At 68.2% G+C, this 55,841-nt stretch carries 53 protein-coding genes, 1 tRNA gene and 1 riboswitch (2 of these 55 cut by a window edge); of the genes, 27 read left to right on the forward strand and 27 right to left on the reverse strand.

The genetic code is table 11. The features are described from left to right. Positions 1–567 carry the start of a DNA primase gene (dnaG, locus tag SPHPHY_RS0106510; RefSeq protein WP_028056571.1) on the reverse strand. 1,329 nt of this gene lie to the left of the window's left edge, so the window shows 567 of its 1,896 coding nt (coding positions 1–567); its start codon is at positions 565–567; its stop codon lies off the left edge, out of view. 148 nt (positions 568–715) lie between these two features. Continuing rightward, positions 716–1,168: a GatB/YqeY domain-containing protein gene (locus SPHPHY_RS0106515; RefSeq protein WP_022685893.1), complete on the reverse strand. Its 453-nt coding sequence runs from the start codon at positions 1,166–1,168 to the stop codon at positions 716–718. A 95-nt stretch (positions 1,169–1,263) separates the two neighbouring features. On the opposite strand from SPHPHY_RS0106515, the gene carA reads away from it, so the two are divergent. The 5 genes from carA to SPHPHY_RS0106535 all read left to right on the forward strand — a co-directional run bounded on the left by carA (position 1,264) and on the right by SPHPHY_RS0106535 (position 7,641). Then, positions 1,264–2,466 carry a glutamine-hydrolyzing carbamoyl-phosphate synthase small subunit gene (gene carA / locus SPHPHY_RS0106520; protein ID WP_022685894.1) on the forward strand — a complete coding sequence of 401 codons (1,203 nt, stop codon included), beginning with the start codon at positions 1,264–1,266 and terminating at the stop codon, positions 2,464–2,466. Beyond that, the gene (locus SPHPHY_RS21910) at positions 2,463–2,954 is read left to right on the forward strand and encodes a hypothetical protein (RefSeq protein ID WP_156025048.1); all 492 of its coding nucleotides are present in this window, start codon (positions 2,463–2,465) and stop codon (positions 2,952–2,954) included. Before carA ends, SPHPHY_RS21910 begins: the two co-directional genes overlap by 4 nt. Further along, on the forward strand, positions 2,954–6,298 hold the full coding sequence (gene carB, locus SPHPHY_RS0106525) for a carbamoyl-phosphate synthase large subunit (RefSeq protein ID WP_022685895.1): 3,345 nt from the start codon (positions 2,954–2,956) through the stop codon (positions 6,296–6,298). Before SPHPHY_RS21910 ends, carB begins: the two co-directional genes overlap by 1 nt. An 88-nt stretch (positions 6,299–6,386) precedes the next feature. Beyond that, complete coding sequence (greA, locus tag SPHPHY_RS0106530) at positions 6,387–6,863, forward strand: transcription elongation factor GreA (protein WP_022685896.1); 477 nt, start codon at positions 6,387–6,389, stop codon at positions 6,861–6,863. Position 6,864: 1 nt separating this feature from the next. Continuing rightward, entirely contained in the window at positions 6,865–7,641 is a 777-nt protein-coding gene (locus SPHPHY_RS0106535) for an APH(3') family aminoglycoside O-phosphotransferase (protein ID WP_022685897.1), read from the forward strand. 599 nt (positions 7,642–8,240) lie between these two features. Here SPHPHY_RS0106535 and SPHPHY_RS0106540 read toward each other — a convergent pair. The 5 genes from SPHPHY_RS0106540 to SPHPHY_RS19570 form a co-directional block, all read right to left on the reverse strand. Then, positions 8,241–8,471 (reverse strand): DUF4170 domain-containing protein, encoded by a 231-nt coding sequence (locus SPHPHY_RS0106540; RefSeq protein WP_022685898.1) that lies wholly within the window; start codon positions 8,469–8,471, stop codon positions 8,241–8,243. 187 nt (positions 8,472–8,658) lie between these two features. Next, positions 8,659–9,120 (reverse strand): hypothetical protein, encoded by a 462-nt coding sequence (locus SPHPHY_RS0106545; RefSeq protein ID WP_022685899.1) that lies wholly within the window; start codon positions 9,118–9,120, stop codon positions 8,659–8,661. Then, complete coding sequence (locus SPHPHY_RS19565; RefSeq protein WP_022685900.1) at positions 9,117–9,446, reverse strand: hypothetical protein; 330 nt, start codon at positions 9,444–9,446, stop codon at positions 9,117–9,119. The genes SPHPHY_RS0106545 and SPHPHY_RS19565 overlap by 4 nt, the downstream gene beginning before the upstream one ends. Then, positions 9,443–9,781, reverse strand: coding sequence for a phage holin family protein (locus tag SPHPHY_RS0106555; RefSeq protein ID WP_022685901.1), 339 nt, complete (start codon positions 9,779–9,781; stop codon positions 9,443–9,445). Before SPHPHY_RS0106555 ends, SPHPHY_RS19565 begins: the two co-directional genes overlap by 4 nt. A 4-nt stretch (positions 9,782–9,785) precedes the next feature. Further along, positions 9,786–10,325 (reverse strand): hypothetical protein, encoded by a 540-nt coding sequence (locus tag SPHPHY_RS19570; RefSeq protein ID WP_022685902.1) that lies wholly within the window; start codon positions 10,323–10,325, stop codon positions 9,786–9,788. Between the two features lie 134 nt (positions 10,326–10,459). Here SPHPHY_RS19570 and eno point away from each other — a divergent pair, with 134 nt between their 5' ends. Beyond that, on the forward strand, positions 10,460–11,740 hold the full coding sequence (eno, locus tag SPHPHY_RS0106565) for a phosphopyruvate hydratase (RefSeq protein WP_022685903.1): 1,281 nt from the start codon (positions 10,460–10,462) through the stop codon (positions 11,738–11,740). A gap of 44 nt (positions 11,741–11,784) precedes the next feature. Then, the gene (locus tag SPHPHY_RS0106570; protein ID WP_231370369.1) at positions 11,785–12,099 is read left to right on the forward strand and encodes an FtsB family cell division protein; all 315 of its coding nucleotides are present in this window, start codon (positions 11,785–11,787) and stop codon (positions 12,097–12,099) included. A gap of 100 nt (positions 12,100–12,199) precedes the next feature. Here the strand turns inward: SPHPHY_RS0106570 and SPHPHY_RS0106575 are convergent, their stop codons facing one another. From SPHPHY_RS0106575 to SPHPHY_RS0106585, 3 genes are all read right to left on the reverse strand, one after another. Beyond that, complete coding sequence (locus tag SPHPHY_RS0106575) at positions 12,200–13,024, reverse strand: alpha/beta fold hydrolase (protein ID WP_028056575.1); 825 nt, start codon at positions 13,022–13,024, stop codon at positions 12,200–12,202. Positions 13,025–13,329: 305 nt separating this feature from the next. Beyond that, entirely contained in the window at positions 13,330–14,430 is a 1,101-nt protein-coding gene (gene aroB / locus SPHPHY_RS0106580; protein ID WP_022685906.1) for a 3-dehydroquinate synthase, read from the reverse strand. Then, positions 14,427–14,990: a shikimate kinase gene (locus SPHPHY_RS0106585; RefSeq protein ID WP_022685907.1), complete on the reverse strand. Its 564-nt coding sequence runs from the start codon at positions 14,988–14,990 to the stop codon at positions 14,427–14,429. The genes aroB and SPHPHY_RS0106585 overlap by 4 nt, the downstream gene beginning before the upstream one ends. A 97-nt stretch (positions 14,991–15,087) precedes the next feature. On the opposite strand from SPHPHY_RS0106585, the gene SPHPHY_RS22245 reads away from it, so the two are divergent. Genes SPHPHY_RS22245 through SPHPHY_RS0106605 form a run of 4 tightly spaced genes read left to right on the forward strand, consistent with a single transcriptional unit; the run spans position 15,088 to position 18,831 of the window. Next, positions 15,088–15,225, forward strand: coding sequence for a hypothetical protein (locus tag SPHPHY_RS22245; protein ID WP_196802135.1), 138 nt, complete (start codon positions 15,088–15,090; stop codon positions 15,223–15,225). After that, positions 15,206–16,978 carry a hypothetical protein gene (locus SPHPHY_RS21915; RefSeq protein ID WP_028056577.1) on the forward strand — a complete coding sequence of 591 codons (1,773 nt, stop codon included), beginning with the start codon at positions 15,206–15,208 and terminating at the stop codon, positions 16,976–16,978. The genes SPHPHY_RS22245 and SPHPHY_RS21915 overlap by 20 nt, the downstream gene beginning before the upstream one ends. Further along, on the forward strand, positions 16,975–17,871 hold the full coding sequence (locus SPHPHY_RS21920; protein WP_022685909.1) for a tyrosine-type recombinase/integrase: 897 nt from the start codon (positions 16,975–16,977) through the stop codon (positions 17,869–17,871). Before SPHPHY_RS21915 ends, SPHPHY_RS21920 begins: the two co-directional genes overlap by 4 nt. A gap of 9 nt (positions 17,872–17,880) precedes the next feature. After that, complete coding sequence (locus SPHPHY_RS0106605) at positions 17,881–18,831, forward strand: acetyl-CoA carboxylase carboxyltransferase subunit alpha (protein ID WP_022685910.1); 951 nt, start codon at positions 17,881–17,883, stop codon at positions 18,829–18,831. 60 nt (positions 18,832–18,891) lie between these two features. On the opposite strand, the gene SPHPHY_RS0106610 is transcribed toward SPHPHY_RS0106605, so the two are convergent. Further along, complete coding sequence (locus SPHPHY_RS0106610; protein WP_022685911.1) at positions 18,892–19,062, reverse strand: Flp family type IVb pilin; 171 nt, start codon at positions 19,060–19,062, stop codon at positions 18,892–18,894. 129 nt (positions 19,063–19,191) lie between these two features. Beyond that, on the reverse strand, positions 19,192–19,392 hold the full coding sequence (locus SPHPHY_RS0106615) for a Flp family type IVb pilin (protein WP_022685912.1): 201 nt from the start codon (positions 19,390–19,392) through the stop codon (positions 19,192–19,194). Positions 19,393–19,436: 44 nt separating this feature from the next. On the opposite strand from SPHPHY_RS0106615, the gene SPHPHY_RS0106620 reads away from it, so the two are divergent. From SPHPHY_RS0106620 to SPHPHY_RS0106640, 5 genes are all read left to right on the forward strand, one after another. Next, a complete protein-coding gene (locus SPHPHY_RS0106620; protein WP_022685913.1) occupies positions 19,437–19,823 on the forward strand; it encodes a (deoxy)nucleoside triphosphate pyrophosphohydrolase in 387 nt (128 codons plus the stop codon). 21 nt (positions 19,824–19,844) lie between these two features. Then, positions 19,845–19,982, forward strand: a riboswitch (cobalamin riboswitch). A gap of 139 nt (positions 19,983–20,121) precedes the next feature. Beyond that, complete coding sequence (locus SPHPHY_RS0106625) at positions 20,122–20,910, forward strand: ABC transporter substrate-binding protein (protein WP_081645259.1); 789 nt, start codon at positions 20,122–20,124, stop codon at positions 20,908–20,910. Further along, the gene (locus tag SPHPHY_RS0106630) at positions 20,907–21,869 is read left to right on the forward strand and encodes a FecCD family ABC transporter permease (protein ID WP_022685915.1); all 963 of its coding nucleotides are present in this window, start codon (positions 20,907–20,909) and stop codon (positions 21,867–21,869) included. The genes SPHPHY_RS0106625 and SPHPHY_RS0106630 overlap by 4 nt, the downstream gene beginning before the upstream one ends. Then, positions 21,866–22,642 carry an ABC transporter ATP-binding protein gene (locus tag SPHPHY_RS0106635; RefSeq protein WP_022685916.1) on the forward strand — a complete coding sequence of 259 codons (777 nt, stop codon included), beginning with the start codon at positions 21,866–21,868 and terminating at the stop codon, positions 22,640–22,642. Before SPHPHY_RS0106630 ends, SPHPHY_RS0106635 begins: the two co-directional genes overlap by 4 nt. A gap of 132 nt (positions 22,643–22,774) precedes the next feature. Next, complete coding sequence (locus SPHPHY_RS0106640; RefSeq protein WP_022685917.1) at positions 22,775–24,019, forward strand: glycosyltransferase; 1,245 nt, start codon at positions 22,775–22,777, stop codon at positions 24,017–24,019. Between the two features lie 51 nt (positions 24,020–24,070). Here the strand turns inward: SPHPHY_RS0106640 and SPHPHY_RS0106645 are convergent, their stop codons facing one another. Continuing rightward, entirely contained in the window at positions 24,071–25,186 is a 1,116-nt protein-coding gene (locus SPHPHY_RS0106645) for a glycosyltransferase family 4 protein (RefSeq protein ID WP_022685918.1), read from the reverse strand. A gap of 153 nt (positions 25,187–25,339) precedes the next feature. Between SPHPHY_RS0106645 and SPHPHY_RS0106650 the strand changes: the two genes are divergently transcribed. Continuing rightward, positions 25,340–26,347 (forward strand): glycosyltransferase family 2 protein, encoded by a 1,008-nt coding sequence (locus SPHPHY_RS0106650; RefSeq protein ID WP_028056579.1) that lies wholly within the window; start codon positions 25,340–25,342, stop codon positions 26,345–26,347. Positions 26,348–26,424: 77 nt separating this feature from the next. Here the strand turns inward: SPHPHY_RS0106650 and SPHPHY_RS0106655 are convergent. Continuing rightward, positions 26,425–26,498: transfer RNA gene (locus tag SPHPHY_RS0106655), tRNA-Cys, on the reverse strand. A gap of 141 nt (positions 26,499–26,639) precedes the next feature. Here SPHPHY_RS0106655 and SPHPHY_RS0106660 point away from each other — a divergent pair. The 4 genes from SPHPHY_RS0106660 (at position 26,640) to SPHPHY_RS0106675 (ending at position 31,655) form a co-directional block, all read left to right on the forward strand. After that, on the forward strand, positions 26,640–27,314 hold the full coding sequence (locus tag SPHPHY_RS0106660) for a protein-L-isoaspartate O-methyltransferase family protein (RefSeq protein WP_022685920.1): 675 nt from the start codon (positions 26,640–26,642) through the stop codon (positions 27,312–27,314). A gap of 53 nt (positions 27,315–27,367) precedes the next feature. Then, the gene (locus SPHPHY_RS0106665) at positions 27,368–28,855 is read left to right on the forward strand and encodes a TolC family outer membrane protein (protein WP_081645260.1); all 1,488 of its coding nucleotides are present in this window, start codon (positions 27,368–27,370) and stop codon (positions 28,853–28,855) included. Positions 28,856–28,905: 50 nt separating this feature from the next. Then, positions 28,906–29,550 (forward strand): DUF2497 domain-containing protein, encoded by a 645-nt coding sequence (locus SPHPHY_RS0106670; RefSeq protein ID WP_022685922.1) that lies wholly within the window; start codon positions 28,906–28,908, stop codon positions 29,548–29,550. A gap of 68 nt (positions 29,551–29,618) precedes the next feature. After that, a complete protein-coding gene (locus tag SPHPHY_RS0106675) occupies positions 29,619–31,655 on the forward strand; it encodes an alpha/beta hydrolase family protein (protein ID WP_028056580.1) in 2,037 nt (678 codons plus the stop codon). A 7-nt stretch (positions 31,656–31,662) separates the two neighbouring features. Here SPHPHY_RS0106675 and SPHPHY_RS0106680 read toward each other — a convergent pair whose 3' ends face one another. Then, positions 31,663–32,058, reverse strand: a complete 396-nt coding sequence (locus SPHPHY_RS0106680; RefSeq protein ID WP_156025049.1) for a hypothetical protein — start codon at positions 32,056–32,058, stop codon at positions 31,663–31,665. Positions 32,059–32,164: 106 nt separating this feature from the next. Here SPHPHY_RS0106680 and SPHPHY_RS0106685 point away from each other — a divergent pair, with 106 nt between their 5' ends. Then, the gene (locus SPHPHY_RS0106685) at positions 32,165–34,804 is read left to right on the forward strand and encodes a valine--tRNA ligase (protein WP_022685925.1); all 2,640 of its coding nucleotides are present in this window, start codon (positions 32,165–32,167) and stop codon (positions 34,802–34,804) included. 117 nt (positions 34,805–34,921) lie between these two features. On the opposite strand, the gene SPHPHY_RS0106690 is transcribed toward SPHPHY_RS0106685, so the two are convergent. Together SPHPHY_RS0106690 and SPHPHY_RS0106695 are read right to left on the reverse strand one after the other, a co-directional pair. Continuing rightward, positions 34,922–36,676 carry a histidine kinase famiy protein gene (locus SPHPHY_RS0106690; protein WP_022685926.1) on the reverse strand — a complete coding sequence of 585 codons (1,755 nt, stop codon included), beginning with the start codon at positions 36,674–36,676 and terminating at the stop codon, positions 34,922–34,924. Between the two features lie 113 nt (positions 36,677–36,789). Beyond that, a complete protein-coding gene (locus SPHPHY_RS0106695) occupies positions 36,790–37,677 on the reverse strand; it encodes a 3-hydroxyacyl-CoA dehydrogenase NAD-binding domain-containing protein (protein WP_231370370.1) in 888 nt (295 codons plus the stop codon). Positions 37,678–37,758: 81 nt separating this feature from the next. Here SPHPHY_RS0106695 and SPHPHY_RS0106700 point away from each other — a divergent pair, with 81 nt between their 5' ends. The 3 genes from SPHPHY_RS0106700 to SPHPHY_RS0106710 all read left to right on the forward strand — a co-directional run bounded on the left by SPHPHY_RS0106700 (position 37,759) and on the right by SPHPHY_RS0106710 (position 41,431). After that, complete coding sequence (locus tag SPHPHY_RS0106700; protein ID WP_028056583.1) at positions 37,759–38,868, forward strand: DUF1176 domain-containing protein; 1,110 nt, start codon at positions 37,759–37,761, stop codon at positions 38,866–38,868. Continuing rightward, entirely contained in the window at positions 38,865–39,839 is a 975-nt protein-coding gene (locus tag SPHPHY_RS0106705; protein WP_022685929.1) for a DUF1176 domain-containing protein, read from the forward strand. The genes SPHPHY_RS0106700 and SPHPHY_RS0106705 overlap by 4 nt, the downstream gene beginning before the upstream one ends. A gap of 89 nt (positions 39,840–39,928) precedes the next feature. Next, entirely contained in the window at positions 39,929–41,431 is a 1,503-nt protein-coding gene (locus SPHPHY_RS0106710) for a S10 family serine carboxypeptidase-like protein (protein ID WP_022685930.1), read from the forward strand. A 258-nt stretch (positions 41,432–41,689) separates the two neighbouring features. Here the strand turns inward: SPHPHY_RS0106710 and SPHPHY_RS0106715 are convergent, their stop codons facing one another. The 9 genes from SPHPHY_RS0106715 to SPHPHY_RS0106755 all read right to left on the reverse strand — a co-directional run bounded on the left by SPHPHY_RS0106715 (position 41,690) and on the right by SPHPHY_RS0106755 (position 53,048). Then, a complete protein-coding gene (locus SPHPHY_RS0106715) occupies positions 41,690–42,655 on the reverse strand; it encodes an agmatine deiminase family protein (RefSeq protein WP_022685931.1) in 966 nt (321 codons plus the stop codon). A gap of 11 nt (positions 42,656–42,666) precedes the next feature. Next, positions 42,667–44,340 (reverse strand): M28 family peptidase, encoded by a 1,674-nt coding sequence (locus tag SPHPHY_RS0106720; protein WP_022685932.1) that lies wholly within the window; start codon positions 44,338–44,340, stop codon positions 42,667–42,669. A 137-nt stretch (positions 44,341–44,477) separates the two neighbouring features. Beyond that, positions 44,478–45,587, reverse strand: coding sequence for an alpha/beta fold hydrolase (locus SPHPHY_RS0106725; protein WP_022685933.1), 1,110 nt, complete (start codon positions 45,585–45,587; stop codon positions 44,478–44,480). Positions 45,588–45,752: 165 nt separating this feature from the next. Beyond that, positions 45,753–47,036: a glycoside hydrolase family 130 protein gene (locus tag SPHPHY_RS0106730; RefSeq protein ID WP_022685934.1), complete on the reverse strand. Its 1,284-nt coding sequence runs from the start codon at positions 47,034–47,036 to the stop codon at positions 45,753–45,755. A 400-nt stretch (positions 47,037–47,436) separates the two neighbouring features. Next, positions 47,437–47,706, reverse strand: coding sequence for a hypothetical protein (locus SPHPHY_RS0106735; RefSeq protein WP_022685935.1), 270 nt, complete (start codon positions 47,704–47,706; stop codon positions 47,437–47,439). Between the two features lie 648 nt (positions 47,707–48,354). After that, positions 48,355–48,810: a chemotaxis protein CheW gene (locus SPHPHY_RS0106740; protein WP_022685936.1), complete on the reverse strand. Its 456-nt coding sequence runs from the start codon at positions 48,808–48,810 to the stop codon at positions 48,355–48,357. Beyond that, complete coding sequence (locus tag SPHPHY_RS0106745) at positions 48,810–50,657, reverse strand: methyl-accepting chemotaxis protein (RefSeq protein ID WP_022685937.1); 1,848 nt, start codon at positions 50,655–50,657, stop codon at positions 48,810–48,812. The genes SPHPHY_RS0106740 and SPHPHY_RS0106745 overlap by 1 nt, the downstream gene beginning before the upstream one ends. A gap of 457 nt (positions 50,658–51,114) precedes the next feature. Beyond that, positions 51,115–52,401, reverse strand: a complete 1,287-nt coding sequence (locus SPHPHY_RS20920) for a sensor histidine kinase (RefSeq protein WP_022685938.1) — start codon at positions 52,399–52,401, stop codon at positions 51,115–51,117. Further along, positions 52,398–53,048 carry a response regulator transcription factor gene (locus SPHPHY_RS0106755; protein ID WP_028056587.1) on the reverse strand — a complete coding sequence of 217 codons (651 nt, stop codon included), beginning with the start codon at positions 53,046–53,048 and terminating at the stop codon, positions 52,398–52,400. Before SPHPHY_RS0106755 ends, SPHPHY_RS20920 begins: the two co-directional genes overlap by 4 nt. 229 nt (positions 53,049–53,277) lie before the next feature. Between SPHPHY_RS0106755 and SPHPHY_RS0106760 the strand changes: the two genes are divergently transcribed. Next, the gene (locus SPHPHY_RS0106760) at positions 53,278–53,982 is read left to right on the forward strand and encodes a DsbA family protein (RefSeq protein ID WP_022685940.1); all 705 of its coding nucleotides are present in this window, start codon (positions 53,278–53,280) and stop codon (positions 53,980–53,982) included. On the opposite strand, the gene SPHPHY_RS0106765 is transcribed toward SPHPHY_RS0106760, so the two are convergent. Further along, positions 53,936–54,910 (reverse strand): cation diffusion facilitator family transporter, encoded by a 975-nt coding sequence (locus tag SPHPHY_RS0106765; protein ID WP_022685941.1) that lies wholly within the window; start codon positions 54,908–54,910, stop codon positions 53,936–53,938. The genes SPHPHY_RS0106760 and SPHPHY_RS0106765 overlap by 47 nt on opposite strands. A gap of 95 nt (positions 54,911–55,005) precedes the next feature. Between SPHPHY_RS0106765 and SPHPHY_RS0106770 the strand changes: the two genes are divergently transcribed. Next, positions 55,006–55,841, forward strand: the 5' portion of a protein-coding gene (locus SPHPHY_RS0106770; RefSeq protein WP_022685942.1) for a formate/nitrite transporter family protein. The gene runs 7 nt beyond the window's last position; 836 of the gene's 843 nt are visible here — the first part of the coding sequence; its start codon is at positions 55,006–55,008; its stop codon lies beyond the right edge, outside the window.

A 55,841-nucleotide genomic window follows, 5' to 3' on the forward strand; every position in this document is an offset into this window, starting at 1 on the left:
CTCCTTGCCCTCTACCTGGATCAGCAACCCGGCCTCGACCAGCATCGCGTCGCCGAAATCCTCGAGCGCCGCGCGCAAGCGCCCACGCGCATCCGGGGCGTAGCCGAACCCGAAGGTGCGGCGCGTCGCCTCCTTGATGCCGCGACGTTCGAGCAGCGCGCGCGCCTCCGCGCCGTCGATCCCGCCGAGCTGCTGCGTGAACCAGTCGGCCGCCGCCTGCATGACGTCGTAGAGCGACTTCGCCTTTTCGGCGCGCTGCGCCGCGCGCGCGTCCTGTGCGGGCACTTCCATGCCGGCAGCGGCGGCGAGTTCCTTCACCGCGTCCATGAACGGCAGGCCCTGATGATCGGTCAGCCAGCGAATCGCGTCGCCGTGTGCCGAACAGCCGAAGCAATGATAGAAGCCCTTGTCGTCGTTGACGTAGAAGCTGGGCGTTTTCTCGTCATGGAAGGGGCAGCAGCCCTTCGACTCGCGGCCGGCGCGGGTGAGCTTAACCGTCTTGCCCACGAGCGCGGTCAGCGACGTGCGGGCGCGCAGTTCATCAAGGAAGGCGGGAGTAAGGCTCACGCGCTCTTATAACCCATATGTACGGTTCATTCGAGATCGACAAGCGGGTTTGCGGCGCATCGCAGATGCCGCGGTCGAATGGTAAGCCGGCGACGCGATATCCGCGCGCCGGCCCCGTACTTGCGACAACGTACTTGCGACAACGTGCTTACGACAGCGCCGCCTTCACCAGCCCGCTGGCCTTGCTCATGTCGAGCGTGCTGGCGTGGCGGGTCTTCAGCTCCGCCATGACGCGCCCCATGTCCTTCATCCCCGCTGCACCCAGCTCCGCCTTGATCGACTCGATCGCGGCTTTCGTCTCTTCCTCGCTCATCTGCGCGGGCAGGAAGCGTTCGATCACCGCGACCTCGGCCGCCTCCGCCGCCGCCAGTTCGGCGCGGCCACCCTGTTCGAACATCGCGATCGATTCGCGACGCTGCTTCACCATCTTCTGCAACACCTCGATCACCAGCGCGTCGTCGTCCGCCGGCGCCCCGCCGGTGCGCGCCTCGATGTCACGGTTCTTGATAGCGGCCTGGATCAAGCCGATAGCGGCGCGCGCTTCCTTGTCGCCGGCCTTCATCGCCGCGATCTGCGCTGCCTTGATGTCGTCGCGAATCATCCACTCGTCCTTAACAGATTGACGCATCGCCGATGCGTCTCTAGCGGGCGGGGCTTAGCGACATTGCCGACCCATTCAAGGAGTGCCCGCCCATCATGGCCGAGCCCGAGTTTCCGCACGCCCCCATGCCCGACGGTGCCACCGGCGTCCTCGTCCTGGCCAATGGGGAGGTCGCGTGGGGGCGCGGCTTCGGCGCGGAGGGCGTCGCCGTCGGTGAGGTCTGCTTCCACACCGCGATGACCGGCTATCAGGAGATCATGACCGACCCGAGCTTCGCCGGGCAGATCATCACCTTCACCTTCCCGCACATCGGCAACGTCGGTGCAAATCCCGACGACGTCGAGGCGGACAATCCGCACGCCCTTGGCATGATCGTGCGCGAGGACCCCACCGCGCCGTCGAACTTCCGCGCGATGGAGAACCTGTCGGGCTGGATGCAGCGCCATACGCGGATCGGGCTGGCCGGTGTCGACACGCGCGCGCTGACCCGGCGCATCCGCAGCGGCGGCGCGCCCAACGGCGTGATCGCGCATTCGGCAAGCGGGGCATTCGACCTCGACGCGCTGCTGAAGATGGCGCGTGGCTGGCCGGGGCTGGAGGGCATGGACCTCGCCAGGGAGGTGACACGCGAGACGCACGGCCGCTGGGCGGGCGGCATCTGGCGGCTCGGATTTGGCTACGATGTTGGCGATGGTGGCGCCGACGCGGGGCAAAGCGATGCGCCACCGCATGTCGTGGCGATCGATTACGGTAGCAAGTTCAATATCTTCCGCAACATCGTTCAAGCCGGTGCAAAGGTATCGGTCGTACCGGCGAATGCGACCTTCGACGAGATCATGGCGCTGAACCCGGACGGCATCTTCCTGTCGAACGGTCCCGGCGATCCGGCGGCGACCGGCGACTATGCGGTGCCGGTGATCCGGCAACTGCTGGAGACCGGCAAGCCGTTGTTCGGCATCTGCCTCGGGCATCAGCTGCTCGCGCTGGCGGTGGGGGCGCGGACGACCAAGATGTTCCAGGGGCATCGCGGTGCGAACCATCCGGTGAAGCGCGTCGCCGCGGGACCCGACTTCGGGCGGGTCGAGATCACCAGCATGAACCACGGTTTCGCGGTGGAGCGCGACTCGCTGCCCGCGAACGCGCGGGAGACGCATGTGTCGTTGTTCGACGGGAGCAACGCGGGGATCGAGCTGACCGATCGGCCGGCGTTCTCGGTGCAGTACCACCCCGAGGCGAGCCCGGGGCCGCAGGATAGTTTCTATCTGTTCGAGCGGTTCGTCAGTTCGCTGCAGATATGATTGTCGTCGCGGCTATCTCGCTCGCACTCGCTGACGCAGCGTCAGTAGAGCCCAAGCCAATTGAGTGGGGATTTCCTCTAGTTCATGACATGACGTATAATCCGGAAGAAGGTGAACCACAAAAACCTGTTACGGAGATGAGTGCATCTCCAGCTGATCTGTCGATGGCACAGATTTTGCTTTCGACGTTTGAAAACCGCTTCGTCATGTCAGTTTCAAATTGCCCGAATGGTGCAAAACGAATTGATACGAGCGTTACCGTCTCGTCCGATCTTCCTGTTCTGGAACAGGTAGAGAGATTCCGTGCCGCTACCCCTGCTGCGTCGAGCATACAGGTTGCCTGTGGCCTTGATCCCGTGGATCCATTCAACGGAAACTTCTTGCCGCTCTTTTCCGAGTTGATCGAGCGAAGCAAAGCTTACCAAGCTGCACGGACCGAATGGCTTCGGCAGCGTTCCGGTCGAAACTTCAAGAAAAGTAACCGCTGATGCCCAAACGCACCGACATCTCCTCCATCCTCGTCATCGGCGCCGGCCCGATCGTCATCGGGCAGGCGTGCGAGTTCGATTATTCGGGCACGCAGGCGATCAAGGCGCTCAGGGAAGAGGGCTATCGCATCGTGCTGGTCAATTCGAACCCGGCGACGATCATGACCGATCCCGAGCTGGCCGATGCGACCTATGTCGAGCCGATCACGCCGGAAGTCGTCGCCAGGATCATCGAGAAGGAGCGCCCGGATGCGGTGCTGCCGACGATGGGCGGGCAGACTGCGCTGAACACCGCGCTGGCGCTGTTCCGCGACGGCACGCTGGAGAAGTTCGGCGTGACGATGATCGGCGCCGATGCCGAAGCGATCGACAAGGCCGAGGACCGGCTGAAGTTCCGCGACGCGATGGACAAGATCGGGCTGGAGAGTGCGCGCAGCCATATCGCGCATACCGAGAAGGAAGCACTGGCGGGGCTGGAGAAGGTCGGGCTGCCCGCGATCATCCGGCCGAGCTTCACGCTGGGCGGGACCGGCGGCGGCATCGCGTACAACCGCGAGGAATTCGTCGAGATCGTCCGCAAGGGGCTGGACGCGTCGCCGACCACCGAGGTGCTGATCGAGGAATCGCTGCTCGGCTGGAAGGAATATGAGATGGAAGTTGTCCGCGACCGCGCGGACAATTGCATCATCATCTGCTCGATCGAGAACATCGACCCGATGGGCGTCCACACCGGCGACTCGATCACCGTCGCGCCGGCGTTGACGCTGACCGACAAGGAATATCAGATCATGCGCAACGCCAGCATCGCGGTGCTGCGCGAGATCGGCGTGGAGACGGGCGGTTCGAACGTCCAGTTCGCGGTCAATCCCAAGGACGGCCGCCTGATCGTCATCGAGATGAACCCGCGCGTGTCGCGGTCCTCGGCATTGGCGAGCAAGGCGACGGGCTTCCCGATCGCGAAGGTCGCGGCGAAGTTGGCGGTCGGCTACACGCTCGACGAGATCGAGAACGACATCACCGGCGCGACCCCGGCCAGCTTCGAGCCGACGATCGATTATGTCGTCACCAAGATCCCGCGCTTCGCCTTCGAGAAGTTCAAGGGTGCGGAGGCGGTGCTGGGCACTGCGATGAAGTCCGTCGGCGAAGTGATGGCGATCGGGCGCAACATCCACGAATCGATGCAGAAGGCGCTGCGCGGGCTGGAGACCGGACTGTCGGGCTTCAACCATGTCGACCGGCTGGTCGGCGCGCCGCGCGCCGAGATCGAGGCCGCGCTGGCGGTCGCCTCGCCGGACCGGCTGCTGGTCGCGGCGCAGGCGCTGCGCGAAGGCTTCACGGTCGCCGAGGTCCATGCGATCGCCAAATACGATCCGTGGTTCCTGGAGCGGATCGCGGAGATCGTCGCAGCCGAGAATGGCGTGATGAAGGACGGCCTGCCGATCGAGGCCGCGGGCATGCGCCGGTTGAAGGCGATGGGCTTCAGCGACAAACGGCTGGCGTGGCTGGCGCTGCAATCCGCCAATCTGCGCGGCATGTCGCGTGGCATCGCGCGTGGTTCGGGGCTGATCCACGAAGCGGTGAAGGCGATGACCGGCGGGGTGACCGAGGACGAGGTGCGCGAGCATCGCCTGAAGCTGGGCGTGCGCCCGGTGTTCAAGCGGATCGACACCTGCGCGGCCGAGTTCGACGCCAAGACGCCCTACATGTACTCGACGTACGAGGCGCCGACGTTCGGCGAGCCGGAGAACGAGGCGCAGCCGTCAAACCGGCGCAAGATCGTGATCCTGGGCGGCGGGCCGAACCGGATCGGGCAGGGGATCGAATTCGATTACTGTTGCTGTCACGCGTGCTTCGCACTGGCGGACGCGGGCTTCGAGACGATCATGGTCAATTGCAACCCGGAGACGGTGAGCACCGATTACGATACGTCGGACCGGCTGTATTTCGAACCGCTGACCGCAGAGGACGTGCTGGAGATCCTGCACGTCGAACAGCAGGCCGGCGAGCTGGTCGGGGTGATCGTGCAGTTCGGCGGGCAGACGCCGCTGAACCTGGCGCGCGCGCTTGAGAAGGCAGGCATCCCGATCCTGGGCACCAGCCCGGACGCGATCGACCTGGCGGAGGACCGCGAGCGCTTCGCGGCACTGGTCAACCGGCTCAAGCTGTTGCAGCCGTCGAACGGGATCGCGCGCAGCCGCGCGGAGGCGCTGAACGTCGCCAACCGCATCGGCTATCCGGTGCTGATGCGCCCCAGCTACGTGCTGGGCGGGCGCGCGATGGAGATCGTCGACAGCGATCTGCAGCTGGAGGATTATATCCAGACCGCGGTGCAGGTGTCCGGCGACGCACCGGTGCTGATCGACCAATATCTGCGCGACGCGATCGAGGTGGACGTCGACGCGATCTGCGACGGCGAGGACGTGGTGGTCGCGGGCGTGCTCCAGCACATCGAGGAGGCGGGAGTCCATTCGGGCGACAGCGCCTGTTCGATCCCGCCCTATTCGCTGTCGGCGGAGATCATCGCCGAGATCGAACGGCAGACCGAGGCGCTGGCGCACGGGCTGAGCGTGGTCGGGCTGATGAACATCCAGTTCGCGGTGAAGGACGGGCAGGTCTATCTGATCGAGGTGAACCCGCGCGCCAGCCGCACGGTGCCGTTCGTCGCCAAGGCGATCGGCGCGCCGATCGCCAAGATCGCCAGCCGCGTGATGGCGGGCGAGAAGCTGCGCGACCTGCCGAAGATCGACCGCGACATCGCCTATTTCGCGGTGAAGGAGGCGGTGTTCCCGTTCGCGCGCTTCCCCGGGATCGATCCGGTGTTGTCACCCGAGATGAAGAGCACCGGCGAAGTGATGGGGATCTCGACCGACTTCACCACCGCCTTCGCCAAGTCGCAGCTGGGCGCGGGTACGGTGCTGCCACGCAGTGGCGCGGTGTTCGTGAGCGTCAAGCAAAGCGACAAGGACGCGATCGTCCCCGCGGTGCGCGCGTTGGTCGAGGCCGGGTTCACGATCGTCGCGACGACCGGCACCGCCGATCACCTGTCGCGTGCCGGCCTGCCGGTCGAGACGGTGAACAAGGTGGCGCAGGGGCGGCCGCATATCGTCGACCGGATCAAGGACGGGGCGATCGCGCTGATCTTCAACACCACCGAGGGGTGGCAGAGCCTGAAGGACTCGCAGCCGATCCGCGCCTCGGCGGTGGGCGGCAAGGTGCCGTATTTCACCACCGCCTCGGCGGCGGTGCAGGCGGCGGAGGCGATTCGGGCCGCAGTGACGGGCGATACCGACCGCAACCTTGAAGTACGGCCGTTGCAATCCTATTATTCACAGCCGTACAATTGATCCCCGGACATTCGTGTTAATGGCAGGGGCGGCTTTCCCTACAGGGAGGAAAGTCGCCGGGGACGTGTTTTGACGAAGGACTAAGGCGATGGCGACCGTCGAGAAGATGCCGATGCTGCAGGAAGGCTATGAAAAGCTGACTGCGGACCTAAAGCGGCTAAAGACCGAGCGCCCGCTGATCGTCGACGCGATCGAGGAAGCGCGTGCGCACGGCGATCTTTCGGAAAACGCCGAATATCACGCCGCCAAGGAGCGGCAGGGGCAGGTCGAGGCGTCGATCGCCGACATCGAGGACAAGCTGAGCCGCGCGCAGATCATCGATCCGCGCGACCTGTCGGGCGACAAGGTGGTGTTCGGCGCGACCGTGACGCTGAAGGACGAGGACGACAAGCCGGTCCGCTACCAGATCGTCGGGCAGACCGAGGCGGACGCCAAGACCGGGCGGATCAGCTACAATTCGCCGATGGGCCGCGCCTTGATCGGGCGCAGCGTCGACGACGAGGTCGAGGTGTCGGTGCCGGCGGGTGACCGCTATTATCTCGTGTCGAAGATCGAGTTCATCTGAGATGCGGCTACCGGACGCGATCGCCGAGCGGATCGGCGATCGTGGTCTGGTGGCGATCGATGACGGGCAATCCGGCGCCGGCGTGTTTCGCGTCGGCGACGATGGTCCTGCGTACTTCCTGAAAGTCGGCGCGGGCGCCGCCGCCGCACTGGTCGTCGACGAAGCCGCGCGGCTGGCGTGGCTGGCTGAGCGTTTTCCTGCCCCACGGATCATTGCCGATACGGTGCAGGACGGCACGGCGTGGCTGGTGACGACCGCGCTGCCGGGCATGACCGCCGGGGCTTATATCAAGGCGGATCGGCGCCGGTCGATCGCGGTCGCGCAGACGCTCGCGGCGTTTCTGCGCCGGCTCCATGCATTGCCGGTCGAAGACTGCCCGTTCGACTCGAGTGTCGGAGCGTGGCTGCCGGTCGTCCGGCGGCTGGTCGCCGAGGGCCAGATCGACGTCGCGGACTTCGATGCCGAGCATGGCGGGTGGAGCGCCGCGCGGGTGCTCGCCAAGGTCGAGGCGCTGGCGGAGCATGCGCGCGGGCAGGCCGTAGTGCACGGCGACTTCTCGCTCGGCAACGTCATTCTGGGCGAGGACGGTGCGGTGGTCGGCTGCGTCGATGTGGGCCGGCTGGGGGTGGGTGACCCGTATCGCGATATCTTCATCGGTTGGCGCGATCTGGGTGGCTTTGGCGCGGAGCCGCAGCGTGCGTTCCTCGACGCGCTCGGGATCGTGGAACTGGAGGCCGATCGGCGCGAGTTGCACCGGGCGCTCGACGAACTTTTCTAGGCCGAGCGACATTCAGCCTGCTTCGCTGCATGCGCCGTCATTGCGAGGGGTGCGAAGCAATCCCTGGCGTCGCGCGAAACGCTGGATTGCTTCGCTACGCTCGCAGTGACGAGTGGCGGGGAGCGGATCTGGTTGAGCGCGGAAGCGCGGTTTGCTCGTACAGTTCAGTAATGTCCGGGGGCGAGCGGTCCTGCACCCGTGAAGCGCTTGCGCTGCATGTCGACCGGCGCAGGCGCGGTCCCCCCGGTTCGGCCGTTACGGTGACAAATGGCTGATGCGCCGGATTCGGGGCGTGGGTCGGCGGGGCGAGCGACCGTAAGGGGAGCGCGTGGCGGCTAACGAGGCGGTAGTCGCGAGCCGCATGAGGGAGGCAGGCCGTCTCGACGCGACACGAGGTCGCTCGCGACGGCGTGGTGCCCTTGGCGCTTGCACTACGGGCTCAGGAATGGAGTTGCCGGACCGACGCGACGCTTCGCCCGGCTTGTCTGAGACGTTCGGCGACCGACGACTTTCTATCGCTGCCTGGAGCTTCGCTGACGAGGCATAACGCAATTGCGGATCAAAGCCGGAGAAGACGGACCGGCTTTGATCCGCAGCGCTTATGCCGTGGGCTTGGCGAGCAGCTCGGGCTCGAGCAGCCGGTGCAGGTGCACCACCACGTACTTCATCTCGGCATCGTCGACCGTGCGCTGCGCGGCGGCGCGCCACGCTTTTTCGGCGCTGGCGTAATCGGGAAAGACGCCGACGATGTCGATCGACGACAGGTCAGCGAAGTCGAGGGTGCGCGGGTCGCTGACGCGGCCGCCGAATACCAGGTGAAGCTTGCTCATGCACGCGCTCCCGAAAGGAGGTTGGACCGTACCGGCGCACCACGATGGCCGCGTCACCGCCCGCTTCGAAAAAGCCGACGGTCGCGGGTGCGATCCGTCGGCTCTCCCACCCGGTACGGGTCGGCGCCGCTTCGCGGCTGCCGGCATGTCCGTTCCCTTAGCGCGGTGTGCCCGCGCTTTGAAGGGGTCAGGACGTGCTCTTGACCTGTTCCTTGCCCGCCTGTGCCGCCGCCGAGCCGGCCGTGCTCGCCGCCTTCAGCACGCCCTGGAACAGCGACTTGGCCTGTCCCTTGGCGGCGTTGGGGGTAAGGCCCAGCTCGTCGAGCTCGGCGCGACCGGCATCCTTTGCCGCGGCGAGCGCGGCGGTGGCGGCGGCGTTGATCTTGCGCCCGACTCCGCCGAGCAGCGCCCTCTCACGCTCACTGCGCGGCAGCAGCGCCGCGACGATGAGCCCGAGCACGAGCCCGCCGACGACGACGCCGAGCGGGTTGGTCTCGATCGTCTCGGCCGTGGCATGCGCAGCGTCGCTGGCACGATGGCGCGCGCTGTCGAACGCATGGTGTGCGGCGTCGCGGGCCTGATCGACGCCGTCGCGCAGGCGGCCGTGCTGCTCGTCCGCGCCGTTATGGTCCTTCTTCGGGTCGGTCATGATGCAATCCTTTCGGCCGGTTTAGCGGAATCCTGGGGGATGGGCACGGTGTCGTGCCGCTTCTTCTTGAAAACGCCTGCGATCCGCTTGCGTGCGAACAGCGCGACCAGCAGCGTCGCCGCGCCCGCGAGTGCGCCCGGGTTACGGCGCGCGGCCTCCGCGCCGGCGCGTGCGACGCGTTCACCGCCGTCGGTGACCTCGGCCAACGCGACGCGCGCAAGGCGGCGCGGCTCCAGCTCGGCCTGCAAGCGCTCGACGGTGCCGTCGAGCCGGCGGCGCGCCTCGGCGGCACGGGCCTCGGCCAGGGTGACGTCGGTCGCGGTCATTCGGTCGCTCCCTGCGACAGCGCCGATTTGCCCGACAGCGCGAGCAACCCGGCGATCACAAGCACCACCCCGACGACCGCCAGCGTCGCCCAGCCGGGGCCGATCAGCGTCGCCAGCGCCATGATCGCGCCGACAAGCAGCGCTATCAGCGCGGCGAGCGCCAGCACACCGGCGATCGCGAACCGGATCGCCGCCGACTTGTAACGCGTGACCGCAAATCCCGCCTTGGCGCGGGCCAGCGCGATCTCCGCCTTCGCCACGTCGCGGGCGTCGGTCGCCAGCTGCGTGACGAGGTGCGGGATGCTATCGGGCAGCACGCGGTCGCGGACGTCCATCGGATCAGACGTCGCGCTGGTCGAGGCCGGCGCCGATCAGCCGCGCAGCGACGAAGCCGAGCCCGGCCGCCACGCCGACGGCGATCGCCGGGCTCTTGCGGACCAGTTCGCGCGCATCGGCGACCAGATCGTCGATGCTCTTGTCCTCGATCGCGCTGGAGAAGCCCTGCACGCGATCAGCGGCGGAGCGAGCGTATTGCCCGTATTGCTCCCCGAGTTTCTCGTCGACCTGTCCGGCGGCATCGGTGAGCAGCTGCGACAGCTGCGTCAGCGCGTCGGCGGCCCTGGCCTTGCCCTCGTCGGCATAATTGCGCGCCTTGTCGGCGGCCTGCTCGCGACCTTTCGACACCTGATCGAGCACCGACTGCTTGGCGTCGGCCAGCGTGCCCGCGCTGGTCGCTTCCGTCGCATTGCTTTCGGGAGTGAAATCGACACCGGCATCCTTGAGAGGGGCGGCGGGGGTGAAGGCGGCATCCGCGGGCGGCGGCGTGACGTCCGCGGCGCTGCTATGCTGGAACGTGTCGCGATCCTGCTCGTCGGCCATGATTCTATCCTTCCGTGGTCGAGGTCAAACAACCCGGTGCCCGCACTCGTGGTTCCATCGCGTTGCAGCATCATCGGCTGCGCGCTAGGAGGCGCGTGACCGTCGCTTCGGCGACAAGCTAGGAGGATCGTTTCGTGACCGCAATCATCGACCTGCACGGACGCCAGATCATCGACAGCCGCGGCAACCCGACCGTGGAGGTCGACGTGCTGCTCGACGACGGCAGCTTCGGTCGGGCGGCGGTGCCGTCGGGCGCGTCCACCGGCGCGCACGAAGCGGTCGAGCGTCGCGACGGCGACAAGGCGCGCTGGGGCGGCAAGGGCGTCGACGACGCACTCGACGCGGTCAACGACGAGATCGCCGATGCGATCATCGGGCTCGACGCCGAGGACCAGCTGGAAATCGATCAGGTGATGATCGAGCTGGACGGCACCGAGAACAAGAGCCGGCTGGGCGCGAACGCGATCCTGGGCGTCAGCCTGGCGGTAGCGAAGGCGGCGGCGGAAGCGCGCGGCCTGCCGTTGTACCGTTATGTCGGCGGCATCGCGGCGCACGTGCTGCCGGTGCCGATGATGAACATCATCAACGGCGGCGAACATGCCGACAACCCGATCGACTTCCAGGAATTCATGGTGGTGCCGGTCGGCGCCGAATCGCTGTCGGAAGCGGTGCGGTGCGGCTCGGAGATTTTCCACACCCTGAAGAAGGGGTTGAGCGAGAAGGGGTTGGCGACCGCGGTCGGTGACGAGGGCGGCTTCGCGCCGAACCTGGCGAGCACCACCGATGCGCTCGATTTCATCATGACCTCGATCGAGCGCGCCGGCTACAAGCCCGGCGAGGACGTGATGCTGGCGCTGGACTGCGCCGCGACCGAGTTCTTCAAGGACGGCAAGTACGTCATTTCGGGCGAGAACCTGACGCTGGAGCCGGGCGCGATGGCGGATTATCTCGCGGATCTGGCCGCGCGCTACCCGATCTTCTCGATCGAGGACGGGATGGCCGAGGACGATTTCGAGGGCTGGAAAGCGCTGACCGACGCGATCGGCAAGAAAGTGCAGCTGGTCGGCGACGACCTGTTCGTCACCAATCCGAAGCGGCTGCGCGACGGCATCGGGCAGGGCCTCGCCAATTCGCTGCTGGTGAAGGTCAACCAGATCGGCACGCTTTCCGAGACGCTGGAGGCGATCCGTATTGCCGAGCGCGCCGGCTACACGGCGGTGATGTCGCACCGCTCGGGCGAGACGGAGGATTCGACGATCGCCGACCTGGCGGTCGCCACCAACTGCGGTCAGATCAAGACCGGCAGCCTCGCGCGGTCGGACCGGCTCGCCAAGTACAACCAGTTGATCCGGATCGAGGAGGAATTGGGCGACATGGGACGCTATGCGGGCCGCGACGTGTTGCGAATGCGCTGATTACGCTTGCCAAGGGCATGGCGACTCGCGAGAATCGCGTCGTCATGCCCCGCACGCCCAATCGCCTCACCCTGACGCTGCGCCGCGCCGCCTTCCCCGCATTGTCGGTGGCGGTGATGGCGTTTTTCGGCGCCTATGCGGTGCTCGGGCCGAACGGCCTGATCGCGCTGGGCGATTACAAGCGCCAGCTGGTCGCGCGCGAGCGCCATTACACGACGCTGGACCAGCGCCGCGCGATGCTCCAGAACCGCGTGACGCTGCTCGATCCACGACACGCGAATCCCGATATGGTGGACGAGCTGGTGCGCAAGGAACTGAACGTCGCGCACCCCGACGAGGTCATCGTTCCGCTCAAGTGAGCCGGGCGGTGACGCGAGCGCGTCGTCCCGGCACTGAGCCGCGCCCACGCCGGCAGGCGCGGGACCCCGGGTCTCGCCGGGATCCCCTCGCATCGGTCGCCTACCGGCCCAGGAACGTGAGCAGGTCTTCGGTCAGGCGGTCGCTCTCGGTGGCGAACAGGCCGTGCGGCGCGCCATCATATTCGACCAGTTGCGCATTCGCGATTCCAGCGGCGGCGGCGCGACCGCTGGTGTCGATCGGCACCGTCTTGTCGGCGGTGCCGTGCAGGACCAGCGTCGGCACGCGAAATGCCGGCAGGTCGGGGCGGAAATCGGTGTGGCCAAAGCTTTCGGCGCATTTCAGCGTCGGTTGCAGACCGGCCTGCATCGCCAGCCGCCACGCCCAGTCGAGCGTCGCTTCGCTGACCGGGCTGGTGACGTAGCCCACCCCGAAAAAGTCCTTGAAGAAGGTGCGGAAGAAGTTCGGGCGGTCGTCGAGGATTCCGGCGGCGATCTGGGCGAGCGTTTCCGCGGGTACGCCGTGCGGATTGTCGTCGGTCCTGAGCATATAGGGCACGACCGAGCCGATCAGTGCGGCGGAGATCACGCCCTTGCCCTCGTAGCGGCTCTGGTAGCGCGCGACTTCGCCCCCGCCCATCGAGAAGCCGACCAGGGTCACGTCCTCGGTAGCACCGGCGGCTTCCATGACGTCGTGCAGGTCGTCGGTGAGCGTGTCATAATCGTAGCCAGTCCACGGCTGGCTGGACCGGCCGAAGCCGCGACGATCATAGGCGATGGCGCGGAAGCCCGCGTCGGCAAGCGCCTTCATCTGCGGATCCCAGCTGTCGGACGACAGCGGCCAGCCGTGGATCAGCACGACGGGGCGGCCCTGGCCCCAGTCCTTCACGTAGATGTCGGTCCCGTCGCGCGTTTTTACGTACGGCATGTGGCTCTCCTTGGCAGAGCAGCCGTAACGGGTGGTCCCGGGCGGCGTTCCTTTGCCTGGCCGATCCGGGTCCGTCGCCCCGGTCACCGCAGGGGTCGCGATATGGGCGAGCGCGGCAGCCAGCGCGGTCTCCGGACACATCTTACCACCGTCATCGCGCTTCGGCGCCTGCTACGCGGCGGGGTGATCCGGGTCGCCGCCGCGTTGCTCGTCGGTCACGATTCGAGAGCATCGCGCCCTCCTCGCGCTTCGCGGTGGAGCGAAATCCCCTTCGTGCCGATGGCACAACATGATCGGAAGGCGCTCTAGCGTCCCGCTTCGGCGAGGAACGCCTCGACCTCGGCCAGCGCCACCGTCTTGTCCAGGTAGGTCTGGCCGATCCCGTGCGAGAGCAGGAAGGGCAGGGTGCCGGCCGACATCTTCTTGTCGTGGCGCATGTGATCGACCAGGCGTGCGGCGGGCGCGACGATGCCGGAAGCGGTGAGCCCGTCGGGCAGGTCGCTGTCGCGCCAGTGCGCCGCGACACGCGCGGCGTCTTCGGTCGCGCAGCGTCCGGTGACCGCCGAGAAGGCGAAGGCGAGGCCGCAGCCGGCGGCGACCGCCTCACCGTGCAGCAGCCGGTCCGAGAAACCCGCCTCGGCCTCCAGCGCGTGGCCGAAGGTGTGACCGAGGTTGAGGAGGGCGCGGCGGCCGGTCGTCTCGAACTCGTCCTCGCCGACGATCCGCGCCTTCGCGGCGACGGCGTGCGCGATGGCGTGCGTCCGCGCATCGGCATCGCCGGCGAGCAGCCGCGCGCCGTTCGTCTCGCACCAGGCGAAGAAATCCGGATCGTCGATCAGCCCGTATTTGACGACCTCGGCATAACCGGCACGCACCTGTCGCGCGGGCAAGGTGTCGAGCACGTCGGGGTCGATCAGCACCGCCTTCGGTTGATGGAAGGCGCCGATCAGGTTCTTGCCGGCGCGCGCGTTGATTCCGGTCTTGCCGCCTACCGACGAATCGACCTGCGCGAGCAGCGTCGTCGGGATCTGCACGAAACCGCAGCCCCGCTTCAGGATCGACGTCGCGAAACCGACGAGATCGCCGATCACCCCGCCGCCGAGCGCCACGACGTGATCGCCGCGTTCGACCCCGAGCGCGAGCAGTTCGTCGGTCAGCCGCTCGAGCGTGGTCCAGCTTTTCGACCCCTCGCCGGCGGGCAGCACGATCTCGGCATGACCGATCCCGGCGGCGTCGAGCGACGCGGTAAGCGTGGCGAGGTGGCCGACGACGTTGGCGTCGGCGACGATCACCACCGGTCGCACGCCGACGATCGGGGCCAGCGCCTCGCCCGCCCGCGCAAGCAGCCCGGATTCGATCCGCACGTCGTAGCTGCGGTCACCGAGCGCCACCGTCACCGTCGTCATTTTCTCAGGGCCTCCATGATCGTGCGCACCGTCACGTCGTGCGGCGCGTTCGCGCTGGGAATGCGCAGGTGCGCCATCGCGTAGAGCGGGTTGCGGACCGCGGCGAGTTCCCGCAGCACGGCGGCGGGATCCTTGCCGCGCAGCAGCGGGCGGGTGTCGCGGCGGCGGACGCGCTCGGCCAGCACCTCCACCGGCGCGTCGAGCCACACCGCGAGCGCATCGGACAGGATCAGCGCGCGGGTGTCGTCGTTGACGAAGGCGCCGCCGCCGGTGGCGATGACCTTCGGACGGCCGTCGATCAGCCGCTGGATCACGCGACGCTCACCGTCGCGAAAATACTCCTCGCCGAACTGGGCGAAAATGTCGGCGATCGACATGCCGGCCGCCGCCTCGATCTCGGTATCGGCATCCACGAACGGCAGCGCCAGCCGCACCGCCAGCCGCCGTCCGACCGTCGACTTGCCCGCGCCCATCAACCCGACGAGCACGATCGGCCGGCCGTTCCAGCGGAACGGACGGCGCGCGGGCCGACGGGACGGAACGGGCGGGCTTTGCAACATCGTCACCGTGGCTATACAGCGCGTTCCGTCCCCGGCAACAGCACGCACGCGCATGGCCGGGACAGGGTGAAGGGCGCGTGTGCAGGTTGGGAATTCCATGACTCGGTTGATTGTCTCCGTCGTGGTGCTGCTGGTGATCGTGCTGGGTGCGCTGTTCTTTTTCGCGGGCCGTGCGACCGAGCAGCCCGTCACCCGCGTCGAGAAGGCGGTCGAGCTTGGCAATCTCGCCGGCTAAACGCGCCGCGCTGGCCGGCGCTGCGGCGTTCGGCCTCGCCGCCGCCGCGGTCGCGCAACAGCGGCCCGAATCGCTGTTGCCGCCCGGCTTCGGCGATAGCGGCGCCGCGCCGTCGACGCCGGCGCCCACGCCGGCTCCTGCGGCAAACGCGCCCGCGACGGCCCCGCGCGTGCAGACGACGACGGCGGACGGTGCGCTGCCGCCGCTTCCGCCGCTGCCGTTTCCGACCCCGACTGCCAGCCCGACGCCGGCACCCACACCGCGTTACGTGTTGCCGGCGTTCGCGCGGCGCTCGCTCGATGCGGTCGGGGCGGACGAAAGCTTCGCGCGGGACGCGTTCGGGCGCGCCGACGGACGCTATGTCGAGCGGCTGATGCGCTACCTCTCGGCGCCGCTGCCGTCGCGGTGGCTGTCGATCGCGCTGCGCCGATTGCTGGTCGCGCAGGTCGATACGCCGGCGCGCGTCAACGGCGCGGATTTCGCGGCCGAGCGCGCGTGGCTGTTGCTGCGCATGGGCGAGTCGGTGTCGGCGCGGGCCGTGGCGCAGGCGGTCGATAGCGACCGTGTCACGCCGAAGCTGCGCGATGTGTGGATGCAGGCGGCACTGGCCACCGCCGATCCGGGTGGATTGTGCCCGCTGGCAGCGAGCGCGGGTGAAGGAGAGCGCGGCTGGATCGTCGCGCGCGCGATGTGCGCGGGGCTGACCGGCGCCGCGCGAACCCAGCCGCTGGTCACCGACATTCGCCGTCGCCGCATCGCGAGCGGCATCGACCTGCAACTGGCGCAGAAGGTAATGGGCGCCGGGCTGAACAGCCGACAGGCGGTGACGATCGAATGGGCGCCGGTGGTGCAGTTGACCGCCTGGCGGTTCGGCCTCGCGACCGCGACCGGTGTGGTTGTGCCCGACGAACTCTACGCGACCGTCGGGCCGCAGGTGCGCGGTTGGCAGGCGCTGGCGCCGGCGATCCCGCTGGCCGAGCGCGTGGCGGTGTCCGATCAGGCGGCGGCGATGGGCGTGTTGTCGAGCGCGGCGATGGTGGATCTGTACGCCGCACTCGGCGACGGGGGCGACGCACCGGCCGCATTGGCCAATGTCGCGGCGACCTTACGCGACGCCTATGTCGGCAACGACCGCGCGACGCGGATCGCGGCGATGGCGAAATTGTGGGACGCCGCGGAGACGCCGAACGCGCGCTACGCGCGGCTGGTGCTGACCGCGCGTGCCGCGGCGCGGCTGCCGGCGTCGTCGGGCGAGGCGGAGGCGGACCGCTTGATCGCGTCGATGCTGACCGCCGGACTCGATCGCAGCGCACAGCGCTGGCAGGGCGCGGTGCCGGTCGGCGGGGACGGCTGGGCGATGCTGGTGCTCGCCGATCCCGACGCGATCGCGCAACTGCCCGCCTCGTCGGTCACCGACTATGCGCCGAAGGGCGGGCTGGCCGAACGCAAGCGGCAGTTGTTCTTCGCCGGGATGGCGGGGCTGGGCCGCCTGCCGGATCGGGCGGTGACCGACCTGGCCGAGCGACTGGCGGTGCCGGTAACCGCGCAGAACGCCTGGACGCGCGCGATCGACCAGGCCGCGGCGGACGGGCAGCCGGGCACCGTGTTGCTGCTCGCCGCGGTGGGGATGCAGGCGAGCGGCTGGGCGCATGTACCGCCCGCCGCGCTGTTCCACATCGTGGCGGCGCTGCGCGCGGTCGGGCTGGACGGCGAGGCACGGATGATCGCGGCGGAGGCGATCGCGCGGCTGTGAGCGACGCCACCGCGATCGAGCGTTTTCTGGAGATGATGGCGGCACAGGCGGGCGCGGCGGCGAACACGCTGGCCGCGTACCGCCGCGACCTGATGCTGGCATCGGCGGCGCTGGACGGCGGGCTGGCAACGGCGGACTGCGCGGCGCTGGAGCGGCTGGCGGACGGCTGGGGCGAATTGTCGAAGGCGACGGTGGCGAGGAAGGCGGCGGCGCTTCGTCGGTTCTTCGGCTATCTCGTCGACGACGGCGACCGTCGCGACGATCCGTCGCCCGCGCTGCCGCGACCGGGTATGAAGCGTAGCCTGCCGCGCACGCTGGACCACGGCGACGTCGAGCGGCTGTTCGCGGCGATCGCTGCGCGGCTGGCGCGCGAACCGGTGATCGCGACGGACTTGCGGCTGTCGGCGTTGTTCGAGCTGCTCTACGGATCGGGGCTGCGCGCGACCGAGCTGGTGTCTTTGCCGCGCGGGTCGATCCATCCCGATCGGCCGTTCCTGATCCTCAAGGGCAAGGGCGGGCGCGAGCGGCTCGTGCCGATCTCCGACCGCGCACGCGCCGCCGTGGCGGCATGGCGCGCGCATGTCGCCACCGATCGGGCGTACCTCTTCCCGTCGGGCGCTACGCATATCTCGCGCGTGCGGCTGTTCCAGCTGGTGCGCACGTTGGCCGCCGAGGCGGGGATCGCGCCGGAGCGGATCAGTCCGCACGTGTTGCGCCATGCCTTCGCGACGCACCTGCTGGAAGGCGGGGCGGACCTGCGCGCGCTCCAGACGATGCTGGGGCATGCCGATATCGCGACGACCGAGATCTACACCCATGTCGACAGTCGCCGGCTGGTCGAGCTGGTCAACGAGCGCCACCCGCTCGTTGACGCGTTGCGAAACCGCGCCTAGCTGCGCCCGATGCGAATTTTCCTCGACTTCGAGAAACCCATCGCCGAACTGCAGGCGCGGATCGACGAATTGCGCGAAACCGGTGCCGAGGGCACGGTCGACATTTCCGCCGAGATCGCCAAGTTGCAGGCGAAGTCGGACAAGCTGCTGAAAGACACGTTCGGCAAGCTATCCCCCTGGCAGAAGACGCAGGTCGCGCGTCATCCGGAGCGGCCGCACTTCAAGCATTACGTCGCCGGGCTGTTCGACGAGTTCGTGCCGCTGGCGGGCGACCGCGCCTTCGGCGACGACCAGGCGATTCTGGGCGGCTTCGCGACGTTCCGCGGGCAGCGCGTGATGGTGCTGGGCCACGAGAAGGGCGACGATACCGCCAGTCGGCTGCGGCACAATTTCGGGATGGGCAAGCCGGAGGGGTATCGCAAGGCGATCCGGCTGCTGGAACTCGCCGATCGGTTCGGCTTGCCGGTCGTGACGCTGGTCGACACGTCCGGCGCATTTCCGGGCATCCAGGCCGAGGAGCGCGGGCAAGCGGAGGCGATCGCGCGTTCCACCGAGGCGTGCCTCGCGCTTGGCGTTCCGCTGGTGTCGGTGGTGGTGGGCGAGGGCGGTTCGGGTGGCGCGATCGCGCTGGCCAGCGGCAACCGCGTGCTGATGTTCGAGCATGCGGTCTATTCGGTGATTTCGCCGGAGGGTTGCGCCTCGATCCTGTGGCGGACCGCCGACAAGGCGCCCGACGCCGCCGAGGCGATGAAGGTGACCGCGCAGGACCTGAAGGGGCTTGGCGTGATCGACGCGATCGTGCCCGAGCCGCTGGGCGGCGCGCACCGCGACCATGATGGCGCGATCCGCGCGCTGGGCGACTGCATCGAGCGGATGCTGCGCGACCTTGCACCGCTGACGCCCGACGCGTTGCGGCATGACCGCCGCACGAAGTTCCTGAAGATGGGTCGCGTCGCCTGACACAGAAAGGGCGGCGGAACCTGAGTTCCGCCGCCCTTTTCGGCATATGTGCGGCAACTCTTACGAGTTGCTTGCCATCTTGCTCGACACGTTGCCGAAGGTGTTGCTGAGCTGGGTGCCCAAGCCCTTCATCGCTGCGATCGCAGCAACGGCGATCAGCGCAGCGATCAGGCCGTACTCGATCGCGGTCGCACCCTTGCTGTTCTTCAGGAACGAACGAATCTTCTGCATGTCGATTCTCCAGTTAATACTTGAAATCTTCGGTACCCGCCGACGTCCTGTTCACAGGGCCATCGATGACTGTTCTAAGATCGCAGGGTTGATAAACATTTAAGCCAGTCACGGGATTTCGTCGTTCGATCAGCGAGTAGTGACCAGATAGCTGTTGATCCTGTCGAACGTCGTTGCGATCGTCGTGCCGACCTGGGTGAGACTGGCGGAAATGCCGAGTGCGATCACCGCCAGGATCAGACCATATTCGATCGCAGTCGCACCGCGCGTCTGCCGCAGCAGCGAGCGGATGATGCCGAGTGGCGAGCGTGCGATGGACAGGCGTGACATGGCTGGCAGGATAAAGCCTAACGGTTAAGGAAGGATCGACCCCGATGCTGGTAGTCGCCGCAGCGCTGATCGACGGACACGGCCGCTGCCTGATGCAGCAACGCCCGCACGGCAAGCGGCACGGCGGGCTGTGGGAGTTTCCCGGCGGCAAGGTCGAGCCGGGCGAACACCCGGCCGACGCGCTGGTGCGCGAACTGGCCGAGGAACTGGCGATCGAGGTGGCGGTCGCCGCGCTGGAGCCGGTGGGGTTCGCGACCGACATGCCGGTGACGATGCTGCTGTACCGCTGCACCGCGTGGCACGGTGCGCCGCTGGCACTTGCGGCGGAGGCGCTGCGCTGGGACGTGCCCGAAGCGCTCGCGGCGCTGCCGATGCCGCCGGTCGACGTACCGCTGCTCGCCGCGCTTGCCCGGTCGTTGCGGGGCGGCTAGGCGTAGGCCCGCGATCAGGCGAGGGAATCCGGTAGGCGACGATCCGGAGCTGCCCCCGCAACTGTGACCGGCGAGCCTCTCGCCCCCTTGCGTGCCACTGGATCCGCCGCGATCCGGGAAGGCCGGGCGGCAGGCGACGACCCGGGAGCCAGGAAACCTGCCCGGTCGCGGTTGTCCTTCGCGCGGACGGGGTGTGCCGGGCGATCGGGGAAATTTTCCCGCGCGACGACGGACGAGTCGGGTCGGCGTGGGAGTTTCGTGGTTGCGAAGGATCGGGATAGCGGCGCGTGGGGCGTTGATGGCGACGGCACCGTTGCTGCTGGGGGCGGCGACGCCTCGTTATCCGCGCATCGTGTCGATCAATCCGTGCCTCGACGCGATCCTGATGCAGGTAGCCGACGCCCGGCAGATCGCGGCGATCAGCATTTACTCGCAGGATCCGCGCGCGACCTCCATTCCACTGGCACAGGCGCGCCGCTTCGCAGCGACGTCTGGCACTGCCGAAGAGGTGGTGGCGCTCCGCCCCGATCTGGTCGTGGCGGGCGGGCATGTCGCGCCCGCGACGGTGGCGGCGCTCGCGCGGCTGCACGTCCATCTCGTGCAATATCCTGTCCCGGCGGACGTTGAGGAGAGCGCGGCGCAGGTTCGCGCGGTCGCGGCGGCGATCGGGCACCCGGATCGGGGCGTGGCCTTGTCGGCACTGATCCTGGCGTCGTCCCGACCGGTGTCGGGAAGGAACATCCCGGCGCTGATCTGGGGTGCGGGCGGGCTGGTGCCCGGCGCCGGCACCTTGCCTGACGACCTGCTGCGCCGTGCCGGGTTCTCCAACGCCAGCAGCGCCTACGGGCTGCAACGCTGGGACATCCTGCCGCTCGAATATCTCGTGGCACGGCCGCCGCGCGTGTTGCTGTCGGTCGCCGCGGCGGAGGGTGGCGGCGAGCGTGCCGAGCGGCACCCGGCGCTCGCACGATTGGGAAAGCGGATCGCGATCGCGCCGTTCGCGGCGCGGCTCATGAACTGCGGTGGACCGTCGATCATCGCGGCGATGGCGCGGCTGCGTACCGTCCGTGCGGAGCTGGTGCGATGACGCGGCTGTCGTGGTGGCTGCTGGCCGGCGTACTGCTCGCGGCGGCGCTGTCGCTGGCGGCCGGCAAGGTGTGGGTGCCGCTGGACGCGTGGACTGCCGCCGACCCGCGCTCGATCATCATCGTCGAGCTTCGCCTGCCGCGTACGATTCTGGCGCTGGCGGTCGGCGCCGGGCTGGGCGTGTCGGGCGCCGCGATGCAGGGTTATCTGCGCAACCCGCTCGCCGACCCCGGGCTGTTCGGCGTATCGTCGGGCGCGGCGTTCGGCGCGGTGTGCGCGCTCTATTTCGGCTATGCCGTGCAGGCATGGCTGCTGCCGGGCTTCGCGCTGGCGGGCGCGGCGGCTACGATGGCGGCATTGGCGTTGATCGCCGGGCGCTCGGGCAGCCTGATCCTGTTCACGCTTGCCGGGATGATCCTGACCAGCATCACCGGATCGCTGACCGCGCTGGCGATCAGCCTGGCGCCGACGCCGTTCGTCGCCTCCGAGATCGTGACGTGGCTGATGGGCGCGCTGACCGACCGCAGCTGGGACGACGTGCGGGTCGCCGTTCCGTTGATCGCGGCCGGCATTGCGCTACTTGCGCGGACCGGCCGGTCGCTCGACGCGCTGACGCTGGGCGAGCAGGCGGCACGATCGATGGGGGTCGATCCGCGACGGTTGCAATTGGCGGTGATCGCCGGGATCGCGCTGGCCGTCGGTGCATCGGTGGCGGCGGCGGGGATCATCGGCTTCGTCGGCCTGATCGTGCCGCATCTCGTGCGGCCGTTTGCGGGGCATCGGCCGTCGGCGACGTTGCTGCCGTCCGCGCTGGGCGGGGCGTTGCTGCTGACGGTTGCCGATTGCGTGGTGCGGCTGGCGCCGACGGTCAGCGAGCTGCGACTCGGCATCGCGATGTCGATGCTGGGCGGGCCGTTCTTCTTCTACCTGCTGGTGTCGATGCGGCGGCGGCTGGCATGACCGTCCTGGCGGCACAGCGACTGTCGTTGACGTTGGGCGGCAAGCCCGTCCTGCATGCGGTGGAGGCCGCGTTTGCCGCGGGTCGCGTCACCGCGCTGCTCGGCCCCAATGGTGCGGGCAAAAGCAGCCTGCTGGCGTGCCTGGCCGGATTGCAGCATCCCGTTGCGGGGCGCGCGATGCTCGGCGAGGGCGACGTGCGCGCGCTGCCGGCGCAGCAGCGGGCGCGGCGGATCGGCTTCCTGCCGCAAGCGGCCGACGTGCACTGGAATATCGATGTGGCGACGCTGGTCGGGCTGGGTCGGCTGCCGTGGCGCGGGCGGTGGGGCGAGACCGACGAGGATCGTGCTGCGGTGACACAGGCGTTGGCGGCGACCGGCATGGCCGGATTCGCGCGGCGTGGGGTCGAGCATCTGTCTGGCGGCGAGCGCGCGCGGGCGCTGCTGGCGCGCGTGTTGGCGGGTCGACCGGAGTGGTTGCTGGCGGACGAACCGCTCGCCAGCCTGGACCCCGCACACCAGCTGGAGGTGGGCGCGCAACTGCGCGCGGTGGCGGCGGCGGGCAGCGGCGTGGTGCTGGTCGTCCACGATCTGAACCTGGCGGCCCGGCTTGCCGACGACGTGGTGCTGCTGCGTGACGGCGGCGTGATCGCGGCTGGCCCGGCGGAGACGACGCTGACGGCGACGCTGGTCGGGGAGACCTACGGCCTGACGGTGGAGACGGGGATCACCGCAAGCGGGCAGCGCTACATCGTGCCGGTCGCGACGATGTCATAGCGGCAGCCGACCGGCCAGCCCGACAGCACGGCCCGACAGCACGGCCCGACAGCACGGCATTGTCATCGCGTGGGCGGGGTGGGATAGCGCGCCTTGTCCCGCGCGTCGGCCGGACAGGGAAGGAAGTGCCTGATGGCCGCGTCGGTCGCCTATCTCATCAACCAATATCCCAAGGTCAGCCACAGCTTCATCCGGACCGAGATCCGCGCGCTGGAGGAGCAGGGGGTGACGGTCGAGCGGTTCGCGGTGCGCGGCTGGGACGCGGAGATCGTCGATCCACTGGACCGCGAGGAGCGCGAGCGGACGCGCTACCTGCTGCGTGACGGCGCGATGCCGCTGGCGGGTGCCACGCTGGGGGCGCTGCTGCGGCGGCCGGGACGCTTCCTGTCGACATTGGCCGCGGCGTGGCGATTGTCGCGCGGGGCCGAGCGCGGATTTCTCTACCACCTGATCTATCTGGCGGAGGCGTGCCTGATGCTGCGGTGGCTGACGCGCAGCGGTGCGGCGACGCACGTCCACGCGCATTTCGGCAGCAATGCCGTACTGGTCGCGCTGTTCGTGCGGATGCTCGGCGGCCCACCGTACAGCTTCACCGTTCATGGACCGGAGGAATTCGACAAGCCGTTGCAATGGAAGCTGACGGAGAAGATCGCGCGCGCGGCGTTCGTGGTCGCGATCACCAGCTTCTGCCGCAGCCAGCTGTTTCGCTGGGCAGATGCCGGCGATTGGGGGAAGATCGCGATCGTCCATTGCGCGATCGACCCGCGCTTCGTGGCGGCGCGCACCACGCCCGCACCCGCGAACGACACGCTGGTCTGCGTCGGGCGGCTGTGCGAGCAGAAGGGGCAGTTGCTGCTGGTCGAGGCGGTGGCGGCGCTGCACGCACGCGGTGTGCGCGTGCGGCTGGTGCTGGCGGGCGACGGCGAGATGCGACCGGCGGTCGAACGAGCGATCGCCGCCGCCGGGATCGGCGCGCAGGTGACCATCGCGGGTTGGGTGAACGCGGACCAGATCACCGAAATGCTTCAGGACGCGCGCGCGCTGGTCCTGCCGAGCTTCGCGGAGGGCCTGCCGGTCGCGATCATGGAAGCGATGGCGCGCGAGCGGCCGGTGCTCTCGACCTATATCGCGGGCATCCCCGAATTGGTGCGTGACGGCGTGGACGGCGTCCTGATCCCGGCGGGCGACGTGCAGGCATTGAGCGGGGCGATCGCACGATTGCTGGCGGCGACGCCGGGCGAGATCGCGGCGATCGGCGCGTCGGCACGCGCGCGCGTGCTGGAGCGGCACGACAGCCACACCGAGGCGGCGAAGCTGGCCGCGCTGTTCGCGGGTGTCGCAAGGGAACCGGGAGTCCCGTCGGGGCTCGGCGGATGATGCACGTCGCGCTTTTACGCCGGCGGGCGCAGTGATTCCGCTCCGTCGGGCCTAGCGCGTGCTGCTGCGCTTTCGGTCGACGACTTCCTCGAAGAAGCTGCGGTAGCGCGCCGCGACGTTCGACCATGCGAAGCCTGCGGCATGGGTGCGGCGAGCGTCGACGCCGGCGCCGCTTTCCGCAGCGCGCAAGGCCGTGCCGATCGCGGCGGTGAGGGCGCCGCGATCCTCGGTGTCGCACAGGAACTGCTCGGTTCCGACCACCCAGCGGGTGCGCGCGCTATCCTGCGCCACCACCGGGAGGCCACACGCCATCGCTTCGATGAAGACGTTGCCGAACGGCTCGTCAAGCGAGAGGTGCATGAAGACGTCGCAGGAGCGGTAGAGCAGCGGCATGTCGGTCGCCGCCGCCGTCAGGCGCGTGTAGCGGCCCGGCAGCACGGCCGCGGCGAGCGCGTCGATCGCGGCGCGCTCCGGCCCGTCGCCGGCGCAGACGAGGTGCGCGTCCGGAATGCCGGCGACCGCGCGTACGCCGTCCGCCACGCGCTTGCTGCCGATCAATGCGCTGACCATCAGGACCAGCGGCTTGTCCTCCGGCAGCCCGAAGCGCGCGCGGTCACCGGGGCCCGGAGTGAAGCGGTCGATCGCGACGCCGTTGGGGATCAGCGCGGCGGGCCAGTGCGCGCGCCCCGCTTCGTAATAATCGGGGTTGATGCAGACGAGTCCGTCGCAGCCGAAGAAACGATACTCGCTGTTCTGCGCACGCACCGGCCAGTCGCCGTTCTGCGTGATGAAGACGTGCGCCGGCTTCGGACCGATCAACGGGCGACTGCGCAGCGCCCAATGGACGAACGGGAACGAGCAGGCGACGGTAACGTCGTAATCGCCGGGTCGATAGCGGCGCAGCATCCCGGGAACGAAGCTCGCTTCCTCATAGGACGTATCGTCGCGCAATGCCGGGAGGTGCGGCATCTTCTCGAACCGCTTGCGCGTGATCGCGCCGGCGTGGAGGAAGCGATACGGCGTCCCGGCGCGCGGCGCGCCCGACCCGATCAGGGTCACCGCGTCGCCACCGCGCGCGAGTTCGCTGGCGATCGAGGTGACGGCGACTTCCGCCCCGCGCTCGATCCGGTGCAATCCGGGCAGCGCGAACAGGATCCGCAGCGTCATGCGCGTGCACGCCCGGTGCAGGAAGGCGTGGCCGCGGTGTCGCAACGCGGGACGAGAGGCTTGCGAAGGGGCATCGGGAATACCTGGGACGCCGGCCGTGCCGTTCGGCGGGTCCGGTAGACGGGATGGAGCCCTTGGCTTATGCGTAAAGCCATGACTGAATCAAGTGTCGGCGTCGTCGTGATCGGGCGGAACGAGGGCGAGCGGCTACGTGCCTGCCTGGCATCGCTCAGCGGGGCGCAGGCGCGCGTCTATGTCGATTCCGGATCCACCGACGGCAGCGTCGCGCTGGCCCGATCGCTCGATTTCGACGTGGTCGAACTGGACATGGACCAGCCGTTCACCGCGGCGCGCGCGCGCAACACCGGTATCGCCCGGCTGCTGCGTGATCACCCGACGCTGGAGGCGGTGCAGACCGTCGACGGGGATTGCGAGGTCCGTCCCGACTGGATGGCCGTGGCGCAGGCCGACATGGCGGTCGATCCGCGCCGCGCGGTGGTCTTCGGACGCCGACGCGAGCGACGGCCGGACGCGAACGCCTATCACGCCGCGTGCGACGACGAATGGAACGTGCCAATCGGCGAGGTCAATTCGTGCGGCGGCGACGCGCTGCTGCGGGTCGTCGCCCTGCGCGAGGTCGGCGGCTACAACGACCTGCTAATCGCGGGCGAGGAGCCGGAGATGTGCGTGCGGCTGCGCGCGCGCGGCTGGCGGATCTGGTCGAACGGACAGGAGATGACGCTGCACGACGTCGCCATCACGCGGCTGACGCAATGGTGGCATCGGTCGCGCCGCACCGGCTACGCCTTTGCGGAACTGGCCGCGCTGCATGGTGACGGCGGCGATCCGGGCTGGCGACGGTTACTGCGCAGCGCGCTCGGCTGGACTGCGATCAACATCGCCGCGATCGTAGGAGTGATACTCTTCGCGCTGCTCGACGACCCGTTGCTGCGCGTGGTCGTGCTGGCCCCGGCGGCACTGGCGGGCGTGCAGTTGCTGCGGATGGCGCGCAGCAAGCGCGCGCGCATCGGCGGCAGGCATGCGCTGCAATGGAGCGGGCTGATGATGGTCGCGAAGGCGGCGCAGACGCTGGGGTGGCTGCGCTTCAAGCTGCAACGCATCACCCGTGCGCGCGCCACGCTGATCGAATATAAGGCTTAGATAGCGTCAGTCGAGGCAGCTGTCCGCCCGGCTAATGACTGACCGGGGACCGGTCCGGCACAAGGCCGCTCGACCGGTGGAGGCGCGACCGGGAATCGAACCCGGGTGCAAGGATTTGCAGTCCTCTGCGTCACCACTCCGCCATCGCGCCTCGAGGCCGGTGAGGGCGCGCAGATGCGGGCAGGCCGCCGCCATGTCAAGCCACCGATTGCAAAGTGCGGCGCGCGCGCGATACAAGCCCGCAGCGCAACGTGTGTTGCATCGATATAACAGCTATGCCACAGGACTGCCGATGACCCTCTCCGCCCCCGCTCTCCGCAACGACGATTCCACCGCGATGCGCCAGGCGATGGTCGCCAGCCAGCTGCGCACCTCGGCGGTCAGCGACCCGCGGGTCGTGGCCGCCATGGCCGAGGTGCCGCGCGAGGCGTTCGTCCCCGCCGGGGTCGCGGCGCTGGCGTACCGCGACACGGCGATCGACCTGGGCGAGGGCCGCTCGCTCAACACGCCGCTCGCGACCGCGCGGCTGCTGGTGCAGGCGCGGCTGCTGCCGAGCGACCGGGTGCTGCTGATCGGCGCGGCGGGTGGATATTGCGCGGCCGTGCTGGCGTCGCTGGTCGCCGAGATCGTCGCGGTCGAATCGAGCCCCGCGCTCGCTGCGCACGCACGTACGGCACTGGCGGCGACACCGAACGTGACGGTGGTGGAGGGGCCGCTGGAAAACGGCCATCCCGAGGGCGCGCCCTATGACGTGTTGGTCGTGGATGGCGCGATCGAGGAGTTGCCCGCTACGCTTGCATCGCAGGTGGTCGACGGCGGTCGGATCGTCAGCGGACTGATCGAGCGCGGCGTGTTCCGCCTCGCTGCGGGCGCGCATCGCGGCGCGGCCACTGCGCTCGCGCCGTTCGCCGATATCGACTCGGTCCGGCTCCCCGGCTTCGCGCGCCCGCACAGCTTCACCTTCTAAGGATCACCGACTTGCGCCTCCGCCCGCTCCTGCCTTTGTCATCGGTTGCCGTCATGCTGGTGCTGGCCGGGGCGAGCCCGGCGGTGGCGGATACGTTGCGGGACGCGCTGGTGCGCGCCTATCGCGACAATCCGACGCTGGCAGCGCAGCGCGCCGCGCAGCGCGCCAACGACGAGAACGTGCCGATCGCGCGCTCGCAGGGGCGGCCCAACGTGGCCGCACAGGGCGGGATCACCGACAATTTCCTGCGTGGAGGCAACAGCTTCACCACCCCGGAGAAGCGCCTGGATGGCCAGATCGGCGTGACCGTACCGCTCTATCAGGGCGGGCGCGTGCGCAACGGCGTGCTGGCGGCTGAAACGCGCGTCGAGGCGGGGCAAGCCAATCTGCGCGGAACCGAGGCGACGACCTTCACGGACGTGGTCAGCGTCTACAACAACGTGATCCGCGACGAGGCGATCGTCGGGTTGAACACGCAGAACGTGCGCGTGCTGGAGACGAACCTGCGTGCCAGCCGCGACCGCTTCGAGGTCGGCGACCTGACGCGTACCGACGTCGCGCAATCCGAGGCGCGGCTGAGCCTGGCGCGCGCGCAACTGCAATCGGCGCAGGCGACGTTGATCTCCAGTCGTGAAAATTACGTGCGGCTGGTCGGCATCGCGCCGGGCGTGCTGGAAGCGCCGCCGGTCTTGCCGAAATTCCCGGCCTCGCCCGATAGCGCCGTGGACGTGGCGTTGCAGGACAATCCGAACCTCATCGCGGCGCGACGGGTACGCGACGCGACCGACTACGACGTGCGGGTCGCGCGCGCGAGCCGCCGGCCACAGGTGAACGCGACGGTTTCGCAGAACTACTTCAACTTTCTCGGCTCGCTGGGGCAAGGAAGCGCGGCGGGGCTGGGCAGCGTGCAGACCGGCAATGCGACCAGCGCCGGCGTGACGCTGAACCTGCCGCTGTTCCAGGGCGGACGACCGGGCGCACTGGTGCGGCAGGCGCAGGAACTGCGCGGTCAGGCGATAGAGCAGGCGACGGCGGCGGAGCGGCAGGTGGTCGCTTCCGCGCGATCGGCCTATGCGGTGTGGCGCTCCTCGCTGGAGGTGATTGCCTCCGCCGAGGCGGCCGTCGCGGCCAACAAGCTGAGCCTGGAAGGCGTTCGCGCCGAGAACAGCGTCGGTACGCGTACCGTGCTGGACATCCTGAACGCCGAGCAGGAATTGCTGAACAGCCAGGTGACGCTCGTATCGGCACGGCGCGACGCCTATGTCGCGGGCTTCGCGCTGCTGGCGGCGATGGGACATGCCGAGGCGGAGGACCTGGGGCTGGACGGCGGGCCGCTTTACGATCCGACTATCCATTACTCGGCGGTGCGCGGCAAGCTGAACGATTTCGACGACGGCGTGCGCGCGCAGCCGGTCGCCAGCAGCACCGCAGGCAGCGTGGCGCAGACCGCGGCGGTGACGCGTCCGCTCGATCCGCTGCTCGAAAGCAATGTTGACAGGACGCCCGCATTGACGACAGGTGTCGATACACCACGCCCGTGAGGTACGGGGTGGCCCGCGTTGCGCGGGTAAAGCGTTGTGAGGACGACCCGATGGCGGATTTGAGCGGCGAGCCATCGATGGAAGACATCCTCGCCTCGATCAAGCGGGTGATCAAGGAAGGTGAGGCGCCTGCGCCGCGGCGCACGCCACCGCCGCCGGCGCGGGACGAGGAACTCGCCGCACGCGACGCGATCCTGGAACTGAACGAGCCGTTGTCGATGCCAACCCCGTCGCCCGTGCAGCAGCAACCTGCGCTCGATCCATGGGAAGAGCGGCTGGCCGCGGCGTCGGCGCCCCTGCCGTCGAACCCTGAGCGGTCGAGCCCCGGGCCGTCGAACCCCGGATTTTCGAGTTCGGTGTCGGCGGCTCCTGCGTCGTCGGCTGCTGTCTCGCAAAGCCCTGTTCCCCCGACCCCCGCGCCGCCCGCCCCCCCGCCGCCAGCGGCGATGAGTGCGCATGAGGTCGACGACTCGCCGGTGGTGTCGCCTGCGACGGTCGAGGCGACGCGCGGGGCGTTGGGTGCGCTGTCGCGGCTGATCGTCAAGCCCGAGGCGGAGAGCGACGGGACGCTCGAGGGGCTGGTGCGCGAAATGCTGCGCCCGATGCTGAGCGACTGGCTCGACCAGAATCTGCCGCAGCTGGTCGAGCAGATGGTGGCGCGGGAGATCGCGAAGATCACCTCCAGCCAGGGCTGACCCGACTCGCGCAGCGGCGGGGGACGACGATTGTCTCCCCTGTCACCTTCTGCTCTATGATGCCGCTCATGAAGAAGCTGACCTTTGCGAGCCTGCTCGCGCTCGCCGCCGTTGCCGCCACCCCGGCTTCGGCGCGGCAACTGACCATTGATGACGTGACCACGCTAAGCCGCGTCGGCGCGCCCGCAATGTCGAAGGACGGGCGCTGGTTGGTCTGGTCGCAACGCGAGACCGACGTAGCGGCCGACCGCGGCCGCTACGACCTGTGGAAGCTCGACCTGACCCGCGCCGATGCACGCCCGGTGAAGCTCGCCGCCGATCCGCAAATGGACGAGAACGATCCACAGCTGATCGGCAGCATCGTCTACTTTGCTGCCGACGATGCGATATGGTCGATGCCGGTCACCGGGGGCACGCCGCGACGCGTGACCGACTTCAAGGGCGGGTTCGGCGGGTTCAAGGTCGCACCGACCGGCGACCGCATCCTGATCTGGGCAGATCGCCGCCCCGGCGCGCCGACGCTGGAACCCGCAACCGACAAGAAGCCTGCCAATGCCGGCGTCGGGCGTACCTACGACAAATTGTTCGTGCGGCACTGGGATACGTGGGCAGACGGGACGCGCTCGCAATTGTTCGTCTTGCCGCTGGCGGGCGGAAGCGCGCGCGGCAACGGGCGCGCACTGGCGCCGGCGCTGCTCGGGGATACACCGTCCAAGCCGTTCGGCGGGGGCGAGGAAGTGACGTGGAGCCCGGACGGGCGCACCGTCTACTTCGCACTGCGCGAGCCAGGGCGGATCGAGTCGCTGTCGACCAACCTCGACATCTTCTCGGTACCTTCGGATGCCAGTGTGGCGCCAGCCAACCTGACCGCCGCCAATCTGGCGACCGACACGCAGCCGGCGGTGTCTCCGGACGGGCGGACCCTGGCGTGGCTGGCGATGCGGCGGCCGGGATATGAGGCGGACCGCTTCGTCGTGACCCTGCGCGATCTTGCGACCGGAAAGACGGTGTCACTGACCGAGCGCTGGGATCGTTCGATCGCGTCACTGCAATGGGCACCCGATTCGCGGTCGCTGTACGTGACTGCCGACGACACGCAGGAGACGCCGCTGTTCCGCGTCGATGCCGCGAGCGGGGCGGTGAGGCGGCTGACCGGCGAGGGGCATGTCGCCGGCGTTGCGGTGGGGCCGCGCGGTGCGGTCGTCGCGCTCGACAGCCTGACCGCGCCGGACGATTTCTACCGCGTCGGCGACGCGCGCGCGCTGATGCGGCTGACCAATGTCAACGCTGCGAAGCTGGCGGGGATCGACATGCCGTCGGTGGAGCGGTTCAGCTTCAAGGGCGCGAACAACGACACCGTGTGGGGCTATGCGGTGCGACCCTCCGGCACGACGGACAAGGTGCCGGTGGCGTATATGGTGCACGGCGGACCGCAGGGGTCGAGCAACAACAGCTGGTCGTATCGCTGGAACCCCGCGGTGTTCGCAGGCGCGGGCTATGGCCTGGTCGCGGTCGATTTCCACGGCTCTACCGGCTACGGTCAAGGCTTTACCGACGCGATCGGCGGCAATTGGGGCGGGTGGCCGCTCGAGGACCTGCAAAAGGGTCTGGCCGCCGCGACCACGCGGTTTTCGTGGCTCGATGCCGGGAACGCCTGCGCGCTCGGCGCCAGCTATGGCGGCTACATGATGAACTGGATCGAGGGGCGCTGGCCGGACCGGTTCAAGTGCATCGTCCAGCATGACGGCGTCTTCGACGCGCGCGCCATGGCCTATGAAACCGAAGAACTGTGGTTCGACGAATGGGAGCACGGCGGAAAGGCCTATTTCGAGGACCCGCAGGCCTTCGAGAAGTGGAACCCGGTCAATCACGTCAAGAAGTGGAAGACGCCGCAGCTGGTGATCACGGGCGAGAAGGACTTCCGCATCCCCTATACGCAAGGGCTGGCGGCGTTCACCGCGCTTCAGCGGCGCGACATTCCGTCGCGGTTGTTGGTCTTCCCGAACGAAAACCATTGGGTGCTGAAGCCGTCGAACTCGCGGCAATGGTATGGCGAGGTCTTGGGGTGGATGGATCGCTGGACCAGGGGCGGCGCGGCGCGCTGAGCGCGCGTCAGGCCGCTGCCAATCTTCCATGCACGGGTGGGAGGACTTCCTCGTCCTCCCACGCCAGCCGCGCCGTCAGGCGCCGCCCGAACGTTCGCAGGGTGTCGATATAGCCGGGCCAGTCCGCCTGGATCAGCTCCGGGGTCCAGCGCGTGACCAGCGCGCTGTAGTCGCTCAGCAAGGTCTGCAAGTCAGCGATCGCTTCGGCATGCAGCGGCGCAAGCGCTTGCCTGTTCAAGTAATTCTGCTCTTCGTTCAGGTACGTCTTCACCGTCTTCGCGAACTTCATCCGCGCGCGCAAGAAATCGCCCATATCGACGTCGGGCCAGCCGGAAACCGCGGCGGTGACCCGATCCATGGCGGATTGCAGTTCTTCGTGTTGATGGCGGACGCGACTCGGCATGGGCAGGGGTGCTCCTCTGTTTCTCCTTATCGGTAACATTCGTTAAGCGATCGTGCGTGATCGCGTCCGGCTTCTCAGCAGGTGATGGTCCCGCTAAAGCCCGGGCATGACCGAGCTTCCGAAGACCTTCGACCCCGCCACGATCGAATCCCGCTGGTATGCGCATTGGGAGGACAACGGGCTGTTCCGCCCCGAGCGTCCGAACGCCGAGCCATGGACGATCGTGAACCCGCCGCCGAACGTCACGGGGTCGCTGCACATCGGCCACGCGCTCGACAATACGTTGCAGGACATCCTGACGCGGCATGCGCGGCTGAAGGGCAAGGACGCCTTGTGGGTGGTCGGCACCGACCATGCCGGGATCGCGACGCAGATGGTGGTCGAGCGGCAGATGGCGGCGGCTGGCGAGAAGCGCACCGACCTGACCCGCGAGGCGTTCGTCGACAAGGTGTGGCAATGGAAGGCGGAAAGCGGCGGCCAGATCACGCGCCAGTTGCGCCGGCTCGGCTGCTCGATGGACTGGGCCAACGAGCGATTCACGATGGACGAGGGCTTCAGCAAGGCCGTGCTGAAGGTGTTCGTCGACCTGCACGCGCGTGGGCTGCTGTATCGCGACAAGCGGCTGGTGAACTGGGACCCGGGTCTCGGCACCGCGATCAGCGATCTGGAGGTCGAGACGCGCGAGGTTCAGGGCCGGTTCTGGCACCTGCGCTACCCGCTGGCGGACGGATCGGGGCATATCGCGGTCGCGACTACGCGGCCCGAGACGATGCTGGCCGATATGGCGATCGCGGTGCATCCCGAGGACGACCGCTATCGCGCGCTGGTCGGGCAGCAGGTGCGGCTGCCGATCACCGGTCGGCTGATCCCGATCGTGGCCGACGAACATGCCGATCCCGCGCTGGGATCGGGCGCGGTCAAGATCACACCGGGGCACGACTTCAACGATTTCGAGGTCGGCCGCCGCGCCGGGATCGAAGCCCGCGACATGCTCAACATGCTCGATGCGCAGGCGCGGGTAGTGCAGACCGCCGACGGGCTGATTCCGGAGGAGTTCCTGGGGTTTACCACCGCGGAGGCGCGCGCGGCTGTGGTCGCGCGACTGAAGGCTGAGGGCGTGCTGATCGCGCAGGTCGACAAGGACGGCGTCGCGCACGACGCCGAGGCACGGACGATCCAGACGCCGTATGGCGACCGTTCGGGCGTGGTGATCGAGCCGTGGCTGACAGACCAATGGTATGTCGATGCCGCCACGCTGGCCAAGCCCGCGATCGAGGCGGTACGTTCGGGCAAGATCCGGATCGTGCCGAAGACGTGGGAGAAGACGTTCTTCAACTGGATGGAGAACATCCAGCCGTGGTGCGTGTCGCGGCAATTGTGGTGGGGACACCGCATCCCGGCGTGGTTCGCCGAGGACGGGCGCATCTTCGTGGCGGAAAGCGCGGAAGAGGCGCAGGCGAAGGCGGGCGAGGGCGTCCTACTGATACAAGATCCGGACGTACTCGACACGTGGTTCTCCAGCGCGTTGTGGCCGTTCGCGACGATGGGCTGGCCGGAGAATGACGATCCGACGCTCGGCGGGCGCTATCCCAACGATGTGCTGATCTCCGGCTTCGACATCCTGTTCTTCTGGGACGCGCGGATGATGATGCAGGGCATCGAGTTCATGGACGACGTGCCGTTCCGCACGCTCTACCTGCATGGGCTGGTGCGCGCGGCGGACGGCGCGAAGATGTCGAAATCGAAGGGCAACACCGTCGACCCGCTCGGGTTGATCGACGCGTACGGCGCCGACGCGCTGCGCTTCTTCATGGCGGCGATGGAAAGCCAGGGCCGCGACATCAAGATGGATGAGAAGCGCGTCGAGGGCTATCGCAACTTCGCGACGAAGCTTTGGAACGCCAGCCGCTTTGCACAGGCGAATGGCATCGGTGGATCGACCACCCTGGAGCCACCCGCCGCGACGCTGGCGGTCAACAAATGGATCGTCGCCGAAACGGTGCAGGCGGTGCAGTCGGTGGACCTCGCGCTCGCCGATTATCGCTTCGATGCCGCGGCCAATGCGATCTACCAGTTCGTGTGGAGCCGGTTCTGCGACTGGTATCTCGAGTTGATCAAGGGCGCGATCGACGACGAGACGAAGGCGGTGGCGGGGTGGGTCCTCGACCAGATCCTGGTGCTGCTGCACCCGTTCATGCCGTTCATCACCGAAGAATTGTGGCACGCGCTGGCACCTCGGCAGCACGCGCTGATCGTCGGGCATTGGCCGATGGCGGACGCGCGCGCGCTCGATCCAACGGCCGTGGCGCAGATCGGGCGTGCGATCGAACTGATCGAGACGGTGCGCGGTGCGCGTGCCGAACTCAATGTCCCGCCGGGCGCAAGGATCGCGCTTCACACCGGCGCCGGGAGCGTTCCGTCCGACATCGCACCATATGTCGAGCGGCTCGCGCGCGTTACGCTGACGGCCGGCGAGGCGCACGGCGCGCGGGCACCGGTGCTGTGGGGTGCGGAGACGTTCGCGCTGGCGCTGGAGGGCGTGATCGACCTCGACGCGGAGCGGCAGCGGCTGGAGAAGTCGCTCGCGGCGGCGGAGAAGGAGCGCGACGGATTGGCAGGTCGCCTGAACAACCCCAGCTTCGTGGAGCGCGCCAAGCCGGAGGCGGTCGAGAAGGCGCGGGCCGATCATGCCGAGAAGAGCGCGGATGCCGAACGCTTCGCTGCAGCTTTGGCGCGTTTGGGATGAGTTGTCTTCAGCGATCCAGCGCGCGTTTGGGACGCTGGATCGCCCCGCTTCGCGTGCCGTGACCGGCGGCGGCCGACCTCGGGCGACGAGAGTTGCAGCCGCCGGGTCCCGTTGCAGCTAAGCCTGCGCTGCGCCGAAGTCCGATCGCATCCGGCGGACGCGGCCTTCACCGCGACGATTGAGTGCCAGCCGGACTCGGTCGAGCAATTCCGCGCGACGATAGGGCTTGCTCAGCACGTCGGTGGCGCGCGCGCGCGGGCCGCCGACGACCAGTTCCTCGTTATAGCCGGTGGTCATCAGCACCGAGACGCTGTCGTCGCGCTCGACCACCGCGTCGGCGAGCATCAGCCCGTTCATGCCGCCCGGCATCACGAGATCGGTGAACAGCAGATCGATCCGCTGATCGGCATGCGTTTCGTCGAAGAACTTCAGGCCCTCCTCGCCGCTCATCGCCGTCGATGCCTTGTAGCCCGCACCCTCCAGGATCTCGCGTGCGATCGCCAGCACTTCGTCGTTGTCGTCGACGATGAGGACATGTTGCGCAGCGCCGTCGTCGGCGCGTGGCGCTGACGGAGCCGCGGCAGCGTCGGGCACAGGCTTACGGTCGGACGGCATGACTGGAAACAGCATCCGCACCAGCGTGCCCTCGCCCGGCCGGCTCTCGATTTCCAGACGCCCACCGGACTGGCGCACGAAGCCGCTGGCCATCGCAAGCCCGAGCCCGGTACCGTTGCCAGTGCTGCGGGTAGTGAAGAACGGCTCGGTCGCGCGCTCCGCGACTTCCGCGGTCATGCCCTCGCCCTCATCCTGAACCTGGAGTACGACATAGTCACCGGACGGCAGATCGTGGGCGGCGGCATCGCCGTTCAGGTGGCGTGCCATAGTGGAGATCGTGACGAGGCCGCCCATGGGCATCGCATCACGCGCGTTTCCAACGATGTTGAGCAATGCCACTTCGAGCTGGTCGGGATCGATCACGACGCGCTGTAGCCCGCGACGCAGGCTGAGATGGATGTCGACCTTTCCGTCGACTGAATCCTCGATCAGGCCGCTAAACTCGGTGACAAGTTGCGTCAGGTCGAGCGCGCGCGGCTCCAGCCGGGTCTTGCGCGCGAAGGCCAGCAACTGCCGCGTCAGCTTGGCGCCGCGCTCGGCCGCCGACTGCGCGGCGGCGACGTAGCGCCGGACGCGCTCGGGATCCTTCGTATGGGTGACGAGCTCCAGATTGCCGTTCACGACCTGAAGCAAATTGTTGAAATCGTGCGCCAACCCGGCCGTGAGCTGGCCGATCGACTCCATCTTCTGCGCCTGGCGGTGCGATTGCTCAGAATTGCGGCGGCGGGTGACATCGAGCTGACTGGCGAAGAAATATTGCAGCTTGCCCTGCGTATCGTAGACCGGGCCGATGAACACCGCATTCCAGAATGGCGAGCCGTCGCGGCGGTAGTTCAGCACCTCCAGGGCCACCGACGAGCAAGTGCGGACCGCCTCGCGCATTTCCTCGACCGCGCTTCGATCGGTCTGCGCGCCTTGCAGGAAGCGGCAGTTGCGGCCGAGCACTTCGTCCTCCTCGTAACCGGTCAGGTCGAGGAACGCCTTGTTGGCGAAGACGATCGGATTATCGTCCTTGTTCGGATCGGTCAGCAGCATCGGCATCCGCGTCATCTCGATCGCGGCGAAGAATACGCCGCCACGATCCTGCAGATCGGGATCGGTGATGGTGCTTTCGCGCCAATGATTCATGCCCGAGCGGCCGAGCGGCTCGGAAGCGCCGACGTCCATCGTCCCCTCGGCAGGGCGACCGGCGGCGAGGCCGGTCGAGTCGACATCCTTATGCTGGTTCGGGTCCGACGGCTGGATGGTGTCGCTCATGCGCGGGTTGGTGGAGGCGCTGCTATCATGCCGCCATAAAGTCGCGAGCCGACGGACCGTTCCAAAGCCATGACGAGCGGAGCACGAAGCCGCGCTCGCCATGCCGGGGATCGTCAGCGCGTCGGAACCGGCTCCGCGCCCGAATAATCATAGAACCCGCGCCCGGTCTTGCGCCCGTACCAGCCGGCTTCGACATATTTGACCAGCAGCGGCGCGGGGCGAAACTTCGGGTCGCCCGTGCCCTCGAACAAAACGCGCGTGATCTCGAGGCAGGTGTCGAGGCCGATGAAGTCGGCGAGCGTCAAGGGGCCCATCGGATGATTCAGGCCGAGCTGGCAGGCGAGATCGATGTCACGGATCGTCGCGACGCCTTCGCCGAGCGCGAAGCACGCCTCGTTGAGCATCGGCATCAGCACGCGGTTGACGATGAAGCCGGGTGCGTCGTTGGCGCGCACCACCGCCTTGCCGAGCCGCGCGGCGTAGCGCTCGATCGCGGCGACGGTGGCGTCGGAGGTGGCGAGCCCGCGGATCACCTCGATCAATCCCATGATCGGGACCGGGTTGAAGAAGTGAACGCCGATGAAGCGCGCCGCGTCCGGCGACGCCTGCGCCAGCCGCGTGATCGGGATCGACGAGGTGTTCGAGGCGAGCACCGCATCGTCGCGCAGCACCGCGCCGACATCGGCGAAGATGCGGCGCTTGATCTCCTCGCGCTCGGTCGCGGCCTCGATTACGAGATCACACGGTGACATCGCGGCAGCGCCGGCGAACGGTTCGATCCGGGTCAGCGTGGCGTCGCGCGCCTCTGCGTCGATCTGGCCCTTCTCGACCGCGCGGGCGAGGCGCTTGGCGATTCCGGCCTTGCCGGCCGCCGCGCGCGCCTCGTCCACATCGCTAAGCAGCACGCGATAGCCGGCGGCAGCGGAGACCTGCGCGATTCCCGCGCCCATCTGTCCCGCGCCGATCACACCGATCGTCTGGCCGTCCTCTTGCATTGCCATCTCCTGTTCATCTTGACGCGCCTTTAACCCGCGCCGACGACGATGCGCCAGCAGGCACGGTCGGCAAGCAAGGGCAGGGCCATGAAAAGAGTTATGCTGTTCGCCGGTGCGCTGTTGGCAGGGTGTTCGCAGCAGCCGGCGGCCACGTCGCCCGCCGCAACGCCTGGCGGTGTCGCGACCCCGTCGCCATCACCGGCTGCGTCCGGGACGGCAGCGAGTGAGGTGGGCGACGATCACGCGGTGCCGCGTCCGGGCGAGCAGAAGACGTTCGGCGACTGGACGGTCGCATGCGATAACGTCCGCAGTTGTGCGATGGCGTCGCTTGGCACCGAAGGCGATTTCCCGAAGGTTACGATGCAGGTCTCGCGCCGAGCAGGGGCTGCGGCGGGGATCGAGATCGCGCTGATGCAGCCGCAGGACGACAAGGTCGCGCCGGCGGCGCTGACGATCGACGCGCGGCGGTTCGCGGTCGCGCAAGACGGCCTGGCCGGCGAGCCGGCGCTCGCGTTGTCACGGGCGCTCGCCGATGCGCAGTCGGTGACGGTCACAGACGGCAACGGCGCGAAGATCGGTAGCGTCTCGCCCAAGGGTGCGGCGGCGGCATTGCGCTATATCGATGCGCAGCAAGGACGCGCGGGCACGGTCACGGCGATCGTCGCGCGCGGCAACCAGCCGGCGGACACCGTGCCGGCCGCGCGTGCGCTGCCACGGGTTGCGGCGGTTGCGTTCGGCGGCACCGCCGCCACGCTGCCGCCGGCGCTGCTCGCTGCCATGCGCAAGACGGCGCGCTGCGATCAATCGCTGCCCGATTTGACGCCACGCGCGCAGGCGCTGGCTGATGGCGCGACACTGGTGCTGCTGCCCTGTTCGACGGGCGCCTATAACGAGATCGATGCGCTGTTCGTCGTTCGTGACGGAAAGGCGGTGCCCGCGGACCTCGACGCGCCGGCGGGCTTCGATGCGACGGGAGCCGATTCGCAGACGCCGGTGCGCAGTATCGTGAACGGCGACGTGCGCGATGGCGTGCTGACCAGCTATGCCAAGGGGCGCGGGCTGGGCGACTGCGGGGTGATGCAGGGGTTCGTCTGGGACGGTACGCGGCTGCGGCTCGTCGAGCAGCGATCGATGGGGGAGTGTCGCGGCAATCCGGATTACCTGACGGTGTGGCGCGCGGCGTACGGCCGGCAATGATCGCGGCGCTGCTGCCGCTGGCGATGCAGGCGACGACGATGCCGCCCGGCAGCGACTGGTCCGTCGCGTGCGACAATCAGCGATATTGTACGGCGTGGGCGCGGGTGCCCGAGGGCGCGGACTCATCCGCTTATCCGCTGGTCGTGCTGCGCCGCGCGGGCGATGCGGCAGCCGTGCCGGCGATCGACCTGCCGATCCCGGTGGGCACGGCGCCGGGCACGCGGCTGACGATCATGGTCGACAAGCGCGTACTGGCGCAACTGATCGCGCCGGGAGGCGGCACCGGGTTGTCGCTGCCGTTCAGTGGCGCGCTGGCGACGGCATTGACGCGCGGGCGGATGCTGATGCTCACCGATCCGGACGGTTCCGTGCGCGCGCAGCTTTCGCTGAGGGGCCTGGGCGCGGTGCTGGCGGAGATTGATGCCGCGCAACTGCGCGACGGGACGCGCAGCGCGCTGGTCCGGCGGGGACGGGGGAATGTGCCGCCGTTGCCACCCGTGCCAGAGGTGGTGGTGCCGCCCGCCGACCCGCGCCCCCCACGCGTGCTCTCGCCCAAGCAGTTGCAGGCGCTGCTCGGGAAGCCGCCGAAGGGATGTGGACCGATCCTGGCGCGCGGCTATCGGCTGGACGCGGCGCAGACCCTGCTGGCGATCGAGCCGCTCTGCGACACGTCCGGGGTGACAATCCTCGCCTATGTCGTGGCCGACAAGGGTTCGCCGCAGCCGGCGACCTTCGACGCGGGTGCCGCGCTGCCGGGAATGCCGGCACAGCAGGTCGCAGGCAGTTGGGACCCGGTGCGGCGGCGCATTGCAGTGCTGCTCCCCGCGACGCCGGGGCATGATTGCGGAACGCGGCGTGACTTCGCGTGGGATGGCAATCAGTTCCGGATGGTCGAGGAGCGAACCGTCGCGGAATGCCGACGTGCGACCTATGAGATCACGACTTTCCACGCGCAGGTGCGCACCCGCTAGCGCGTGGATTGCGCCGCGGCGTTCAGCCTGTAGCATGGCGTGATCAAGGCACGCGCACCCCGCGCGCGCCGCATCCCGGAACCGTCCCTTTGCCGATCTTCGCCCGCTCGCTTTCGCTCGCCGCGCTGCTGCTCGCCACTACCGCCCCGGCGCTGGCGCAGGCCGACAAGACCACTACCACCGTCGAGAAGAAGCAGGAGGACGACAAGCTCAAGCTGCCGCCGCTACCTGACGACAAGACGATCACGCAAACCGCACGGATCGGTGGGCGAACGATCAGCTACAAGGCGACCGTCGGCACGATCGCGGTGCGCGACGACAAGGGCAAGGAGATCGGGCAGGTCGTCTATACCGCCTATGTCGTGCCCGGCGCAGATCCCGCGCGCCCCGTCACCTTCGCGTTCAACGGTGGGCCCGGCGCGGCGTCGGTGTATCTCAACCTGGGCGCGGTCGGGCCGAAGCGCGTGCAGTTCGGTGCGCAGGGCGATGCGCCCTCCGACGCACCGATCGCGCGCGACAATCCCAATAGCTGGCTCGACATGACCGACCTGGTCTTCATCGATCCGGTCGGCACCGGGTTCAGCCGCAGCCTCGTCGATGCCGAGCAGACCAAGAAGACCTTCTACGCCAACGATCCCGATATCAAATATCTCTCGAAGGTCGTCTACGACTGGCTGGTCAAGGAAGGACGGCTGCGCTCGCCGAAGTACGTGATGGGCGAAAGCTATGGCGGGTATCGTGCACCGCGCATCGCGTATGAACTGCAGTCGCAGATCGGGGTCGGGATCAACGGGCTCATCATGGTGTCGCCGTATCTCGACCCGGCCGTGGGCGATAACGGTACCGCGCTGTCGCCGTTGCCGTGGATGATCGACCTGCCCTCGATGGCGGCCGCGAACCTGGAGCGGAAGGGGCAGTTAACGCCCGCGGCAATGGCCGAGGTCGAGGCCTATACGCGTGGCGATTTCGCGCGCGACCTGCTGCTCGGACGCGCGAACCCGGAGGCGGTGCAGCGCGTGGTCGCCAACGTCACGCGGCTGACCGGGCTCGATCCGGCGCTGGTGCAACGGATGGGCGGGCGCGTCGACAGCCGAACATATCTGCGTGAAGTGCACCGCACCGAGGGGACGATCGGCAGCGTCTACGATTCGAACGTCACTGCCTTCGATCCCTTCCCGTGGTCGCCGCGGCAGGAATCGAACGATCCGATCCTCGACGCGCTGATCGCGCCGACGACCAGCGCGATGGTCGATTTCGTGACGCGCGAAGTGGGATGGAAGACCGACGCCCGCTACAATGCGCTATCCTATGCGGTGAATGCTGCGTGGGATCGCGGCCAGCCTGCCGACACACCGGTCAGCGACCTGCGTAAGGCGATCGCCAACGATCCGAAGATGCGGGTGTTGATCGTGCACGGTTGGGACGACCTGTCGTGTCCGTTCTTCGCATCGCGGCTGATCGTCGACCAGATGCCGGCGTTCGGCGTGCCGGAGCGCGTGCAGTTGCGGGTCTATGCCGGCGGGCACATGTTCTACAGCCGCAACGACAGCGGCGCGGCGTTCAAGGCGGACGCGGCGGGGATGTATCGGTGAAGGTGGGACGCTACGCCTGATTGCCCTGCGGGCTCCACCCGGATGCCGTTTCGATTGACGTCGTTCAAGTAGCGGGATCTGAGCTGGTCCGAGATGACGGCCAAAAGCAACAGGCAGGCGTCGATCCAGCCGACGAGGTCGGGCGAGGCGACGGCAAGGCCGCCGCCTTCACGTCGGACGCGCGGCCTTGCTGCGTGCCGGCCGATCCCGGCCCTGCACGGACGGCGGGCCGCGCAACGCGGCGCTAGACTAGCGCCGCTAGGCCGGGATCTGCTGGCTGATGCAGTGGAAGCTGCCGCCGCCGGTCAGGATCGCGTCGGCGCGCAGCCCTACCACGTCCCGGTCCGGGAAGATCGCCGCGATCGCCGCCACGCCCGCGTCGTCGTTTTCGCTCCCGTAGAGCGGGACGACCACCACGGCATTGCCGATGTAGAAGTTCATGTAGCTGCCGGGCACCACTTCCTCGTCGCGCAGCACGCGGCCCGGCGAGGGGATCTCCACGACGTCGATCCCGGCGGCACGCGCGCGCAGCGCGGCGTCCTGATAGACCTGCCAGTTGGGATCGTTCTCCGCAGCGCGGGGCAACGCCAGCCGGTTCGGCCCGACGAACCGTGCGAGATTGTCGACATGCCCGTCGGTATGGTCGTTGAGCAGCCCGTTGCCGAGCCACAGGACCCGCGTCAGCCCCAGGTCCTCGGCCAGGCGATGCTCGACCTGTGCCTTCGAGAAGCCCGGATTGCGGTTCGGGTTGAGCAGGCATTGCTCGGTCGTGACGACCAGCCCGGTGCCGTCGCCGTCGATCGCGCCGCCCTCCAGGATCCAGTCGCACGCCACCACCGTCAGCCCGCGCGACCGCCCCAGCCGCGCGCCGATGTCGTCGTCGCCGGGCAAGTCGTACTTGCCGCCCCAGCCGTTGAAGCCGAAGTCACGCGCCTTGCCGTCGCCGTCAAGGATCGGCGCGGTGTCGCGCAGCCAGATGTCGCCAAACGGCTCGACCACAACCTCCGCGAATGGCGCGTGCGCCCGTGCATCGGTGGCGGCTTCGTCATCGGCGACGACCAGCACAACCTGCTCGCCGCGGCCATCCGCGTGGACGGCGCGCGCGAAAGCAACCACTTCGTCACGCGCGTGATCGAGATCCTCCAGCCACAATTCGGGGTGGCTGGGATAGCCTATCCAGACGGCGGCGTGCGGAGCCCATTCGGGCGGCGGTGTCGTGGTCATCGTGCTGCCTTTCAATTTGCCGTCGTCGGGGCGTTCGCCGGGGTAGCGCGGCTCTTGTCGCGGATCGCGCGGAATTCGTCGCCCGCCACCCAATTGGGCCATTGTGCGCTCTGCGCCAGCGCGCGGCCGATCCCGTAATAGAGCTGTACGTCCTTTACCGTCCCGGCCCAGTTCCAGTTCGGATCATATTCGTCTTTCGGCCCGTGATAACGATGCTCCTCGTAATCCTTCGCCGCCGCAGCGCCCGCCGTCTTGCCGCCCGCGACCAGATCGTCACCGGCGTCGAAATAGATCATCGGCACGCCGCGCTTGGCGAGGCTGAAATGATCGGAACGATAGTAGAAGCCCTTCTCCGGCGTCGGCTCGTCGCTGGCGACGCGGTCCTGCGTCTTCAGCGCGGCGGTGAGATAGGCGTCCAGCTCCGACTTGCCCTTGCCGACGACCACGACGTTCTTCGCCGGTCCCGCCAGCGAAAGCGCGTCCATATTCACCCCGCCGACCGTTCGGTCGAGCGGATAGACTGGGTTGGCGGCGTAATATTCGGAGCCGAGCAACCCGCTCTCCTCGCCGGTGACCGCCACGAAGATCTGGCTGCGCGGCGTCGAGCCGGCCTTCACGTTCGCTTCCGCCAGCGCGACCAGGGCCGCGGTGCCGGTCGCATTGTCAATCGCGCCGTTGCAGATGTCGTCCCCGTCGGGCGCTGCCTCGCAACGGCCGAGGTGATCCCAATGCGCGGAATACAGGACATATTCGTCCGGATGCGTCTTGCCCGGCAGGATGCCGATGACGTTGCGCGACTGGTGCCGGCGCACGGTCTCGTCGAACGATATCGACGCCTTTACGCCGCCAAGCGGGCGTGCGCGGAACCCCTTGCGCCCGGCCGCGGCGGCAAGTGCGTCGAAGTCGAGCCCTTCGCGCTCGAAAAGCCGGCGTGCCTGCGCCTCCTGCATCCAGCCGATCGCCGCGCTGTCCTTCGCGTGATCGTCGGCGGCGTCGGCGACCTGCTGGGCGCCGGTCCAGCTGGATTGCACGACATTCCAGCCATAAGCGGCAGGCTCCGTCTGGTGGACGATGATCGCGGCCGCGGCGCCCTGCCGCGCGGCTTCCTCGTACTTGTAGGTCCAGCGCCCGTAATAGGTCATCGCGCGGCCGTTGAACGGACCAGTCAGGCCGGGAGTTTTCCAGTCGGGATCGTTGACCAGGATCAGTACCGTCTTGCCGCGCACGTCCAGTCCGGCATAGTCGTTCCAGCCCTTCTCCGGCGCGTTGATGCCATAACCGACGAAGACGACGGGCGAATCCTTCACCTCCACCCGCGGCGTAATGCGCCACGTGCCGACCACCATGTCGGGGCCGTAGCGCAGGCTCAGCGGCGCCCCGGCACCGGTGAAGACGAGCGGGGACACGTTCTTCGCCGTCAGTTCGACCAGCGGCACGTCCTGATACCAGCTGCCCTTGTTGCCGGGCTTCAGTCCGGCCGCGGCAAAGCGTTTCGCGAGGTATGCGACGGTCTTGTCCTCGCCCGCCGTACCGGGGGCGCGACCCTCGTAAGCGTCTGACGACAGTTCCTTCGTGACGTCCTTCAGCGTCTGCTCGGAGATCGGCGCGACCGGTGCGACGATCGTCTGAGCGCCAGCAGGGACGGCCAGCGCAAGGAGGGGAAAAGCGGCGAGACGCAAACGCATGGAAGGACTCCGCGGGAAGGATGAGGCCTTCTGCCAAGCGCCGCGTCGCCTGTCCACGCATGCCCAACGCGTGGCGTGCTGCCGAGATCGCGACGGTTACGATCGGATCGCCACGGCCAGCAGCGACGCCGGGCCCGTCATTCCGTGCGCCGTAGCAGGTCGACGAGGTCCTTCTTCCAAAAGCGCGCGGCGGTGTGGGTGCCATGTCCGCGCGTTTCGGCGCTCTCCGGGATCATCCGGTAGCGCGCATTCTTCATTCGAGTCACCGCGCGTTGCGGATAATCGAGATTTCGCGGGTTGATGAAGTCGTCGGCGGAATTGATCCATGTCGTCGGCACCGTGATCGCCTCCAGCCGGTCCCATGGCGCATAGATGCGCGAGGCGTCGATCTGGTAGATCAGGTCGTTGGCATCGATCGCGGCGATCGATGCCGCCACCCGTTCCCGCGCGAAGGCCTGCGCCGTGGCGCGGTCCGGGTATTGCGCCTGGAAATAGAGCGGCGCGGCACCGGCGACGAACAACAGGCTGGCGGCGGTGCGCAGGCCCTGCACCGGCTGCGAACGATACGCACCGCCGGCCCAGGCCGGATCGGCGGTGATCCCGTCGATCGCCAGTTGCCGCCACATCCGGTTCAGCCCGGCGATCTCGACCGGCTCGCACGCGAGCGGAAGCAGCGCGCGGACGAAATCGGAATGCGTTTCGCCCCACACCAGGCTGTGCATGCAGCCCATCGACGTGCCCATGACGAGCCGCATCCGGCGAATCCCGAGCCCGTCACGGAGCAGCCGGTATTGCGCCTCGACCATGTCGTCGTAATCGTAATGCGGAAAGCGCATCCGCAGCCCGTCGGACGGCTTCGACGACTTGCCGTGCCCGATCCCGTCGGGAAGGACGATCCAGTAGCGCGTGATGTCGAGCGGCTGGCCGGGGCCATAGAGCTCGTCGGCGAATTGCGGGCTCAGGAACTGACGACCGGTGCCGCCGGTGCCGTGGAGGACCATCACCGCATTGTCGATCTCGCCCTTCGCATTACGATGCGGCTGACCCAGCGTCGTATAGTTGATGCGCAGCTCCGGCAATGTCTCGCCGGAGCGGAACCGGAAGTCGCGGATCGTGAACTGCGCATCGCGGGCCGGCCATTTGACGGCGGGCGGGGCGGGGGTCGTCGCAGCGGCGATCGGCGGCACCGGGAGGGCCTGCGGGGCGGCGGCCTGCATCAGCAGCAGCGAAAGGAACGAGAGCGGCATGCCACCTTGTGCGTCCCGAATGCCTGCGGGCGCAAGCGGCCATGACATTGAAATCGCAGTCGCGCAGTCGCGCAGTCGCGCAGTCTCCGGTCGCGGCGTGCGACGTCGTGCGCGTACGGCCGGGGCGACGGTCAGCCGGGGCCGGGCGTCCGCCGCGGCCGTGCGCTAGGCCGCGACCATCACCGACAGCAGGTCGTCGACCGACCCGACCGCGAAGGCGGTGTATTCGTCGCCGATCGCATAGGGCAGCAGCACGCGACGGCCGTGCAGCAGCGCGCCGCAGCTATAGGTGACGTTCGGAACATAGCCGCCACGCTGCTCGGCGCTGGGGAACAACAGCGGCGAGGCGGTGCGCGCCAGCACGCGCGACGGATCGTCCTTGTCGAGCAGGCACGCCCCGATGCAATAACCGCGCACCATCCCTACGCCGTGGGTGAACACCAGCCAGCCCTCGTCGATCTCCAGCGGCGAGCCGCAATTGCCGAGTTGCACGAATTCCCATGAATATTTCGGGGCCATGATCGGCGTGCCCGTTTCCCACGTGTACAGATCGTCTGAGCGCAGCAGCCAGATGTTCTCGCTATCCTGCCGCCCCAGCATCACGAACTGCCCGCCGATGCGGCGCGGGAACAGCGCCATGCCCTTGTAGCCGGTCATCGCGCCGTTCAGCGGGCGCATCTCCACGGTGCGCAGGTCGACGCCGCGCAGCAGTTCCTGACCGGCGTGCTGCCCGTCGAAGGCGGTGTAGGTGCCGATGACGCTTCGCACGCCGTCATGATCGGTGAAGTTGACGAGCCGAAGGTCCTCGACGCCCTGCCGCTGGCTGGGCAGGACCGGGAAGATCACCGTCTCCGACACCTCCTGACTATCCTCGCAGACCAGCCGCACCCATTCGTCGTGATGATGTTCGATACGCGGCGGCACACCGGCGGCGCTCGGCGGATCGACCGTCAGGTGATCGTCGCCGCGCCACGTGCCGGTACGCAGCGTGATCGAGGAGATATGGCCCTCACCGATGCCGCGCAGCGACAGGATGAAGCGGATTCCGTCGCCGTCCTGCTCCCCGTCGGGAAGCGCGACGATGCTGGGGTTGAACAATGCGGCGGATTCGAAGGCATATTCCTGGCTGAAATAGGCGCCGACCAGCAACTGCTCGTCATGGTCGAGGTCGCCCGGCCCGAGTTCGTCGCGTACCTCCGCATAGCGGCGGAGCAGCACCTGCTCGACGTTGCGATGACGCGCGCGCATCGGCGTCAGCAGCAATTCCTTCATGCGTGCGCGCATCGTGTCGTCGAGTGCGCGGATGCGATCGGCCACCGCCTGCGCGCGCGGCGGGCGGCCGTCGGCGAAGGCGTCGGGATAGCCGAAGCTGAACGGACGGACGACGGTGCGCGACGGATCGGGCCGCAGTTCGATGTCGAGTTTGGTGAAGACCTCTGCGGCGTTCATCGACGCTACCTTTTTGACATGCCGTGCCGCGAGCGGCGCGGACCGTTCGCGGCATAACCGCCCGCGCGTCCTTCGGCTCCGGAGCGCGCGCGATCATCGGTGCGGAAAGTGCGCGGGGCGTTCGTCGGCGACGCCGGCATCGGCCACGCTGCCAGTGAAGACGCGGAATAGGCGAGATCGCGGCGGCGGCCGCCACCGCGGCCGCGGACGCCGACGGCACGGACGAGATGGCGGTGGTCACCCCGACGACAAGGTGTGGGGACGCTGTCGAAATCCTGTGTCCGCGGCCGGTATGCGGAGGACCTGGACAGGCCGCCGCGCTTCTTTCGGCGCGGCGTGAGCGTAACGGAGGAAGCGCGGCGCAAGTGCCCGGCGTAAATCGCCGGGCCCTTGCCGCTGCTCATCCGACGAGGATGCAATAGGCCAGGAACGGGATGCCGACGACGAGGATCATGAACAGCAGATCGACGTCGACGAAGCGTTCAAGCGCGCGGCGCATGCCGCTGCTGCGTGGAAGATCCGCCCCGGTCGCGCCGTCGCGATCGTCATCGGCGCGGAACGGGATCGCCAACGGTGCTGGCCGGCGGGCGACGGCGGGCGGGTTGCCGTCCTGCCGAGGGGAGGCGGGGAATGCGGGCACGATCCCGCGCTGATCGATGCTGTTTGCCATGACGGTGTTTTCCGCTTTTCGAGGTCGGGAGCGCCGAAGCGGCATCCCGTACAATCCGGTCGGAAGGTCCCGAACTCGCGCGGCAAGCCGCCGAGCCCGGGCTAACCGCGTGCGGCGAGTTGGCCTGCGTGATCGCGAAAGCGCTGGAAAATAACAGCGACGGACATGAATGGAATATCGGACCGGGCGGCGCAAACGTCAACCGATATCGTGGCGGATGTTACGATCGCCGGCCGCTAAAGCCGGCTTTGCAGGTGCGTTGCCAGGGGAGGGGGGCACGCGACCTGTCACGAATCCCCGGCCGATCATGGCGGCGGCGGAGTGGTGGTCGAAGAGGTCGATCGCGTACGTGCCGCCGCTTTCGGGCAACGTCGCGTGACGGTGGAGGAGGCGAGCGGGGATGATGCGCCGGTTCACTGCCGTATCCAGGCGGGAGCGACATTCAGCGCTTCGCGAGTGCCGGATTGCTCGCGAACGAGGCTTGTCGCTCTGTTCGCGCCGACCGTGCCCCCACCAGCGGGCAGATGTGCTCCCTCGACGCGTGATTGCGAGCGTAGCGAGCAAGCCAGGTTGCGCGGAACGCTGGATTGCTTCGCCACGCTTGCGATGGCGGCGCTTGCAGGGGAACCGGCGGAATGCCGGTCGGCCCTAGGCCGCCTCGACCATCGAGAACTGCTCGGCCTCGATGAAGGCGAGCGCCATGACCGTGACGAGGCGTTCGTCGACGGTGACGATGCCCTCGATCACGCGGCGGTTGCGATAGTCACCGAGATCGGGTGGCGGTTGCATGGCATCCCGGTCGATGGAAACGATGTCGTTGACCGCATCCACGATCATCCCCTGCATCTGGTGACCGAGTTCGAGGACGATGATGACGTGGCGCGGCGAGGGTTCCGTCAGCCCCCAGCCGAGCAGCATGCGCAGGTCGATCACCGGCAGCACGATGCCGCGGAGGTTGACGACCCCGCAGATATGCGCGGGGGAGTTGGGGAGCGGCGTCGCCGCCGACCAGGCGCGGATCTCGCGGATCGCCATGACGTCGACGCCGAGCACCTGGCCACCGAGCTCGAAAGTGATGAGCTGCTGCGTGCGAAGATCCCCCATCAGAACTCGGACCATTCGGTGGACACCGCCAGCGCGGTGTTGCCGGCCGACCGCGGCGCCGATTTGGCGATCTTCCGACCGGCCGCCGCGGCGCGCGCTCGCAGGTCGTGCACGGGAGATGCCGGTGCCGCGCGCTGTTCGCCGGTGCGGAAACGCGAGATCTGCTCGATCAGGCTTTCCGCCTCGCTGGCGAGGCTGCGGGCGGCGGCGGTCGCTTCCTCGACCATCGCGGCGTTCTGCTGCGTCACGCCGTCCATCTCGCTGACGGCGGTATTGACCTGCTGGAGCCCGGTCGCCTGCTGTTCGGCGGCCGCCGCGATCTCCGAGACCAGCGCGTCGATCTCGCTGATGCGGGTGATGATGCGCGTCAGCGCCTCGCCCGTCTGACCGACCAGTTGCACGCCGGCGGACACCTGCTCGCCACTGGCGGTGATGCGCGTCTTGACGTCCTTGGCCGCGTCGGCGGAGCGCTGGGCAAGCGCGCGGACTTCGGAGGCGACGACCGCAAAGCCCCGCCCGGCGTCGCCGGCGCGGGCCGCCTCGACCCCGGCATTGAGCGCCAGCAGGTTGGTCTGGAAGGCGATGCCGTCGATGACCGAGATGATCTCGCTGATCTCGTTCGACGTACGCTCGATGCCGCCCATCGCCGCGACCGCCTCGCGAACGACGGCGCCGGACTTCTCCGCCTCGTCGCGTGCGCTGCGGACCGCCACGTTGGCGCTGCCGGCACGCTCGGCGGTGGAACGGACGTTGGTGGTGATCTCGTCCATCGCCGCAGCCGTTTCCTCGAGGCTGGCGGCCTGCTGCTCGGTACGCTGCGACAGATCGTCGGACGCGGTGCGGACCTCGTTGGCGCCGCCATTGATCTCGGCGGCGGCCTTCGCGACCTTGGCGACGGTGGATTGCAGCGACGAGGCGGCTTCGTTGAAATCGTTCTTGAGCTGGGCGAACGGACCGGTGAGGTCGGAGTTCACGCGCGAGACGAGATCGCCGCCGGCCAGATCGGAAAGGCCCTTGCCGATGCTGTCGACGATCAGCGTCGTCTGCTCGACCTTGGCGCGCTCGGCCGCGGCGAGCTGGTCACGCAGACCGACGAGCGCTTTGCTGAGATCGCCGACCTCGTCGGAACGGTCGCTGTCCGGAACGGTGACGTCCATCCGGCCCTTCGCCAACTCGCCCAGCGCCTCGGTCGCGGCGGCGACCGGCTTGGCGATCTGGCGAACCAGCATCATCAGGATCGTGACGAGCAGCGTGAGCGCCGCCAGCACGGCAACGATGGCGAGGGTGCGGATATGGCCGAATGCATCGACCGCGTCGTTGCCGGCGGATACGGCGTAACGCTTCTCGACGTCGACCAGCTCGCTGGCGGTGACGGACATCGCCTTGAATTCCTGAAGCGACTTGCCCTTCATCAGCGCAATCGCCGCCTCATCCTGCTGCGCGCGCGAGTAATCGCGCAACGTGGTGTTGGTGCCGACATAATCCTGCCAGGTCTTGTGGAACTTCTGAAGCATCACCTTGGCGTCCGCCATCTTGACGCTTGCTTCGAGAGTGGCGAGGTCGGCATCAACCTGCTGCTGGTAATCGCGCATCTGGCCCTCGGCGGCGGTCATGCCGGCGTCGTCGGACAGAAGGATGTGCAACCCCTCTACCGTGCGGAATTTGGTGGCCGCTTCCAGCATGTGCTGCGCCTGCGCCATCTTGGGCATGCGATCGTTGACGGCGAGGTCGGTGAGGTCGCGCATATTGCCGACCTGGCTCATCATGAACCAGATCAGGCCGACCAACAGCAGGCCGACGCCGCCAAACGATACCATCAACTTGGCGGATATGCGCAGGTTCTTCATCGATTTTCCCCCCCAAAAATTCTACGCCACATCTCTACGGAGTAAATGGTAAAGATCGGGTTGATACAAGTTGTTCCTGATCCGGGGGTGCAAGTTCAGCCTATAGTTTACAGAAATCAAATACTTCCGAATCGAGTTGCGATGCAAGTGCCTGGTGCGGTTTGATTTTGACGAACAGCTTGTCGAAGGTGGCGTTTTGTCCGGGCGACCCCTGCCGTGTCGTCGAGAGATGACGCGAATGCAGTACCCTCGGTCCCGCCGCACGGGCTGATTTATCAGGAGAAATCCGAAATCATGGTTGGCGTCGGGAGCAATTTGCAAGCAGCACGGAGAGACTGGCAAGCATGCCGCGCTGCAACAAGGGCGGATCGCCGCACGTCGATTATTCCGGTTATTCATCGCGCTACGTTATTTGCGCGTGCTGCTGCGGACATGCTTGCGATCGCGCGCAATGCTTTCATGCGCAGCGCAGGGCGATCACGAAGAGCGCGCCGCCGCCGGGGACCTGTTCGTGGCGGATCACCGCATCCATGCGTGCGGCGAGCGTCGCGACGATGAACAGGCCCATGCCCGCCCCGGGCGGCGCTCCGGGCGGCGACGGCTCCCCGCGCTGGAACTTCATGAACAGCCGGGCGCGCTGCGGCACGGGCACACCCGGGCCGCGATCGCGGACGCCGAGCGCGATGCGCGTCTCCTCTGGCCAGGCGGCGACGGTCACCGTCGCGCCGGCCGGGCTGAAGCGAACCGCGTTGGCGAGCAGATTGTCGAGCACCTGCCCGAGTGCGGCGGCGTCGGCGAGCGCCACGAGTGCGCGCGGCGGAAGGTCGGCGTCGATCCGCACCCCGGAAGCGCGCGCCAGCGGCGCGATGCGCGCGGCGGCACCCAGCACGACGGCGCGCACATCCTGCTCCGCCAGCTCTTCAAGCACGCGGTGCTCCGCCGCGTGGGCATCGAGCAGCCGGGTGACGAGCGCGAGCATGCCGTCGACGCTGGCGATCGTTTGATCGAGCACCTTCAACGGCAGGCCGGGATCGTGGGCGGCGCGGCGGATCGCGAGATCGAAGAGGTTGCGGATACCGTGCAGCGGGCTGCGCAGATCGTGCGCGGTGATCGCCATGAGCGAATCGAGCTCGGCATTGCGATCACGCAGCGTGTCGTTCTGCAGACGGATCACGCGTTGCTGTTCATAGTCCCGGCGCCGATTGGAGTGGATCAGCAGCGCGGCGACGACCGCGATGATCGAGGTGAGCGCGGTATTCTCGATCGCCACGAATTTCTCGGCACCGCGCGCGTCGACACGCCAGACGATCGCGCAGTAACTGGCGAAGAGCGCTGCCGTGCCGCACAGCAAGGCGCGCGGCGGGATCACGAACAACAGCACCAGCGAGAGCAGCATCAGCGGATAGGCGCTGGTCAGTCGCCCCTGCGCGCCGAGCGCGGCGACATTGAACTGCGTCATCAGCAATGCCCCGACCACGAACGCTGCCACGAACACTGCCGACCACCAGCGCGGCGGGCGACGTCGCACGATCTGCGTGAGCAGCAGGAAGGCGCAGGCGAACGGCAATTCGACATAGCGCAACGTGGCGTGGAAGCCGCCGAGCATCTCCGCGCTTTTGGTCAGGATGCCGAGCAGGCACGCGGGCTCGACCCGGCGCACATTGACCATCAGCAGCTGCGCGGCGAACGGAAGCTCGGCCTTTTCGGCAGGGGTCACGTCCCAACGCGCGAGCAGGCCCTTCACGGCAGGTCGGGCCGGATGGCATGATCCGCGGCATAGCGTTCCAGCATCCGCGCGCTGTCGAGACCGAGCTTGATCTTCAGTCGCTCCCGATAGGTGCCGACGGTCTTCACGCTGATCTGCAATTGCTGCGCAAGCGACTGGAGCGTCGCGCCGCTTCCGATCAGGCGCAGCACCTGCAACTCGCGTGCGGACAGGCCGTCGATGTCGCTGCGGCGGTCGCGCTGATGCACCACGTCGGCGAGCAGTGCCTGCTGTACCGCCTCCGCGACATGCACCGCCCCGGCGACCACACGGTCGAGCGCATGCGCCACCGTCTCCAGCGGCTCGGCCTTGGCGACATAGCCGTGCGCGCCGGCACGGATCGCGCGCGGCCCCCAGGCCAGTTCGTCGCTGCTGGAATAGACGATGATGCGCGCATCCGGCAGCAGGGTGCGAAGGTCCTCGATCATCGCGATGCCGTTGCCGTCGCCGAGCGTGAGGTCGGTGATGATGACATCGGGGGCGACCTGCTCGGCGAGCGCCAGCGCGGTGGCGACCGAAGTGGCCGCGCCGACGATCGCGTAGCGCGCGTCGCCTTCGAACAACAAGGTAAGCCCGGTGAGCACGATCGGATGGTCGTCGACGATCAACAATCGGAACAACCCCACGCCTCGCCACCCTTTTGCCGTTCGCCGCGCAGGATAATGGCCGGGCGATGCGATCGTGTCGGTCAATGACCTACACCGGGTCGGTGGCGATCGGCTAGGGGCGGCGGCGTCGACCGGGGGGACGACCAGGGCATTGCGGCGACGCGGCGGGGAAGGGGGGCTTCCCCCTGCTGTCCTGCAATGCCCCTTGCCACTTGTCCGTACGTGCCGGCCGCACGACCTTCACGAGATGGACGAAGCGGATCATCCACGACGCGTGCGGTTCGACCGGCGGGCGTTGCTGACGCTGGCCGGCGCGGGGCTGGCGGGTTGGGCAGGCGGGCGCGTGCTGTCGCGTTCCGTGCCGATCGGGCGCGACGTGTCGGCATCGGGGGCGGTGGCGGCGATCCTGGACGATGACGGCACGCCGACGAGCGGGCCGGCGGCGGCCGGGCTGCGGCTGGCGGTGTTCAGCGACTACCGCTGTCCGGCATGTCGGCAGGCGTTCCCGGCATTGGAGGCGGCGCTGGCCGCGGACGGCGACGTGCGCGTGCTGTACAAGGACTGGCCGATCTTCGGCCCGCCGTCGGAGCGCGCGGCGCAGGTGGCGCTGGCGAGCGCCGCCCAAGGGATCTACGCGCAGGTGCATCGGCGCTTGATGACCGCGCCGGGGACGTTCGACCAGCGGATGCTGCAGGACGCGGTGCGCCGTGCAGGCGGCGATTGGGCACGGTTGCTCGTCGATCTGGCGGCGGGACGGGAGCGCATCGCGGCGCAATTGCGACGCCACGCCGGGGAGGCGCAGGCGATCGCGCTGCCGGGGACACCGGGCTATCTCGCCGGCCCGCTGCTGGTGCTGGGGGCAATCGACACGGCGGACTTCGCGCGGTTGTTTGCGCGGGCGCGGGCTATGACGACGGCGGCGAAGTCGACGGAGGCGGCGACGGGATCGTGAACGCGGCGCTTTGCTTTTCCGGGCGAATGTAGATCGAGGCGAGTTGCGGAAGCTCGGCGCGCAACGCATCCTCGATCTTCTCGATCAGCGTTTCGGCGCGGCCCATGTCGAGCGTGTCATCGAAGTCCGCGCTGATCGCGACGAACACCGATTCCGGCGCCGTGTGGATCGTGCGGACGTGATTGACGTGCGTAACCTGCGGGTGGGCGGCGACGATCGCGCGCGCGCGGTCGATCACCGCCGCGTCGGCGCGCTCGCCGATCAGCAGCCCCTTGGATTCGCGCGCCAGCACCACGGCGACCGCAGCGAGGATCACGCCGATGACGACCGAGGCGTAGCCATCGAGCCGCGGATCCTCGAAATAGTGGCTGCACCACACGCCGACCGCGGCGACGACCAGCCCGATCAACGCGGCGCTATCCTCGAACAGCACGATGAAGCCGGCGGGATCCTTGGATTCGTGGATCGCCTGCCACCAGCCGAGCCCGCCGCGCTTGGCATCGAATTCGCGCATCGCGATCGTCCACGACGCGCCCTCCATCAGCGCGGCGACGCCGAGCACGATGTAGTTCACCAGCGGATCGGCAAGCGGCTCCGGCGTGACGATGTGGAGATAGCCCTCGTAGATCGAGACGCCGGCGCCGATCGCGAAGATCAGGATCGCGACCACGAACGCCCAGAAATACAGCTCGCGGCCATAGCCGAAAGGATGCGCGTGATCGGGGGCGCGGCGCGCACGCTTCTGGCCGTAAAGGAGCAGGACCTGGTTACCGCTGTCGACCAGTGAGTGGACGCCCTCCGTCAGCATCGACGACGATCCGGAGATGGCGGCGGCGACGAACTTGGCGACCGCGATGCCGAGGTTGGCGGCCAGCGCGCCGAACAGGACGATATTGTCGCGCCAGCCCTTGGGTTTCGTTTCGCTCACGCCGGCTCCTTCGATGTGGAGGCGAGACGCGACGTGGGGGTGCATGGTTCCATCCCGGGCGGTATCGCTTTGCGGCATCGTGCGTTGCGCGAAGCATGAATGACGATCGTAATCGTGCCGCGGACGGGAACCGCGCTACCGAAGAGCAGCAGGCGGAGGATCGCGAGGCGGAGGAACATACCGCGCCGGCCGCGCGCGTCGTCCACGCCGCCGTCGCCGAGCAGGGCAAGGAAGAACTGAAGCGGCCGGTGTCGTCGCTCTTCTGGTCGGGGATCGCGGGCGGGATCGCGATCTTCGCATCGGTGTGGGCGACGGGGGCGCTGCATCATTATCTGCCAAAGGCGGAATGGACGCCCGCGGTGAGTGCGCTGGGTTATCCGCTCGGCTTCCTGATCGTGGTGCTGGGGAGGTGGCAGCTCTTTACCGAGCAGACGATGGTCGCAGTGCTGCCGGTGGTGCGCCGGCCCTCCCGGCGTGGGCTGGCGGCGCTGGCGCGGCTGTGGTCGACGGTGTTGCTGGCCAATATGATCGGCGCGGCGGCGGCGGCTGCGCTGGCGGTGTTCGGCGGCGCGCAGCCGGCGGCGATTCTCGGCGGGGTAGTGGAGGCGTCGGCCAAGCTGCTGGAGCGAACGCCGATCGAGACGCTGTGCCAGGCGATCCCGGCCGGCTTCCTGATCGCGTCGGTGGCGTGGATCCGGTCCGCGGTGGACGACAGCGGGTTCTGGATCGTGTTCGCGATCACCTATGCGATCGCATTGTGCGGGTTCGCGCACGTGATCGCGGGGGCGGCAGAGGCGTTCGTGCTGCTGTGGCACGGTGATGCCGGGTTCGGCTGGGTGCTTGGCGGGTTCCTGCTGCCGGCGCTGATCGGGAACATCATCGGCGGCACCGGGCTGTTCGCGCTGTTGGCGCATGCGCAGGTGCGGGACGA

The organism is Sphingomonas phyllosphaerae 5.2 (assembly GCF_000419605.1).
GTDB classification, from domain to species: domain Bacteria; phylum Pseudomonadota; class Alphaproteobacteria; order Sphingomonadales; family Sphingomonadaceae; genus Sphingomonas; species Sphingomonas phyllosphaerae_B.

Coding starts and splice junctions, on each gene's coding strand:
- SPHPHY_RS0106690 (WP_022685926.1), bottom strand. CDS start 36,676: ATGAGCGACACCATCCAGCCGTCGGACCCGAACCAGCATAAGGATGTC.
- SPHPHY_RS0106535 (WP_022685897.1), top strand. CDS start 6,865: ATGCGGCTACCGGACGCGATCGCCGAGCGGATCGGCGATCGTGGTCTG.
- SPHPHY_RS0106740 (WP_022685936.1), bottom strand. CDS start 48,810: ATGGGGGATCTTCGCACGCAGCAGCTCATCACTTTCGAGCTCGGTGGC.
- SPHPHY_RS0106545 (WP_022685899.1), bottom strand. CDS start 9,120: ATGACCGACCCGAAGAAGGACCATAACGGCGCGGACGAGCAGCACGGC.
- SPHPHY_RS0106665 (WP_081645260.1), top strand. CDS start 27,368: ATGCTGGTGCTGGCCGGGGCGAGCCCGGCGGTGGCGGATACGTTGCGG.
- SPHPHY_RS0106635 (WP_022685916.1), top strand. CDS start 21,866: ATGACCGTCCTGGCGGCACAGCGACTGTCGTTGACGTTGGGCGGCAAG.
- SPHPHY_RS0106575 (WP_028056575.1), bottom strand. CDS start 13,024: ATGCCGTACGTAAAAACGCGCGACGGGACCGACATCTACGTGAAGGAC.
- SPHPHY_RS0106585 (WP_022685907.1), bottom strand. CDS start 14,990: ATGTTGCAAAGCCCGCCCGTTCCGTCCCGTCGGCCCGCGCGCCGTCCG.
- SPHPHY_RS0106700 (WP_028056583.1), top strand. CDS start 37,759: ATGAAAAGAGTTATGCTGTTCGCCGGTGCGCTGTTGGCAGGGTGTTCG.
- SPHPHY_RS0106645 (WP_022685918.1), bottom strand. CDS start 25,186: ATGACGCTGCGGATCCTGTTCGCGCTGCCCGGATTGCACCGGATCGAG.
- SPHPHY_RS0106680 (WP_156025049.1), bottom strand. CDS start 32,058: ATGCCGAGTCGCGTCCGCCATCAACACGAAGAACTGCAATCCGCCATG.
- carA (WP_022685894.1), top strand. CDS start 1,264: ATGGCCGAGCCCGAGTTTCCGCACGCCCCCATGCCCGACGGTGCCACC.
- SPHPHY_RS0106735 (WP_022685935.1), bottom strand. CDS start 47,706: ATGGCAAACAGCATCGATCAGCGCGGGATCGTGCCCGCATTCCCCGCC.
- SPHPHY_RS0106640 (WP_022685917.1), top strand. CDS start 22,775: ATGGCCGCGTCGGTCGCCTATCTCATCAACCAATATCCCAAGGTCAGC.
- SPHPHY_RS0106540 (WP_022685898.1), bottom strand. CDS start 8,471: ATGAGCAAGCTTCACCTGGTATTCGGCGGCCGCGTCAGCGACCCGCGC.
- SPHPHY_RS0106650 (WP_028056579.1), top strand. CDS start 25,340: ATGACTGAATCAAGTGTCGGCGTCGTCGTGATCGGGCGGAACGAGGGC.
- SPHPHY_RS0106570 (WP_231370369.1), top strand. CDS start 11,785: ATGCCCCGCACGCCCAATCGCCTCACCCTGACGCTGCGCCGCGCCGCC.
- SPHPHY_RS0106630 (WP_022685915.1), top strand. CDS start 20,907: ATGACGCGGCTGTCGTGGTGGCTGCTGGCCGGCGTACTGCTCGCGGCG.
- SPHPHY_RS0106675 (WP_028056580.1), top strand. CDS start 29,619: ATGAAGAAGCTGACCTTTGCGAGCCTGCTCGCGCTCGCCGCCGTTGCC.
- SPHPHY_RS0106660 (WP_022685920.1), top strand. CDS start 26,640: ATGACCCTCTCCGCCCCCGCTCTCCGCAACGACGATTCCACCGCGATG.
- SPHPHY_RS0106610 (WP_022685911.1), bottom strand. CDS start 19,062: ATGCAGAAGATTCGTTCGTTCCTGAAGAACAGCAAGGGTGCGACCGCG.
- SPHPHY_RS0106620 (WP_022685913.1), top strand. CDS start 19,437: ATGCTGGTAGTCGCCGCAGCGCTGATCGACGGACACGGCCGCTGCCTG.
- SPHPHY_RS21910 (WP_156025048.1), top strand. CDS start 2,463: ATGATTGTCGTCGCGGCTATCTCGCTCGCACTCGCTGACGCAGCGTCA.
- SPHPHY_RS0106670 (WP_022685922.1), top strand. CDS start 28,906: ATGGCGGATTTGAGCGGCGAGCCATCGATGGAAGACATCCTCGCCTCG.
- SPHPHY_RS0106695 (WP_231370370.1), bottom strand. CDS start 37,677: ATGGCAATGCAAGAGGACGGCCAGACGATCGGTGTGATCGGCGCGGGA.
- SPHPHY_RS0106685 (WP_022685925.1), top strand. CDS start 32,165: ATGACCGAGCTTCCGAAGACCTTCGACCCCGCCACGATCGAATCCCGC.
- aroB (WP_022685906.1), bottom strand. CDS start 14,430: ATGACGACGGTGACGGTGGCGCTCGGTGACCGCAGCTACGACGTGCGG.
- SPHPHY_RS0106745 (WP_022685937.1), bottom strand. CDS start 50,657: ATGAAGAACCTGCGCATATCCGCCAAGTTGATGGTATCGTTTGGCGGC.
- SPHPHY_RS22245 (WP_196802135.1), top strand. CDS start 15,088: ATGACTCGGTTGATTGTCTCCGTCGTGGTGCTGCTGGTGATCGTGCTG.
- SPHPHY_RS0106625 (WP_081645259.1), top strand. CDS start 20,122: ATGGCGACGGCACCGTTGCTGCTGGGGGCGGCGACGCCTCGTTATCCG.
- SPHPHY_RS0106760 (WP_022685940.1), top strand. CDS start 53,278: ATGGACGAAGCGGATCATCCACGACGCGTGCGGTTCGACCGGCGGGCG.
- SPHPHY_RS0106705 (WP_022685929.1), top strand. CDS start 38,865: ATGATCGCGGCGCTGCTGCCGCTGGCGATGCAGGCGACGACGATGCCG.
- SPHPHY_RS19570 (WP_022685902.1), bottom strand. CDS start 10,325: ATGGCCGACGAGCAGGATCGCGACACGTTCCAGCATAGCAGCGCCGCG.
- SPHPHY_RS0106725 (WP_022685933.1), bottom strand. CDS start 45,587: ATGCCGCTCTCGTTCCTTTCGCTGCTGCTGATGCAGGCCGCCGCCCCG.
- SPHPHY_RS0106730 (WP_022685934.1), bottom strand. CDS start 47,036: ATGAACGCCGCAGAGGTCTTCACCAAACTCGACATCGAACTGCGGCCC.
- greA (WP_022685896.1), top strand. CDS start 6,387: ATGGCGACCGTCGAGAAGATGCCGATGCTGCAGGAAGGCTATGAAAAG.
- SPHPHY_RS0106615 (WP_022685912.1), bottom strand. CDS start 19,392: ATGTCACGCCTGTCCATCGCACGCTCGCCACTCGGCATCATCCGCTCG.
- SPHPHY_RS0106605 (WP_022685910.1), top strand. CDS start 17,881: ATGCGAATTTTCCTCGACTTCGAGAAACCCATCGCCGAACTGCAGGCG.
- SPHPHY_RS0106555 (WP_022685901.1), bottom strand. CDS start 9,781: ATGGACGTCCGCGACCGCGTGCTGCCCGATAGCATCCCGCACCTCGTC.
- SPHPHY_RS0106720 (WP_022685932.1), bottom strand. CDS start 44,340: ATGCGTTTGCGTCTCGCCGCTTTTCCCCTCCTTGCGCTGGCCGTCCCT.
- SPHPHY_RS19565 (WP_022685900.1), bottom strand. CDS start 9,446: ATGACCGCGACCGACGTCACCCTGGCCGAGGCCCGTGCCGCCGAGGCG.
- SPHPHY_RS0106715 (WP_022685931.1), bottom strand. CDS start 42,655: ATGACCACGACACCGCCGCCCGAATGGGCTCCGCACGCCGCCGTCTGG.
- carB (WP_022685895.1), top strand. CDS start 2,954: ATGCCCAAACGCACCGACATCTCCTCCATCCTCGTCATCGGCGCCGGC.
- SPHPHY_RS0106515 (WP_022685893.1), bottom strand. CDS start 1,168: ATGATTCGCGACGACATCAAGGCAGCGCAGATCGCGGCGATGAAGGCC.